Genomic DNA, 57,671 nt, shown 5'->3' with positions numbered 1-57,671 from the left:
GCGACCCGGAGCCTTGGTAGACCCGGAGGAGTCATATCAATACGAGAGGAATGCGGCCGAAGATCGCGTCGTCGCTGGTGCTCTTTACACGGCCCGTCCGAGTTCAGGGAATTGCATCCAGGTCTGGCCATTCAACTCGCGGCCTGCAACTTTCTTGCTGACGCGCACCATCTCCTCTGGGCGGCCGTCATACCGCCACATTTCAATCACTTCACGGTTGCCGACGGCCGCTAGGCCGACGTTTTCGACCGGAGCCCAGATGCCCCACTGCTTGAAGAAGAACGGCACGCCGGCTTCCTGGCACTGCGCGAGCAGGTTCTCGGCCCATTCAGGGTTCATGGGGCGGGCGCCGTGCTCGGACTCGCCGCCGCAGATGACCCAGTCGATGCGCACGCCGTTGCGACCAGGCTGCAGGTAGCGACGAATGTCGATGGGTCCAAGCAAAGGCTCGCACGACAGAAAGCGCACGGCCGGAGTGGGAAAGGCTTGGAGGTAGGGGATGCGCTTGTCGGCGCGCTCCTGGTCTTCGACGCTGACGCCAAGCCAGACGTTGCGCGGGAACTGGTAGTCCACCGGGAGCAGCTTTTTGATCGAGTGCGGCCGCTTCGTCAGCAGCAGCCAATCGAGGTTGCGGGTTCCCTTGATCAGGGTGAGGAGCCGCAAGCGGTGGCGAGCGAGGTCGTCGCGCACCTCGAACACGTCTGCCATCGACGCGCAGAAGACGCGTTCGCGTTGGTTCCGAGCCGCCGCCTCGTTGTTCCACACGATGGGCGAGTCCCAGTGTGCATGGCTCATGAAGCGGCGCTTCGCGTGCGGGCCCCAGATTTCTTCAGAGTAGTACCGTTTCGACAGGTTCTCCGCATAGCAGTTGTCACAGCCGGCCGAGACCTTGGTGCAGCCCCACCAGGGGTTGAAGGTGTGGTGGGTCCATTCGATGGGTGAGTTCTTCGACATAGGTTCTTTCATGCAGTAGCGTTGGCCGTGCGCCAACACGGAGCCTTTACAGCTCGGGTCTAGGGGAGAGGGGAGTGCGAGGGGCTCGCGGTCTAGGCCAGGGCAGTCCGCACGATGTGACCGCAAGCGACAACCTCAAATTGTCCAGGGGCGCGACCAGCGAGGGCCGGGGTGCTTGCGTTCAAGCGCCATGTCGCACTGGAAGAACAGCTCGCGGTCTGCCGCGATCTCGGCCGGCACCGGCATGAAGTTCTTCGGCGAGAGGATGTCGCCCAGTTCGACGCGGTCTTCGATCTCTCGCGGGGGAGGGCCATCGATGTTGAGCGAGTGCTCGCGGGCGAGGTAGGTCTTCGCGCGGGAGTACTCCGTCGGGTCCTTCGCCTGAAACTGCTTCATATCGTGGCCGTGTTGCCACAGCAGTGCGAAACGCTGAAACCTAGCGGGAATCGCCATCAGCGCGTCGTGATTCAGCGGCCTACGGATGTCGCGGCGCAGGTCGTATTTGTCGAGCAGGCCGGCGAGCATGTGCGCCAGCACCCCAGACGACAGTTCTGCAGGCGTGGGAAGACGGCCCTCGAACCTGCGTTTAAGCCATTTCAGGCGGTACACGGGTTCGAGACGGATGGTCGCTGCAGCCAAGTCCAGCAAAGCTGCTGTTTGCGGCGTCTCGGGGACTTCCAACTTCCGCTTCTTCTTGAGTTCGGCGTCTTTGTCGTAGGCCTTCAGCGCTGCAAGCTGAGCCTGCTGGTCGAAGTACACCGTCTCGTTGACGTACAGGCTGGTGTTGAGGCCGGCAAGGACGCTGGAGAGCGCAATGCCGTTGATAACTGCGGCACTCGAAAGTCCTGCAGGCTTGCGCAGCAGAACTGGCGTGTCGATGCGCGTCACCTCCATACCGGCGCCTTGCAAGAAATCCTTGGCCCGGTCAGTTTTGAGACCGAGCTGCAGCCCGAGGTTGCAGTCTTTCGCCATTGCGTAAGCCAGCATGGTGACGTTGCCGGACGACACGATGTTGTGACCCTGCCGCAGGAACGCCGGCGAGCCCTCGATCTCGAAGGCCTTACGCGCCTTGTTCGCCTTCACTTTCAGCGACTTCTTGCCGGCGGCCGTTTGCAGGTTGCCCTTGGCCCACTTCTTCTCATCGCCGCCGCCCACCAAGGCGTACTTGTTGGGAAGCCGGGAAGGGTCTACGTTGTGAATGCGCAGGCCGAGTGTGTCGACCATCATGCAGTCGCTGAAGTCGAAGTTGTCGAAATTCATGTCTGTTCCAGTGTTTTCGGGCGCACCGATCCACACCGTGACAACCACGCAGTTTTCGCTGCCGGCGTACACGGTGAAGACAGTGCTACGTGAGAAAGGTCGATCTACCGAACTAGTCGGCTGTATGGCTGGTAAGCCTGCTGGCTGTGCATGGCACAAGCAGCACGGTCTACCGGCGTAGAGGGCGTAATCGGCATGTATCAGCTAGGCCTGCACCAGCTAGGCTGATCAACAGCTAGTACGGTCTACGGCTATGTCGGCTGGGTAGACTGTTCAAGCTGTTGCCACTGGTGGGCTGGTAGGCCTAGTACTGTTTACAAGCTGTACGGTATTACGCTTAGCCCGCCGCTGGTCAGCACATACGATCACTCGCGAGGTCGCATGCGCCTCCCGCGTGCGCCGAATTACGCGTCGGGGGCCTCAGCGGAGCTCGTTTGAGCCGTCGGGAAGGTGGCCGGCCAAGGATCCTCCTTCATGGCAAACGGCGGCAGTTTTTCCAGCAAAGCTGCAACCTTTTCGTCCACGTTGAGTGCCGACAGGCAATGCGGCTGCAACATCTCATCCTCGCTCGGGCGAAAGCGGTTCTCATAGGTGAGAAACTCGCTCAATTCGCTGCTCTTGTTCAGCTTGGCGATGGACCAAGGCACCAAAATGTCGATCTGAACTTTCCCCAACAGTTTCTTGCGGTATTGAAGGAGCGACTCGGTCCCTTCGATCCACTCGTTGTGACGCAGGTTCTTCTCCTTGAAGTAGTCGGCCAAGACTTCGCGCTCACCCTGATCCAGCTTGTTCAGATCAATATCCTCCTCGGAAGTGGGCGTCACGTGGTTGAGGAAAGTGGCGTACCTCGTTGCCTCGAAGGCAATCCAGAACGGATCGTGCGGCAGGTTTTCTTGCGTCCACTTGCGGTAGTCCGTAGGCAGTTGGTAGTTCTGGTTGTCGCCGAAGTGCAAGTTCTTGCCGACATCGACGGTGACCTCGAAGCGGAGAAGGCGACGAGTACTCGCGCGCAGCAGTTCTCGCTGCGAGGGGGTTTCGGATGCAAACCCCGCCGGCTGATCTTCGATGCCTCGCATCAATGAGACGCGCGCTTCTCCGAATTTTTCCTGTGCAGGCAGATGGATGAGGTCCACGGAGAGTGCGTGGCTGGCGTCCTCAGCCATGCGAATGCGGGGCGCAATGACCCTGCCACGACCTTTCGAGCCAGGGTACAGATCACTGCTGTTCAGGCAGACGAGGCCATGCGCAAAGAAGTCGCAGAGGGCCTTGAATGCTTGCGTTTCAGAGGGATAGGGGAAGTAGTACGACGCGGTAATCTCGCGAATTTCGCAGTCATCTGCGGTGATGCCAGAAAGCACGTCGAGAGGCAGGTCCGGCATGAGCTCGTGCAGCCAGGCGCGGAACAGCGCAAGCACGCATTCGAACGGCTTGAAGAAAGTGTTTTCGACAAGCGCAGATTTACAAACGAGCGCCGATTCCATGCGGCCCCTAAGGGTGAAGCTGATATCCTGGGTACCCGACTTCTCGCCGGGCTGATTCACGATGATCTCCATTGGTGCGCGAGTCAGGGGCGTCGGCCAGGTGAACGGCGTGCGACGCATCTTCGAGCCGGGATCGCCGGGCATGATTTGCGAGAGGTGCCGGGCCAACTGTTGCGACGTTGCTCGGTTTGGTTTGATGTCTACGGTAAGCATGTGAGGTCCGTTGGGCGAGTAAAAGGGCAAAGGAAGGTCCCTCCGGGCTGCTGGTGCAGTTCGGATAACGGTTGGTGGTTGCGGCGACTAAAGATTCGGTGATGAACCTTCGACGTGTGCGAGCCGATATCGCAGTGCATTGCGGTGATCGCTCTATGCGAGCTAGCGCTGGACGCGCGCTCGCAGCAGTTCTGTTGTAGGGGGAGTGACTAGCTCATTTCACCTCCCGCGCGAGATGAAGTCGGTGACGGGAGATCGCGCTCGGCGATGCGTTGCGCGATCCAGTCGCAAACTTCACCGTCAACAAAGCGTGCAGCAGCTCGGCGACTCTTGCTGGCGCCGAGTTTTACGGGCTTGGGAAACCGGCCGGCAAGGATTTCGGCATGGATGAACGAAGTCCCCATACCAGTGCGCTCGCAGACCTCTTGAATTGTGATGAGCTTTTGGCGCTGAGCGAAAGCAACGGCTAGTAGCAAGTCGTCGATGATCGCGCCGGAGTTTTGGCGGAGGGTCGCTTCTAACGACGTGCGGCTTTTCGCCAAGCTTTTCTCGTCCGAGTGGCTTGAGGCAAAAACCAGTGTTTCGTTGAAGGCGGTCCGTTCCATCTTTCGTCTCTACCTGCACAAGGGTGTGCGATGGACTCATTGGGCCGCGGCGCTAGTGTCGAAAAATTCGCGTCTCTGAAAAAGTGAACGAATCGGTCGCTTCGATGACGTTTTGGAAAGCTGGTTTCAGAGGGGAAGAACCTCGATGAAAGGCGTTCGGGAGTCGTTCGCTTTTTAGAAGATGCGAAAAAATCACCGCCTGTGATAAGAAGGTTTCAGTTAGCCCCAGCTCCTATTTCTAAGAAGCCGGCGCGCTTTCTCGAAAAGTCCGTCTCCAGGCCGGGCTTTTTTCGATGGTGCGTAGCGACTGCTTCCTGCATCGTTGGGCGATGGCCGCTGTTTGAGTCCGCTGTACCCCTGCTCATATACGAGGTGGTAAGCGCGAGCGATTTGCGCCCCGATCTCCTTGCTGTATTTCTTTGCGAGTTGGCGCTTGCGCTGAGCCTGCTCTTCAATCTCTTCTTCAATCATGCTTGCGCGCTCGCTCGCATCAACGGAGCTAAGCTGCTCTCTCGCTGCTGAGACGATTTTTTCTCGCGACCACGCTGGATAGTGCTCGATCAGGATGAGTCCTTCATGATGGAACTGACTGCCGATTGTTTCGCGCGAAACAGGCGAGGATTGACTCAGCGCATCAATCAATCGAAGGTGGCGTGGAACCTTGCTTGTCCAGACGTCCTTGGATTGCATCTTGTCCGCGGGTGGAGAGGCCGCGGCACGCGCTTCTACAAAAGTTCGGAGAGAGGCAAAAAGGGCGTCCCTTTTTGCACCTGAAGCGCCCAGTGCCTTTAGGTCGAGTGTTAGAAGTAGTTTTCTCTCACCGAGAAACTCACTGCTTGCAATAAGAGGAAATTCGTCTTCTCCTTTGACCGCTTTGCGCTCGACATCCTCATCGACAAACAAGCTCTCTTCGGAAGAGGATGGTTCCCAGAACAGCTTGAATCGTTTTAGTTTCCACGCTTTGCAGACGGCGGCCTCTTTTCTTGTCGAACCTTGCGCCGCCAAGCACTGCTGCTGAAAGATCCGATTCCGACGCAATAACTCCCAACCTAGCTGACTTGCAGACGCTTCTGCGGATGGATATGCAGAGGCATCCCGCCAATCGGGGAACCAGCCCATGTATTTTTTGGGTGGTGGTCCCATTTCGGCTGGATGAAACGAGGCTGGAATTTCCGTTTTTCGATGTTCGGCGGTCGCTTCACGCAGTTTCATTTCGTGGTCTCGGCGGCTGACGTGCAGTGTTTCTCCCAGTCCCGCATCATGGCGAAACGCTTCTCGAACAGGTCGGAGCGAGCGTAGGCTGCGGCGACCCTGTCTGGCAGCTGATGTGCCAAGGCCGCTTCGGCGGTACGGAAGTCGTGCGTCGTTTTCTCGCCGACCCAGTCACGGAAGGTGCTGCGCATGCCGTGCACGGTGATATCGCTGCGTCCCATTCGCCTGAGAAGCGCGGTCATAGTCATGTTCGACATGGGCTTATCCTTTTTCTGACCAGGAAAGATGAACGTCTTGCCGCTGAATGCTTTGACCGTTCGGAGGATGGTCAGCGCGCGGGCGGTCAGCGGGACGCGGTGTTCCTTGCGGGCTTTCATGCGTTCGGCCGGTACAGTCCACAGCTGCGCGGTTTCATCGATCTCGTCCCATTGCGCGCCGGTGATCTCTGAAGTGCGGGCCGCGGTCAGGATGAGGAATTCGAGAGCCCACCGAGCCATTCCTTCTTGAGCGGCCAGTTTTCCCATGAACGCCGGGATATCCACGTGGGGGAGGGCGGAAAAATGCTTGTCCGCACGCTGTTCGGGTGTGGTCTTGGCCAGAAGATGCTCGAGGTGCCCTTTCCAGCGGGCAGGATTCTCGCCAGTACGCAGTTCGTGGGCTGTTGCCCAGTCAATGATCGATTCGATGCGGCCGCGAAGGCGTGACGCCGTTTCGTTCTTGGTCGACCAAATCGGGTTGAGGATGCGCTTCAGGTCGGCTGTCGTGATCTCACCGATGGGGCGCTGGCCAATGATCGGCGATGCGTAGGTCTTGAGCGTGTTCTCCCACTGCTGAATGTGCTTCGGATTCTTCCATTCAGCGCGGTGGTCCTCGATGTATTCGGTGGCGCAATCGTCGAAAGTCTTGCCTTTTGCGCGGGCCAGCTTGGCCGCAGTCTCGGCGGCGCGCTTGTCGGTCAGAGGATCGCGACCCTCGGCAAGCATGCGCCGGCATTCTTCCGCCTTGGCGCGCGCCAGCTTCAAGCTGACTTCGGGGTAGCCGCCAAGCCCCAGGCCAACTGCCTTGCCCAAGCGCATGTAACGGTGCAGCCAGGAGGCGGCGCCGGTCTTGCTGATCTGTAGGGTCAGGCCACCGCCGTCGCCAAGCAGGATGGGCTTGCCTTGTCCGGCGGCAACTGCTTTGCGAGCGGTCTTCAGCGTCGCTTCGATCTTGGTGTCGGATAGTTTATTGATGGGGCCGCGCACGGCTCACCTCCTCGTTGAGCCTGCAAGCATACTGGGCGTCGACTATCGACAACGCTATCGAAAGCGGTGCGGTTTCCGGCGGCGAATGGTGGACATTCACGGCCTTCTTAGATGAGCTAAGCTGTTGTCAGCGTTCGAGAAACGGTCATTGATGGGCAATGACGGGCATTTCTCAAAACGACACACTCTCCGCCAGCAACCCAGTATTCACGCGGGTTTGCGGGCAGGGCGGATACTTTGCCCCTTTTTTGCCCCCTTTTATTGTTGTACTGAGCTGGTTCGTTTTGGACTGCTTTGCACAAGCGTGGTTGACCTCCAGCGGGGCAGAGGACACGGGACGGCCTGGCCCCCGCCTGCGTAGACGGCAATTGGACATGCCCGGGCGAAAATCGGCCACGCCAAGCCCGCTCCCTTGCCCTATCCGATTCGCCAAGCTCTCGTGACGTCCACCGAACTCAAGGGCTTCATCCTCACTCGCCACTGGCGGGATGCTCCCGCCGGCACGGAGATCGAGTACTGGCTGGCAACAGATGCGGGGCCGGTGAAAGTGGTCCTGACCTCCCAGACCTCCGTCGCATTCGTCGCAACCCGGCACAGGGCGGCGGTAGAAGCGCACCTCATGGCCATGCCAGGCCTGCAGATGCGTGAGCTCGAGCTGAAGACTTTTCATCAGGAACCCGTCACCGGTGTCTATGCGAAGCACTTCCGCCAGCTCGGCCGGTTGATGCGTGCTCTCCAGGCACAGGGCATTCCCCTGCTCGAAGCCGATGTGCGCCCGCACGATCGCTACCTGATGGAACGGTTCATCACCGCTGGCGTGCTGGTGGAAGGAGGGCGGGCAGACCGCTCCACCATCGTCGACTGCAAGCTCAAGCCAGCGCCCGAGTTCCGGCCGGTGCTGAAGGTGGTGTCGCTGGACATCGAGACCAGCCAGCACGAAGCGCTCTATTCGATTGCGCTGGACGGTACGCAAGACCGTGTCGTGTTCATGCTGGGCGAGCCGCCACCCGAGCCGAGCGAGCAGTCATCAGGGTCGGGTGGGCCCATGGACTTTTCGCTCATCTATTGCCCGACCCGCAAGGCCATGATCGAGAAGCTCAACGACTGGTTCGAGCGAAACGACCCGGACGTCATCATCGGCTGGAACGTCATCCAGTTCGACCTGCGAGTGCTTCAGAAGACAGCCAACGAGTGTGGGACGCAGCTCCTTCTGGGGCGGGAGCGGCGGCCCATCGAATGGCGCACCCATCCGGGCAAGCAGGGCTACCTGTTCGCGCCCATGCCCGGCCGGGTGATCATCGACGGCATCGACGCCCTCAAGGCCGCCGTGTGGAGCTTTCCCTCCTTCAGCCTGGAGACCGTCTCGCAAACGTTGCTGGGCGAGGGCAAGGCCATCGGCGACGAGTACGACAAGATGGCGGAGATCGAGCGGCGGTACCAGGAAGACAAGCCCGCGCTCGCGCTCTACAACATCCGGGACTGCGAGCTGGTCCTGCGCATCTTCGACAAGGCGAAGCTGCTGCAGTTCGTGATGGAGCGGGCCCAGACCACAGGCCTGCAGGCCGACCACTTCGGTGGCTCCATCGCCGCGTTCAGCCACCACTACCTGCCGCGGATGCATCGCCAGGGCTACGTGGCGCCGAACGTGGGCGAGATTGCGAGCAAGGCCTACCCCGGCGGCTACGTGATGGACTCGAAGCCGGGGTTCTACGACTCCGTCGTGGTGCTGGACTACAAGAGCCTCTACCCCTCGATCATCCGAACCTTTCTTGTCGATCCGGTCGGCTTCATCGAGGGCTCGAACGCTGGCGACGTGACCACACTCGTCAAGGGCCCGCAGGGAACTGTCTTCTCGCGCGAAAAGCACTGCCTGCCGGAAATCGTGACCACGCTCTGGCGCGCCCGGGACGAAGCCAAGCGGACGAAGAACGAGCCGCTGTCCCAGGCCCTGAAGCTGCTCATGAACTCCTTCGCCGGCGTGCTGGGTGCAGCCGACTGCCGTTTCTTCAATCCCAAACTGGTGTCCGCCATCACCCTTCGTGGCCACGAGATGATGAAGCTCACGCGCGAATTCGTGGAAGACCGGGACTACGAGGTCATCTACGGCGACACCGACTCCATCTTCATCTGGCTCAGGCGTACCCACACCAACGAGAACGCGCACGCCGTCGCGACCACCTTGGTGAGAGACATCAACGCGTGGTGGACGAACTCCCTTCGCGAGGAGCACGGCCTGCAGAACTTCCTCGAGATCGAGTTCGACACCCACTACAAGAAGTTCTTCATGCCGACCATTCGCGGCTCGGACGTGGGCAGCAAGAAGCGGTACGCGGGCCTGAGCGTCGACGCCAACGGCAAGGAGGAGATGGTTTACCGCGGTCTCGAGATGGCCCGCAGCGACTGGACCCCGTTGGCGCGCCAGTTCCAGGAGGGCCTGCTTTCGCGCATCTTCCACGACGAGCCTTATAAGGAGTTCGTGACCGACTATGCAGAGGCGCTGCTGGCGGGCAAGATGGACGACCTGCTCATCTACAGGAAGCGCCTGCGCCACCGCCTCGATGCCTACCTGGTCAACGTACCGCCGCAGGTACGCGCGGCAAGGATTGCCGACGATCACAACAGCCGGGTCAACCGACCCAGGCAATATCAGAACGGCGGCTGGATCCGGTATGTCATGACTCGCAGCGGCCCTGAACCCATGGAGATTCGGCAGTCCCGAATCGACTACGAGCACTACCTGACCAGGCAGCTTCAGCCGATTGCCGATGCCATTCTTCAGCCCATTGGAGAAAGCTTCATGGCTTTGACGACGTCACAACGCGGGCTCTTCTAGCGAGATCGAATGGACGTGCTCAAGGCCTCTTCAGCTTTTGAGGCGGCCGGTTGCCACTTCGACTGCGCGCTCCAGGAAGCAGCGAGTGCAGCCTCAGCTCCAGCGCGACCCAAGCGTAAGATTCCGGACTCCCCCTACAGACTCAAGAGAGGTCTCGTGCCTTCAATCGTCTCGGTCAATCAGCTTTCCAAGACTTACGCGTCGGGATTCCAGGCACTCAAGCGTGTCGATCTGGACATCCACCAAGGAGAGATATTCGCGCTGCTCGGCCCCAACGGGGCGGGCAAGACAACGCTGATCAACATCATCTGCGGCATCGTCAACCCGAGCGAAGGCACGGTGCTGGCCGATGGGCACGACATCGTCACCGACTTCCGGGCCGCACGCACGAAGATCGGTCTGGTGCCCCAGGAGCTGGCCACCGACGCCTTCGAAACCGTATGGGGCACGGTGAGCTTCAGCCGCGGCCTGTTCGGCTATCCGCCGAATCCGGCCCATATCGAGAAGGTGCTTCGCGATCTTTCCCTCTGGGACAAGAAGGACTCCAAGATCATGGCGCTTTCGGGCGGCATGAAGCGTCGCGTGATGATCGCCAAGGCCCTGTCGCATGAACCCCGGATTCTTTTTCTCGACGAGCCCACCGCCGGCGTCGACGTGGAGTTGCGGCGCGGCATGTGGGAGATGGTGCGCAAGCTGCGGGAAAGCGGCGTCACCATCATCCTGACCACGCATTACATCGAAGAGGCCGAGGAGATGGCCGACCGCATCGGCGTGATTCGCAAGGGCGAGCTCATCCTGGTGGAGGACAAGGCCGCGCTGATGAAAAAACTCGGCAAGAAGCAATTGACGCTGAGCCTTCGGAACGCGCTGGCTGCCATTCCCGAAGCACTCGTCGGCCGCTACCAGCTCGATCTGGCCGACGACGGCCACTCGCTGATCTATACCTTCGACAAGCAGGGCGACGACAACCAGATCGCCGGCCTTTTGCGCCAGCTCGGCGAGCTCGGCATCGACTTCAAGGACCTGCATTCCTCCGAAAGCTCGCTGGAGGAAATCTTCGTCAGCCTCGTGAGGGGGCAAGCATGAACATGTACGCAATCCGCGCCATCTACCTGTTCGAGATGGCGCGCACGTGGCGCACGCTGATGCAGAGCGTGGCCTCGCCCGTGCTCTCCACGTCGCTCTATTTCGTCGTTTTCGGTTCGGCCATCGGCTCGCGCATGGTGGATGTCGACGGCATCGCCTACGGCGCCTACATCATCCCGGGCCTGGTGATGCTCTCGCTGCTGACGCAGAGCATCGCCAATGCCTCGTTCGGCATCTACTTTCCCAAGTTCTCGGGCACGATCTACGAGGTGCTGTCCGCTCCCGTCTCGTATGTCGAGGTCGTGTGCGGCTACGTCGGTGCGGCGGCGAGCAAGTCGATCATCCTCGGAGTCATCATCTTGATCACCGCCCGGTTGTTCGTGTCGTACGAGATCGCGCACCCGCTGTGGATGGTGGCGTTCCTCGTGCTCACCGCGGTGACGTTCAGCCTGTTCGGCTTCATCATCGGCGTCTGGGCCGACGGCTTCGAAAAGCTGCAGATCATTCCCTTGATGATCGTCACGCCGCTGACCTTCCTGGGTGGGAGCTTCTATTCGATCAACATGCTGCCGCCGTTCTGGCAGAAGGTCTCGCTGTTCAATCCGGTGGTCTACCTGATCAGCGGGTTCCGGTGGAGCTTCTACGGCGTCTCCGACGTGAGCCTGCCGATCAGCATGAGCGTGACGCTGGTTTTCCTGGCGCTGTGCCTGATCGCCGTGCGCTGGATCTTCAAGACCGGGTACAGGCTCAAGGTTTGACTACCGGCATGCGTAGCTGCCAGCGGCAAGAATATCCCCCGACTGGTAGGTCGCCTTCAGCGGATAGACGCAGAACGGCTGGCCTTTGGCGGGCGCAGTAGCTGTCGCCGTGCTTGTCACGTCGACGCGCCCGGGCTCGATTCCCTTTTCTACCCAGTCGGTCAACATCGCGTACTTGAGCGCCTCGCCCGGAACCGGTGGATTGGCGTCGACGTTGACGGTCCCATTCGTTCCGTAGTGACCCATCCCGGGAACGAGGTAGAGCTTGTAGAAAGAATTCACCGCAGCAAAAGTGCCGGCGGGTGGCGACTTCAATGAAGCGTTGAGTTGATTCGCCACGGCGGAGTAGTACTGGAGTAGCCCCTGATGGGGAATCAGATCGTCTGACTGGCCGACAAAGGTAATGAGCTTCCCACCACGCGCTTGAAACGCCGTCAGATCCGGGTTGTCTGTGTTGATGCGGCTGAACTCGGTTTGAAGCGAATTTCCGCGATCGAAAATGCTGCCGAGGTCGGAATAGCTGAGGTTCTTCCAGCCGTCGACCCCGTTCCCCGTGGCATTGAGAAAACTCGGCGTTCCCAACGTGGGGTCCTGCCGAATAAGCGCAACCGTGTCCGTTGCCAGAGTCTGCGGATTCACCGGACCCAGAATCGCGCCGCCGCCAAATGGCGAAGTCGCAAGCGGCGCGCCGCGTGGATAGCCGTACCAAAGGTGCGACCCCGTCAGGCCGACGGCATATCCCGTGTCCGTCGCCGGAGCGGGCACCGATCCGTCCCGCGTCGGTCCGTACCAGACTTTATTGAGGCTCTGTGCTTGCGCACTTGAAATGCAGGTAGTCGGGTCCGTATTGCTGCCCCCGCTGCCAGTGCAAAGCACCTGCGGGTCCTGCTGCGGGTCGTAGGCGCACTGAGAAGGGTCGATCAGGAACCCAAGATGTTTGCCACCGACCAGATCGCATGCGTTGAGCGCAGCAGCAGATACCGCATTGACTTGTGCAACGCTCATGGCGACACCGCCAAGATCGCGCTGCGTGATCAATTGGCCATAGAGCATGGCGGTGTTGAACCTGGTCCAGTTGATGGCCGGCGAGCTGGCAATGATTCCGTCGAAATCGCCGGGATACGCCTGAGCCTGCTTGAGCCCTTGGCGACCTCCCGTCGAACTGCCGTGCCAGTAGGTGTATTTCGCGTCCGATCCGTAGTAGGCCCTGGCGAGCGCCTTGGCCTTTACCGTCATTTCATGAATGCCGCGCTCCGAGAAATCGGACCATCCGACGGTGTTCACTGTTCCATCGGGGTTCATCAGGAAGTCGCCGTTCGACACGGTGTGCCCTGTATCGGTCGTTGCGGATACGGCGCCCTCCACGCCGGCCACGTCCCAGGGGCTGGCGAGTGGACTGAACGAGATCACGCCCGGGGTGGTTTGGGTTCCACCCGCCCAACCGGTGCCGCCGATCAAGTGAATCTTCTTGTTCCAGGCGACCTTGCCAGGCAGCCATATTTCGATCCCGATTCCGGCCGAGGTGGAGGGGGCATCCGAAGGTCCGGTGTGTCCCGGCCCCACGATCAACTTCACCAGGCACAGGTCGCTTTGCGCAATGGGAGTCGTCGGCGTTGCGGTGCCGGAAAGCAGGAGCGGGTCTCCCTTCTTGAATGACTTCGCCAGCAAGACCGAGGTGTTTGCGTCCGGCGCGAAGCCGGTCTTCATCGAGTCGTCGCATTCGAGGCCCTGAGCACCCGATACAGCGGCCGGAGGTGGCGCGGGAGGCAAGACCAGGCCGGGTGTCGAACTGCCGTCCCCGCTTCCGCCGCATGCCGTCAAGCCTGCAAGCAAGAGTGCGACCGCTGAAAGATGCCACTGATTGCAACGCCGATACCGCTCACTGGTCATTGTCTATCTCCGAGTTTCTTGTTCGGCGGGCAGAAATTGCACGGCCGCGCGGCGTGACTGACCGCCGCTGGCCGATTTCAATGTGCAAGCGAAATCCGGTCTTGCTCGTTCGACTCACTTTTGAACAAACGACCCTCATCGAAAACACTAGAGTGGCGGGGTTGTCGCGTCGGATCGCCCACGTCCTGGAGGAAATATGGTGTTCAAGCTAGGTCGGACTGCACTAGACGAAGCAGCGCGGAGTCGCGAGAACGCGAGTCTTCTTGCGCCATCGCTGACCGCCGCCTGGAACGGCCTTCCTTTCGCGTGGGTTGGCACCCCGGAGGGCCCCTGGACAAGCAGTTTCACCACGTTGGCTCCGACGCTGTCGCTGATCGAGTCCGGCGCCGTCACGTCACGCATGACCGTGGGCGGCCGCGGGTACGACCTCAATGCAAGCGCTGGCTCGTTGACGCTGTTCAATGCAGAAACACGAGTCCGCGTGAGCCAGGTCGACTGCCGGGACGCTCGCCGACTGCTGCTTCCGCTCGATCTGACCGCGCTCGAACATCAAGGCCTGGAGCGAGAAGACCTGCTCGTGAATCTTCGGCAGGCCGTCGAGTTCTACGATCCCGCCCTGACCGCGGTGCTCCGGGCGATGCTGCGAGAAGTCAAGCGCGGCTGCCCCAACGGGTCTCTTTACGCCGAGTCGCTGAGCTGCGGCGTGCTGGCACACCTGATCCGAAGCCGCGGGCAGGCCCCGGTAAGAGAGCGCGGGAAACTGACGGAATGGCAATGGTCGCGACTGAACGAACTGATCGCGGAAAAGCCGATGAGTGAACTGACTCTCATGGAGCTATCGACAAGCGTCGGCATGAGCAAGTCGCAGTTTGTTCGCATCTTCAGGAAGTCCACGGGGACTTCCCCTCACCAGTTCATCGTTCACAAGCAACTCGAGGTCGCACGCGGGCTGATTCGTTCGTCGAACTCCACGTTGGTGGACGTAGTGGCGAAGGCGGGGTTTTCGAGCCAGAGCCACTTCACCCGTCTGTTCCGCGATACCTATGGCATCACGCCGGGAGAGTTCCGGCGAAAAGCTGGCAGTGCCCCCTCCCGTTGAGGCCTGCCAGCCTTGTCAGGGAAAACCTACTCGGCCGCCTCGTCTTCCTCTTCGTCGTCGGCTTCTTCAGCGCGACGAACCGTCACGAAGTTGGTAGCGTCTTCCACGAACGCCATGAGCTTTTCGTCGGGCGCCATTCCGCGTACTTCGGTCTGGATGCCGTCGCCATTCTTGTAGTCGACCTGCACCAGAGCAAAACAGGCCAGCGGCTCTTCCATTTCTCCTTCATCGCCGCCGTCGTACACAGCGACCCACCCTTCGGCGGGCATGATCTGAAGGATCTTCACGTCTTCCATCGAGTTACTCCAAGTTCAAACAAAGATTGCGCGGCGCAGCATATCCCATGGAAAGGGCTCCGAAGGGCCCGGGATCGGCACGCAGGATCAATCGCCATGCATGCAGGGACAAGAGAAATGCCACCCCCATTTCTAGAATTGCCGCGAAAGGGGCATCCATGTCACCGCAGCTCGTTCTCACCCACGCAAGATTGTTCGACGGCGATCGCTACTTCGGTGACGACCACCACGCCATCGGGATTTCAAACGGGAAGATTTCTTCCGTCGAACGAGGTGACGGCGAGGGGGCTGCAAGCCCAGACATCCGTCGTGTGAACCTTGGGGGGCGGCTGGTGATGCCGGGCCTCATCGACGCGCACACGCACGCCACCGGAGCCAGTCTCGACGTCGGCGGCCTCGACAAGCTGCAACCGTCCTATCTCGCCCACTATGCCGGGCGCTATCTGCGCAACATGCTGCAGCAGGGCTTCACCAGCATCCGTGATGCTGGAGGAGGCGAGCAGGGCCTCGTCCAGGCGCTGGAAGAAGGGCTGCTCGACGGCCCACGCTATCTGATTGCAGGCAAGGCGCTGTCCCAGACCGGCGGGCATGGCGACATGCGAGGACACCGGGCCGCCTCGCCTTGCAAGTGCGATCTTGTCGGGGCCTTCACGCGCGTGGTGGATGGAGAAAACCATGTTCGGGAGGCAGTGCGCGACCAGTTTCGCCAGGGCGCGAACCACATCAAGATCTTCGTCTCCGGCGGCGTGCTGTCGCCCACCGATCCCATCTGGTCGCAGCAGTTCAGCAACGCCGAAATCGCGGTTGCCGTGGAAGAGGCGGCGCGGTGGCGAAGCTATGTCATGGCGCATGCGCACACGAAGGAGGCCATCGTGCGGTGTGCCGAGCACGGCGTTCGCTCCATCGAGCACGCCAGCATGATGGACCGCGAGGCCGCGGAGATCGTCGCCCGCAAGGGCGCCTTCGTGGTCCCGACCCTGGGCATCGTCAAGCACATGCTCGACGGCGAGGTCCGGTTGCCCGCCGGCGCGCTCGACAAACTCAAGTACCTGGTGGACGCCATGTACGCAGCGATCGGGCACAGCGAAGAGGCGGGCGTCAAGGTCGGCCTCGGCACCGACTTGCTGGGTTCGCTACAGGGGCGGGAAACCCAGGAACTCGTCCTGCGCGGAGAACTGAGTTCATCGCTGAATGTTCTGCGCTCCGCGACGTCGGTGAATGCCGAACTGCTGGGCATCGGCGAGCAGGCGGGACGGATCAAGGCGGGCTTCGATGCTGATCTGATCGTTCTGGACAAGAACCCCGTCGAAGACATCACGGTCTTTCGCGACCCCGCATCCACGGTGGCTCTGGTGATGAAGGCCGGCGCCGTGTGCCGCGACACATTGCGACTCCTTCCCGCCGATTCCGACGCCGGAATCGAGCCGTCGGTGGTGCCATGACCGTCTCCGCTGCAACCCCACAGGCCGACTTGTTGACCCCAGCCAGAGGCTGGTACGTCGTCTGCGTGTTCTGGCTGTGCGCGATCATTTCGTACATCGACCGGACCGTGGTCAGCATCCTCGTCGACGCGCTGAAGCACTCGTTCTCCATCGACGATGCGCAGATCGGATTGGTGCAGGGCTTTGCGTTCACGGTGTGCTACGCGGTAATGGGCATCCCGCTGGCACGGGCGCTGGACAAAGGGAACCGCGTGAGGATTGCCGGCGTCTGCGTGCTGGTCTGGTCCCTTGCGACCATTGCGTGCGGACTCGCTCCCAATTTCCACGCCTTCATGGCGGCGCGAGCGGTCACCGCGGTGGCGGAAGCCGGGCTGATCCCGGCCGCGCTGTCGATCTTCACCGACAGCTTCTCGCCGCGCCGGCTGGTGGGCAGAACATCCGTCTTCATGACCGCGCCCTTCGTGGGAGGCGGCCTGTCGCTCGTGCTGGGCGGCCTTCTGCTCAGGGGGTTCACGCAGTCCGGCGGTCTGTTGCTGCCGCTTGTCGGCGTGCTGCAGCCCTGGCAAAGCGTTCTTGTGTGCGTGGGGGCGCCTGGCCTGCTGCTCGGCGCGGTTCTTCTCGCGACCGTGCGCGAACCCGTTCGCCAGCAGCCGTCGGCGCTACCCACGGCCAGTGCCACTTTCCCCGGGGCTGTGAAAGACCGCGTCGGCTTCTTCGCACCGTACCTGCTCGGCGGCATGCTCGTCACGGTCGGCTTCTACTCGCAGTCGGCATGGGCGCCTTCGTTCTTCATTCGCGTTCATCACCTGGGCGCGGCCGATGTCGGGCGCATCCTGGGGCCCATCAACATCTTTTTCGGGTTGGGCGGTGCCTTGCTGGGCGGGGTGCTTGCAAGCAGGGCGCCCGACGAACTGGCTGCCCGGCGTATCGTCCAGATCGCAATGGGCGTGACGCTCGCGGTCGTTCCGCTCATTGCAGGAACCTACCTGGTGGCGAGCACGACATTGGCGATGGTGCTCTACGCCAGCACGGCGCTTTTGTTCGCGATGTACCTGGCGCTGTCGGCCATCCCGATTCAGGTACTTGCGCCGAGGGCTTTCAGGGCGCAGGTCATTGCGGTTGCTGCATTCCTGAACACGGTTGGTGGGGGCGGGAGTGGTCCTTTCTTCACGGGCTGGGTCAGCGAGCGGATCGGGGGGCCGTCGATGATCGGCCATGGACTGCTGATCGTCGCCATCCCCAGCGCGCTGCTTGCCGGTGCAACGTTGTGGATGGCGTTGCGGTGGCTCAGGGCAAACGAGGGCGGCTTCAGTCGAGCCGGGCGCGGCGACATGGCCGCCGGGCCTTCACATCCCGAAGGCCGTCAACCTGCTCGCGCATAGCGGCGTGAAGCCCTCAGCCCTGCTTGCGCATCGCGAAGCAAGCCCCGGCCACGAGGATGAAGGCTCCGATGATGACCTTCTGCCAGGTGCTGGGCACTCCCGCCAGGATCAGCACGTTATTGATCAGCGTGACCAGCACCACGCCGAGCAGCGTGCCGCCCACGGTGCCGCTGCCGCCGGTGATGCGGGCGCCGCCGAGGATCACGGCGGCGATCACGTCCAGTTCGTTGCCCACCAGGTCGAAAGGATTGGCCAGCCGCGTGCTCGACACATGCACGATGCCCGCCAGGCCCGACAGGAAACCCGCGTACGCGAACACGAAGACGTGAACGGTGCGCAGGTTGTAGCCCAGCCGCTCCGCGATTGCCAGGCTGCCGCCGATGGCGTACACCGCGCGGCCGATCAGCGTGCGGTTCAGCAGCCACCAGGTCAGCACCGCCGCGCCAGCCAGCACCAGCACGGTGGCCGGCAGCACCGCGTGCAGGCCCTGCGGCGTGTCGAAGCGCCAGAGCGCGAGCTTGCCGAAGGCATCCATCGGCAGCGGCACGTTCATGAAGAACACGGTGCCGACAAAGGTCAGCAGGATGCCGCGGTACAGGTACTGCGTGCCGATGGTCACGATCAGCGAGGGCGCCTTGAGCCAGTGCACCAGCAGGCCGTTGAGCACGCCGAGCACCGCGCCGCTGGCCGCACCCGCCACCAGCAGCAGCGCGATCGGCGCTTCCGGAAAGTAGTTCAGCACGAGCTTGGTGATGCTGTACATCGTGAGCGCGGCAATCGCCGCGAACGACACGTCGATGCCGCCCGCGGCCAGCACGATCAGCACGCCGAGCGCGAACAGGCCCAGCACCGTGCAGGCGCGCACGATGTCGAACAGCACCGGCAACTGGAAGAAGCTCGGGTTGATCGCGCCCACCACCAGGCTCACCAGAACGATCAGCGCCAGTGTGAAGACCGAGGGGCGCTGCGCGAGCCAGTGGCGCCAGGACGTGCGGGCCCGGGGCTCGGGCGCTGCGGGCACAGCGGTGGTGTGCGCTTGCATGGTGGAAGCCGTCATGAGAATGCGGGAGAGGGGGTGTCGGAAACCAGCGCGCGGTACAGCTCGCTTTCGGCCAGCCCTTGCGCGTCGAAGTCGTGGGCGATGCGGCCCTTGCGCATCAGCAGGATGCGGTCGCAGTTCTGCAGCAGTTCCTGCAGGTCGTCGCTGACCAGGATCACGCCCAGCCCCTGCTCGGCCAGCCGCTGCACGATGCGGTAGATGGTGTCTTTCGAGCCGACGTCCACGCCCACGGTCGGGCCGTGCAGGATCAGCACCCGCGGATCGATGGCGAGCCAGCGGCCGATGAGCACGCGCTGCTGGTTGCCGCCCGAGAGCGACTGCACCGGGCGGTCCACGTCGGGCGTAGCGATCTGCAGGTCGGCCACGGTGCGTTCGGCCAGCGCCTGGCACTGGCGCGCATCGAGCGCGCCGAAGCGCCCGCGCAGGCGGCCGAGCACGGCCGTGACGATGTTGTCGCGGATGGGCTTGTCGAGGAAGAGGCCCTCGCTGAGCCGGTCTTCGGGCACATAGCCGATGCCCTGGCGGATGCCGTCGGCCGGTGTCTTCAGCGTGATCTCCTTCGCTGCGAGCGAGATGCTGCCGCGGTCCGCGGCCTGCACGCCCGCGAGCGCCATCGCCAGCTCGTTGCGCCCCGAGTCGAGCAGCCCGGTGATGCCCAGGATCTCGCCCTTGTGCAGCGTGAAGCCCACGTCGCTGAATTGCGTGCCGCGGCCCAGCGCCTCGACCTTCAGCAGCACGTCGCCGTCGTGCGAGCGGTGACGGTAGCGGGCGCCGTCGAGCTGTTTGCCGGTCATCCAGTGCGCGAGCTCGGCCTTGGTGAAACCCTTGATCGGTCCCTGCGCGACCTTGGTGCCGTCGCGGAACACGATGGCCTGGCCGCCCATGGCCATGCACTCGTCGAGCTTGTGGCTCACGAACAGCACCGCCACGCCCTGCGCGCGCAGCGCCTCGACCACGTGCACGAGGTTGTCCACTTCCTTCTGCGTGAGCGAGGTGGTGGGCTCATCCATGATGACCATGCGCGCGCGCGTGGCCACGGCGCGCGCGATCGCCACCAGCTGGCGCGTGGCAATGGGCAGTTCGTCGACGCGGCGCGCCAGGAAGGCGGCGTCGGTCGGCAGCTTCACCGTCTCCAGCGCACGCACGGCCGTGGCCGCGACCGCCTTGCCGTCGAAACGGCGCGCCAGCTTGCCGCCGGTGCTCACCAACTGCTCGCTGAGCGCAACGTTCTCGGCCACGCTCATGTTCGGCAGCAGGGACAGGTCCTGGTAGACCGTCTCGATGCCGAGCGTGAGCGCCTGAAGCGGCGACAGCGCATCGTGCGGCCTGCCGTCGATCACGATGCGGCCCTGGCTCGGCGGCTGCGCGCCCGAGATGATCTTGATCAGCGTGCTCTTGCCGCAGCCGTTCTCGCCGAGCAGGTGGTAGATCTCGCCGGCCTCGATCGTCAGGTCGATGCCGCGCAGCGCGTGCACGCCCGCGAAGCGCTTGTGCACGTCCTGCACCTCGAGAAAGACGCGGCGCCCCGTCGGCGTGGCCGAGGCGTGCGTGGCCTGCATGGAGGGCGCTGCTGCAAGGGTCATGGTTCGCAGGCTCAGAAGGCGTACTTCTTGTAGTTCTGCTTGTCGACCTCGACCCAGGCCTGGCCCGTGACGACGATGCCGACGCCCGGTCCCTTCTTGACCGAGACCTTGTTGTAGCCCGGCACGCCCATGTCGGTGCCGTCGGTGATGGTCTTGCCGTCGATCAGCATCTTGGCTGCCTTGTTCATGACGAGGCCGGCATCCTTCGGGTCCCAGAAGGCGATGCCGCCGACCGCGCCCGACTCGAGGAACTTGGCCGCTTCGCTGGGCAGGCCCGTGCCGAACACGCAGACCTTGCCCTGCAGGCCGGCTTCTTCCACCGCGCGGCCGATGCCCAGCACGTCGAGCGACGACGAGCCCTGGAAGCCCTTCAGGTCGGGGTGCTTGCGCAGCATTTCCTTGGCCTTGCCGTAGGCCTTCTCGGCGTCGTTGAGCGATTCGTTCTTGGCATCGACGAGCTGCATCTTGGGGTACTTCTTCGCGTTCGAGGCGCCGCCGTCGGCCCACTGCACCTGCGACTGGCTGCCCAGCGAACCCACCAGCGAGGTCCACTTGCCTTGCTGGCTCATGCAGGCGGCCAGGCGCTCGTTGATGCGCGCGCCGTAGGCCGTGTTGTCGAAGGCTTCGATGTCGACCATGGTGTTTTTCTGGTTGTCGGCCTCGTGCGTCACGACCTTGATGCCGCGTTCCATCGCGCGCTTGAGCACCGGCTCCAGCGTGGGCGGGTCCATCGAGACCACGGCGATGGCGTCGACCTTCTTGGCCACCAGGTCTTCGACCAGGCGCTGTTGCTGCGCGGCGTCCGACTGGGCCGGGCCGATCTGGCGCGTGGTCACGCCCGGCGTGCTCGCGCCGAATTCCTTCACCCCCACTTCCATGCGGTTGAACCAGCTGATGCCGGTGATCTTCACTACGGTGACGATGTCTTGCGGCTTGCCCTGCGCGTGCAGTGCCGAGGCGAAGGCCACGGTGGTGAGGGCGAGTGCGGTGCAGGCGATCTTTGTTTTCTTCAGCATGTTGTCTCCTAGCCCTCGGGGTTTCTTTGCGCCGCGCCAGGAGGGAGCTGGTGCGGCGGTGCGCTGGAGCGCGAAGTGGAAAGAAAGATGCGCAGGTCCTGCAGGCCGAAGCGCCCGTAGGCCAGGAAGAACAGCAGCAGCAGGCCCCAGGCGCAGTCGCGGAAGAAGTTGGAAATGCCCAGCAGGTTGAAGGTGCTCGACAGCAGCTGCAGCGCCACCGCCGAGAAGAACAGGCACACCATGCGTCCGTAGCCGCCCTGCGGCCGCACGCCCGCCATCACCGTGATGAGGATGGCGATCAGCAGGTAGGAGTTGCCGTAGTCCGACTTCACGCTCGCGGTGCGCGCGGCAATGATCACGCCGGCCACGGCTGCGAGGAATCCGCACAGCGCGTAGGTCGCGATCAGCATGCGGGCCTGCGAGATGCCGGCGTAGCGCGCCGCCTTGGCGTTGGTGCCGAGCAGGAACAGGCGGATGCCGAAGGGGCTTTGCCGCAGCAGCCAGCCGACGGCCAGCAGCATCACGAGGAAGATCACGAACGGAATCGGCACGCCCAGCACCATCTCGTTGCCGATGGCCGAGAGCGCCTCGGCATCGCCCACGCGCAGGCTGGAGCCACCCGTGAGCACCACTGCCAGGCCGGTGTAGAGCAGCTGCGTGCCCAGCGTGCAGAGGATGGGCGTGAGGCCCGCCTTCGCGATCAGCACGCCGTTGAGCAATCCACCGGCCAGGCCCACCGCCAGCGCGATGGCGGCGAACCAGCCGGTGTAGAGCCAGGGCGACACATCGGGCGCGACCAGCTGCGGCGCGAGGGTGGCGGCCACCACGCCCGCCAGGTTGGCCAGCGCCACGCCCGACAGGTCGATGCCGCCGTTGCCCGAGATCATCGACAGCGCCACGCCCATGGCCAGCAGGCCGAGTTCGGGCAGCTGGCCACCCATGGACTGGAAGTTGTAGACGTCGAGAAAGTCCCCCTTGGACAGCACCGTCGCCACCACGAGGATGAGGACGTTGATGCCGACCAGGAAGTTGAGTTCGCGGTCTGAAAACCTGAGCTTCATGGGCAGGGTCCTGTCAGGCGACGCGAGCCAGCAGCGCATCGACCTCGGCGCGCGTGGGCATCGAGGGCGCCGTGCCGGCACGTGTCACGGAGATGGCCGCGACCGCCGCGCCGAAGCGTGCCGCCTCGCGGGCGGTGGCGCCCTCGGCCAGCGCGGCCGCAAAGCCGCCGTTGAAGGCGTCGCCCGCGCCGGTGGTTTCCTTCACCGCGCCGGCGCGGAACACCGGAATGTGCTCGGAGCCGCTGGCGCTGTGCAGCAGGGCGCCCTTGTCGCCGAGCGTGATGAGCGCGCAGCCCACGCCCTTGGCGAGGAAGAAGTCGCCCGCGCGGCGCGCGTCCTCGATGGTTTCGACGGGCATGCCGCTCAGGGCTGCGGCTTCGTGCTCGTTGGGTGTGATGTAGTCGCACAGCGCGTAGAGCGCGTCGTCGAAGGGCAGGGCGGGCGCGGGGTTGAACACGGTGAGCGTGCCGGCCTCGCGGGCAATCTCCAGCCCGCGGCGCGCGGCGGCGGCCGGCTGCTCGAGCTGGGTGACGAACACGCGTGCGCCGCGGATCGCATCGGCTGCCGCATCGACGTCGGCGGCATCGATCAGCATCGCGGCGCCTGGCACCACGATGATGGCGTTGTCGCCGGTGACTTCATGAACGTAGATGAACGCCGCGCCGGTCGGCTGCGCCGTCACCTGCGGCGCGCGCGGCGTGATGCCCTCGCGCGACCACAGGGCGAGCGCGTCGTTGCCGAAGGCGTCCTGCCCCAGCTTGGAGATGAACGTGACCCCGGCGCCTGCGCGTGCGGCTGCCACGGCCTGGTTCGATCCCTTGCCGCCCGGACCCATTGCGAAGCCAGAGCCGGCGATGGTCTGGCCTACGCCCGGAAGGCTGGACGCGCGAAACGCAAGGTCGGCAACGAAGATGCCGAGCACGGCGACGCCGTGCTGCCTGGAAGTGAGGACGGTCATGGGGTCAGGCCTGCGGCGCGAGCACGCCCTTTTTGAAGATGAAGCAGCCGTAGAAGCGGCGCTCGCCGGTGGCGATCACGCAGTAGGCGCGGCGCGCGGCTTCATAGAAGGCGAAGCGTTCGATCGAGCCCAGCGGGCGCACGCGCCCCTCGGCAGCGTCGATCTCGCGCTGCATTTCCTGCTGCACCGGCGGGATCTCGTGCGGCTGGCTCATGATTTCCATGCGGCGCGCCGGATCGTCCACCGCCTCGTCGAGCGGCAGCACCGACAGGATGGCGCGCGCCGCTTCCGTGGTGCCCACGCCGTCGATGCGAAGCAGCCGGCCCAGCGTGGTCTGGCGCGCCACCGAGTCGGCCGGAAAGTTGGCATCGCACAGCACCAGTTCGTCGCCATGGCCCATGGCGCGCAGGGCGTACAGCACGTCGGCATTGAGCAGCGGATGGATGGACTTCAGCATGCGGACTCCTGGCGATGGAACGGTTCGGTTGGCTGCGATCTTAGGGAAAGAAAACGTTTGCGCAAACGTTTGCTATTGAGGGATTTCCCTTGGTTTTCGAGGCTTTGGAAGCACTGACAGCGCTCATTCGCCATAGGGGATCCAGATGTTCTTGACCTGCGTGGCATGCCGCAGGAACAGCGGGCCTTCGGCCGCCACGCCGTCGTGCCAGTCGGTGGCCAGGCCGTGATCGACCAGCGTGCGCTTGAGGTTGCCGATCGACAGCCGCTCCGCGGTGCGCGACAGCTCCTTCGCACCGAAGACCCACAGCGCATCGACGTCGTCGTGCTCGGCCAGCGTCTGCGCAAGGCCGGCGACAGGGCCGGTCACGAGGTTGACCACGCCGGCCGGCAGGTCGGAGGTTTCGAGCACCTGGTAGAAGTCGGTCGCGATCAGCGGATGCTTCTCGCTCGGCACGATCACCGTGCGGTTGCCCATGGCGAGCAGCGGCGCGAGCAGGCTCACGAAGGACAAGAGCGGCGCTTCGTCGGGGCACACCACGCCGACCACGCCGATGGCCTCGATGGTGGCCAGTGCCACGCCGCGCAGCGGCGGCACGTGCACCGTGCCTTCGTACTTGTCGGCCCACGCACCGTAGGCGAAGAGGCGGCTCACGGCGGCGTCGACTTCGGCCTGTGCGGCGCGCGCGGCCGCGCCGGTCAGGCTTGTGAGGCGCGCGGCGAATTCGCCGGCGCGCGCCGAGAGGTTTTCGGCCAGGTAGTAGAGCGCCTGCGCGCGGCGGTGCGGCGTGGCGCTCGACCAGCCCGTGGCGGCGCGCGCGGCGGCCACGGCGTTGCGGATGTCCTTGCGGTTGCCGGTGCCCACCTCGCCGAGCCGCTGGCCGGTGGCGGAGAACACGGGGTGCGAGAGCTCGCCATCCGGGCGCACCTGCTTGCCGCCGATGAACAGCTTGGCCGTGCGGTCGATGGCCGGAAGCCCCGCGGCGACCGGTGCCTTGTCTGCCTCGTTCGCAGCTTGGGCAAATGCAGTTGCCGGACGCGGCTTGCGCTCGGCCCATGCGCGCGGCTTCAGGTATTCGTAGCAGCCCTCGCGTCCGCCTTCGCGGCCGTAGCCCGATTCGCGGTAGCCGCCGAAGCCCACGCCCGCGTCGAACAGATTGGTTGCGTTGACCCACACCACGCCGGCCTGCAGCTGCGGCGCGATACCCAGCGCAAGGCCGATGGTCTCGCTCCACACGCTGGCGGCGAGACCGTAGCGCGTGTTGTTGGCCAGTGCCACGGCCTCGTCGGGCGTGCGGAAGGTCATGGTCACCAGCACCGGGCCGAAGATCTCTTCGGTCGCAACGGTGGAGGCAGGGTGCACACCCGTCAGCAGCGTGGGCGGAAAGAAGCTGCCGCCCGCTGGCAGCGCGCCCGGCGGCTGGTAGCAGACTGCGCCTTCGCGCACGCCGGTGGCCACCAGCGAACGCACGCGTTCGAGCTGCGAAGGGTCGATCAGGCTGCCGATGTCGATCGCCTTGTCCAGCGGCAGGCCCACGCGAAGGCTCTGCATGCGGCGCTTGAGGCGTTCGATGAAGTCGGCCGCAATGCCTTCCTGCAGCAGCAGCCGCGAGCCGGCGCAGCACACCTGGCCCTGGTTGAACCAGATGGCGTCGACCACGCCTTCCACGGCGGCATCGATGTCGGCGTCGTCGAACACGATGAAGGGCGACTTGCCGCCCAGCTCCAGCGTGAGCGACTTGCCCGAGCCGGCGGTGGCTTCGCGGATCAGGCGGCCCACGTCGGTCGAGCCGGTGAAAGCGATCTTGTCGACGCCTTCGTGCGCCACCAGCGCCGCGCCCGTGGCACCGTCGCCGGTCACCACGTTCAGCACGCCGGCGGGCAGGCCGGCCTGCGCCGCGAGTTCGGCGAACAGCAGGGCGCTCAGCGGCGTGAACTCCGCGGGCTTGAGCACCACCGTGTTGCCCAGCGCCAGCGCGGGCGCGATCTTCCAGGCCAGCATCAGCAGCGGGAAGTTCCAGGGAATGATCTGGCCGATCACGCCCAGCGGCACCTGGTCGGCGAACTCGCGTTCCTGCAGCTGGGCCCAGCCGGCGTGGTGATAGAAGTGGCGCGCCACCAGCGGCACGTCGAGGTCGCGGCTCTCGCGGATCGGCTTGCCGTTGTCCAGCGCCTCGACCACCGCGAGCAGCCGCGCATGGCGCTGCACCATGCGCGCCAGGGCGTACAGATGCCGTGCACGGCCGTGGCCGCCGAGCGCCAGCCAGCCGGGCTGCGCGGCGCGCGCCGCGGCGACGGCGGCGTCCACGTCCTGCGCGGACCCCTGTGCGATGCCGGCGAGCCGCTGGCCGGTGGCTGGTTCGGCCGTGTCGAAATGCGGGCCGGCCGATGCGGGGGTGAAGTGCCCGCCGATGAAGTGGCCGAAGCCCTGCGCATGGCGCGAGAGCCATTGGCGGGCGTCGGTGTCGCTCTCTGGCGCGGGGCCGTAGTCCATGGTGTCGAAATAGCGTGCGACGCTGCTGTTGCTGCTCATCGGGTCATCCGATCGGGTGGCGGTGGAAGGCCGAGTAGCGGCCCGTGACGTGGTGTTCCAGCTGGCGCTCGATGTCGGCCAGCAGGGTGGAGGCGCCGATGCGGAACAGGTCGGGCTCGAGCCAGGCGCGGCCCAGCTCTTCCTTCATGAGCACCTGGTAGTCGAGCGCGGTCTTGGCGGTGGAGACGCCGCCGGCGGGCTTGTAGCCCACGCGAAAACCCGTGCGGGCTTCGTACTCGCGGATCATGCGCAGCATCACCAGCGTGACCAGCGGCGTGGCGTTCACACCTTCCTTGCCGGTGGAGGTCTTGATGAAATCGGCGCCGGCCATCATGCAGACCATCGAGGCCTTGGCGACGTTGCGCAGCGTCTTCAGTTCGCCCGTGGCCAGGATGGCTTTCACGTGCGCATCGCCCGCTGCCAGGCGAAAGTCGCGCATCTCGTCGTAGAGCTTTTGCCACTGCCCGGTGAGCACGTGTTCGCGCGTGATGACGATGTCGATCTCCGCCGCGCCGTCGCGCACCGATGCTTCGATCTCCTTGAGCTTGAGCTCGTGCGGAATCAGCCCCGCCGGAAAGCCCGTGGACACCGCCGCCACCGGAATGCCGGTGCCCGCCAGCGCATCCACGGCCGTGGCCACGAAGCGGTGATAGACGCAGACCGCGCCGGTATGCAGCGTGCGATCTGCAAAGCCCAGCGCGGCCAGCAGGTCGGGGCGCACGGGGGTCGCGGCCTTGGCGCACAGCCTGCGCACGCGCTCGGCCGTGTCGTCGCCGTTGAGAGTGGTCAGGTCGATGCAGGTGATGGCCTTGAGCAGCCAGCCGGCCTGCGCATCTTTCTTGACCGAGCGGCGACCGGGCAGCGTGGCCACGCGGCGTTCGGCGGCCGAGAGGTTGACGCGGATGTTGTCGAACCAGCCGGTGTCGAAGGGTTGCGCGGTGTTGCGCGCGATGGTGTGCGGCTTCTTGTCGGGCGCCGTCGCCGCGACGCCGGCAACGGCAGCCGGGGGCGAAGCGGCCGCGACGGTCGAAACGGGGCGCGAGCGCACCGCGCCGCTGGCGCGAACGAGGGAAGTGGAGGTCATGAAGTGAAGGGCGCCGGGGCGCGCAGGCGCCGCGTGAGCGGCAGGCAGGCAAGGGGCATGTCTTTGTCTCCGATCGTTGTGCAGACCGCCGTGCAGGGCCGGTGGCGCATTGGCGTGAATGTTATTTCAATAACATTTATCTGCGCAAGATGTTTTTGAAATAACATTTTTGATGCCCGATACTCGGGCTTGTGGACCAGAGGAACCAGAACATGCGAAAGACCGCCGGCGCCGAGGCCCGGGCCTTGCGCCTTGCAAAGATGCAGGAGCTCGTCGAGGCCGGCGGACCGTTGCCGATCAAGCAGGCCGCCCAGCGGCTGGGCGTGACGGAAATGACGATCCGCCGCGACCTGTCGGCCGCCGATTCACCGCTCACCGCCCTCGGCGGCTACGTGCTTGCGACAACGCTGCCGGGCGCCGACAGGTACTCGCTCGACGAGGCCAGCGACCAGCACGCGGCGCACAAGCGCGTGGCCTGCGAACGCGCCGCCACGTGGGTGCAGGCGCACGACAGCCTGTTCATCGACTGCGGCACCACCATGGTCCATTTCGCGGAGGCCTTGCCGCCCGACATGCCATTGAGCGTGGTGTGTTACTCCACGAACATCGCGTCGATCCTCAGCCGCCGGCCGAACACGCAGTTGATGCTGCTGGGCGGGCTGTACCACGCGTCGTCGGCCACGTTCTTTTCAGACGAGGGGCTGCAATATCTCAACCGGCTGGGCGTGAACAAGGCCTTCATCTCGGCCGGCGGACTGGACCTGGAGCGGGGCGCGAGCTGTTCCAATTTTCACGAAGTACCGGTGAAGCAGGCGGCGATCCGCAGCGCGTCGCAGAGCTTCCTGATCGTGGATGAAAGCAAGCTCAATCGCCTGCGACCCGCTTTCTTCAGTCCGCTCGATGCGTTTGCGCGCATCGTGGTGGGCGGGGCGCCCGTGCCGGGTCTGCGCAAGCAGTTCAAGGATCTGCCGATCGAGTTTGCGCGGCCCACAACCGCTTGAGATGCCGGGCATCGCAGGCCCGCAATCCACGTGGCCGCCGCGCAGGCTTTGCAGCGCAGGACGGAGTGAGGAAAGGAGAGGCCCTGCAGACATTCGGCATCGGCGAGACAATTGCCGCGCCTTGTCCGCCCGGCGGGTGGCGGCAACAAATCCGAACCCTTCTGCGCATGTCAATCCCGCCCGCCGCCTCGACCTCTTCCCCCACGCCTTCGTTCTCTCTTTGGCGCATCGCCGTACCGGCCTTCGCCCCTTCGCTGTTGTTCGGATTGGGTGAGGGCGCCATCCTGCCGATCGTGCCGCTGACGGCGCGTGGCCTCGGTGCTTCCGTGCCCATGGCCGCGCTGGTGATCGCGATGATCGGCATCGGCTCGCTGCTCAACAACATTCCGGCCTCGATGATCACCATGCGCTGGGGCGAGCGCTGGGCCATCGTTGCGGCGGGTGTGTGGAGCGGTCTTGGCATGCTCCTGTGCGTGCTGACTTCGCATCTCGGCCTGTTCGCCACGGGGTGTTTCATGGTGGGCATGTCGCAGGCGGTCTACAACCTCGCGCGCCAGAGCTACATGACCGAGGCGGTACCCATCGAATACCGCGCACGGGCGCTGTCGACGCTGGGCGGCGTCATGCGCATCGGCATGTTCGCCGGGCCTTTCCTTGCTGCCGGGGCGGTGCACGTGTTCGGCCTGTCGGCGGCCTATGTGGTCGGCATCGTGGCGGTGATGGCGGCTGCGGCCATCGGCGCGCGCATCCCCGACCTCGAGGCGCCGCCGCTCCCGGCCGGGCAGGCGGCGCCGGCTTCGACGTCCGTTGTCTCGACGCTGCGGGATCACCGTCATGTGTTCCTCACGCTCGGTGTCGGCGTGGTGCTGGTCAGCGCGGTGCGCGCTTCGCGCCAGGCCGTGATCCCGCTGTGGGCCGACCACCTGATGCTTGCGCCCTCGGTGGCCTCGCTGATCTACGGCCTGGCCGGCGGTGTCGACATGCTGGTGTTCTACCCGGCCGGCAAGGTGATGGACCGGAAGGGCAGGCGCTGGGTCGCGGTGCCGTCGATGCTGATCATGGGGCTGGCAATGCTGCTGATGCCCCTGACGTCCGGCGTTCTCACGCTGTTGATCGCTGCACTGGCGATCGGCTTCGGAAACGGTATCGGCTCGGGAATGATCATGACCCTCGGCGCCGACCACTCGCCGCGTCACGGGCGCGCGCACTTCCTCGGCATATGGCGCCTGATGTCCGACATCGGCTCCTCGTGCGGCCCGGCGTTGCTGTCTCTGCTGGCGGGCGGCCTGTCCCTTGCCGCGGGAATCGCGGTGACCGGACTGATCGCCTTCGCTGCGGCGGGGACGCTGGCGTATTGGATTCCGCGCCACGGGCGCTGAATTCCACAAATTCGGCGGTGGTCAATTGCATGGCCCGCCAACTCGCACCAGACCTGAGGGTCTCTGATTCCGCGCTCGCAATCGGGTCGGGGTAGGGCCGTGCCTCGGAGGATTCATTGATTCCGTGAATCTATTGCTGCCGAAAAACGGCGCACTTGACGCAGCAATTTCCGTTCAGGACTTCCCAGGCAGAACTCCATCTCCAATTTCCAAACGGGAAATTCCGGAGGCGAAGCCCTGCGCGAATCGATCTCCATTCGCTGGATGGCAAGGCTGAAGGTCTATCCGCAAGCTGCATTTCTAATTTTTTTCTAATTAGTTGCTAATCGTCTTCTAATTCTCCGGTCAGCTTGCGGTCAGTTAATTACGGAAGCGGAAAAATTGCGCGTCGGCATGTGCTCCGTGAATTGGATATTCATCGCTCTTTTGACACATGAATGTCACCCGTTATTTCTACATTCCTCCTCGATCTGGCGCTTCTTGCTGAAAAAGACGATGCCCAGCTGTCCCTTGCCGGTCGGTAAAAACCATCCATAACTCACTGCCCCAGGATATACATGCCAATTCTCAATAAAAAGGCTTTGCTCACGTCATTGACGACGGTTGCAGCTTGCGTGCTCGCCGCTTGCGGGGGAGGAAACGACGGGGGCGGCGGCTTCTTCCCGATCACCACTCCGCCCGCCAGCACTCCCGGCACGACCTTCAGCGGCGTGGTGACCGCCAGCGGCTACGTGCCGGGCAGCACCACGGGCAACCCGACCCTGAAGCCTGGCTACTACCAGAAGGCCACGGTCTTCGTCGATGCCAACGGCAATGGCGTGCTCGACAGCGGCGAAGTCTCGACCGTCACCGATGCCAGCGGCAAGTTCACGCTGACGACCACCCAGACCGGACCGCTGGTGGCCGATATCGGCACCGCCGCGATCAATACCGCGACCGGCGCTACCGTGGCCAGCCACCTGATCCTGCGCGCCTCGACCGCCCAGATCGCCGACCAGGGCGCGGGCAAGATCGTCATCAGCCCGCTGTCGAGCGAAGCGCAACGCCTGGTGGAAGCCAACGGCAGCAGCTACGCGGCCGAAAAGGCCAACCTCGTCGCACGCCTCAACGGCCCGGCCTTCAATCTGGGCACGGCCGCGTTCACCGATCCGCTGGCCGACGTCAACACCCTGGCCGGCGCGACCCAGTATGCGGCGCTGTATGAAGACAACCAGCTGACCAACCGCTACACCTACGCGACGACCAAGCTCGACCGCAAGGACCTGTTCCCCGACAACCTGGCCGTCTTGGGCGGCGACCCCCGTCTCGCAGGCCTGTCGAGCGTGACGCTCACCAACAGCGATGGCACCAAGGCCACCCCCACGGTGCCGACGCAGAAGCAGGCGCCCATCACCTTCGCGCAGGCGCAGCAGGCGGCCTTCAACGTGGAAGGCGTGCCGGCTTACGACAACATCTTCGTCATCGTCGAGGAAAACAAGTCGACCGACGTGATCGTCGGCAACCCGCGCGCGGCCAACATCAACTACATCCTGAACAACTACAACCAGCTGAAGACGTACTACTCGACCGGCAACCCGTCCGAGCCGAACTACACCGCGCTGGGCGGCGGCGACGACTTCGGCATCACCGACGACAACTGGTTCGGTTGCGGCGCCGTTCCCGGCAGCCCCTACGAAATCAAGGACGTCGCATTTGCCGGTGGTGCGGCCTCCGACGGCCAGACCATGCCCGCTCAGGGCAAGCTCCCGCCGGCGAACAGCCAGAGCCGCTCCCATTACTCCGCAGCCGATCCGACTTGCGGTGACAACCCGACCGGCGGCACCGTGCACAACATCCCGGGCAGCAACCTGTTCACGGCGATGTCCAAGGCGGGCCTGACCATCCGCACCTACAGCGAGTCTATGAACCCCGGCCAGGACGTGCGCGCCGACAGCATCCTCGATAACGCCGTGACCGCCACGTACGACTCGAGCAAGCTCAAGGGCGCCACCAGCCTCGACGGCTCCGCTCCGCCCACTCTCGTCGGTTCCCCTAACTTCGCCGCGCAGGGCGGCCTCTACAAGGTCAAGCACGGCCCGTCGATCGCCTTCCAGGGCGCCCGCAGCCTGCCCGATTTCGTGGCCAACAACCGCACCATCTTCGGCACGCAGTACCAGGAAGCGGACTGGCTCAAGTCATCGATCTTCCCGGTTCCGGGCGGCTGGATCTACGACCAGTTCGGCAAGGACCTGGACACGGGCGATGTGGGCAACATCAACTTCATCGTTCCGGACCAGTGCGACGACATGCACGGTGTCGGCTCCGACACGAGCTGCGCGAACACCAACAACGACGGCCAGGCCGCCGGCACCGTGCGCGCCGACATCTACCTGGGCATGGTGGTCAACAAGATCCGCAGCTCGGCGCTGTGGAGGAACCCGCACAAGCGCGTTGCGATCGTCGTGATGTACGACGAAGGCGAAGGCGGCAGCAACGGCTCCTGCTGCGGCTGGAACGCGGGCGGCCCGACTTCCGGCGCGGCGCCGGTGACCGTGGACGCGAGCGGCAAGGCGACGGCCACCACCCCGCCGGCCAACTACGCCGCAGGCAACTTCGGTCACGGCAATTCGATCTTCGGCATCATGTCCAACCAGCAGGACGTGGGCACGGCGAAGAAGCAGGTTGCGGACAGCGATGCATACAGCCACTTCGCGTTCCTGCGCACGCTGCAGGACATGTTCCAGATCGCCGACCCGGCCGTGGATGCGTCTTACCTGAACCGCACCAAATACACGGAAGCGTTCATCACGGCCAACATCCTTGCGCTGCCGGAATACCAGAACAGCGCGGACACGCACTTCGACTCCGTGCGGCCGATCAACCATGCCTATGTGATCCCGGCCAACTACACCCAGAAGCTGTACGCGAACGACATCGTGGGTGTACAGGACGCCCTCACGGGCAAGCTGGAAGGCCAGATCACCCCGCAGGTGGGAGCTGACGCGAGCCAGAACAACGTCTGGGCGACCAAGTAAGCAGAAAGCCGCCCGCCAAGAGGCGGCGTTCCAGGCGGAATCCTTCGCGGGGCCGCCTGGAACAGCTTTTTATGGCCTTCGAGCTCGCGCAAGGCGAACTCATCCAAGGCGACATGGCAGCTCTTGCGAGATGCAACGGTGAATGATGAATCTGGCAATGGACAAGACAGTCCCGCTCGTCATGGCGCTCTCGGTAGCGCTATTGGCTTTGGTGGCTTGCGATGGCAAGAGCGCGGCAACGACGGCAGGCAGCACCACCGGCCCGCACAAGCCGCCCCTGAGCCTGGGCGCACAGGTCGGGCAATTGGCCTTCTTCGACAAGAACCTGTCGAGCGGCAAGAACATGTCGTGCGCGAGCTGCCATGACCCGCAATACGCCTACGGTCCGCCGAACAGCATCTCGGTGCAGCTGGGCTCCGACATCACGCAGACCGGCGCGCGTGCCGTGCCCTCGCTGCGCTACAGGGAATCGACGCCGGCCTACGACGACAACGCGCCGAACCCCGACGGCGTGACCACCAGTTCGCCCGGCGGCGGCTTCATGGCGGATGGCCGCGCGGCGACGCTGGCGACGCAGGCCGGAATGCCGCTGCTCAACCCGCTCGAGATGAACAACGCCTCCAAGGAGGCGGTCATGAAGGTGGTCCAGAGCAGCACCTATGCCGGCTTGTTCAAACAGGCTTTCGGCGCCGACGTGTTCGACAACACCGACACCGCCTTCGACGCCCTCGGCCGCGCGATCCAGGCGCTGGAGACTGAAGACATCAGCTTTCACCCGTACAGCAGCAAGTACGACCTCCATGTCTTCAACAAGCTCGGCGGCACGCTGACGCCGGCCGAGCGGCGCGGCGAGGTTCTGTTTCACAGCACCGGCGTCACCAATTGCTCGGGCTGCCACTACACGGGCGCCAACTTCAACGGCAACACCGGCCTGATGACGGACTTCACCTACCAGGCCCTGGGTGCGCCGCGCAATGACAGGTCGATCCCGAACAATCCGGATCCAATTCCGGCCAACGACGACCCGAAATACTTCGACATGGGACTGTGCGGCCCCTACCGCACCGACCACATGCCCGCCACGCCGGACACGCCCAACCCGTACTGCGGCATGTTCAAGGTTCCCGGGTTGCGCAACGTGGCGACGCGGGGTGCCTTCTTCCATAACGGCGTGCTCCACTCGCTGGAGCAGGTCGTCAACTTCTACAACACGCGGGACACCAACCCGGAGTATTGGTACCCCGCCAACAACGACGGCTCCGGTGCGCCGCAGGCCAACCCGAGCTGGGCGTTGCAACCTACCCATGTGCCGGGCGCAACGGTCAACAAGTACAACGACCTGCCGCGCTCGCAGCAAGGCAGCATCGACGAGGAAGTGCCGCTGGGCACCGGCGAGGGCGGTGAGAAGACGCTTGCCAGCGGCACGCGGCCGCGCGCGCCCGGCTCCCCGCCGGTCATGACACCGCAGCAGATCGCCGACCTGGTCTGCTTCCTGGGCACGTTCAGTGACGGTTACCAGCCTCCCTCCGCCGCACCGACCACGGGCAGGTGCGTGAAGTGAAGACGAACACAACCTCAGTCCTTGCCCGACGCGTCGGCGGCGTCGCGTCCCTGCTGGTGTTGCTGGCCTTGCTCGCCGGCTGCGACAACGAACAGGCGCGCTTTCCGGATCGCGACAACTTCACGGCGACAGTCAACGACTATCTCGCGCAGCGCGGGCACGTCTGCCTGGCCAAATACGCCTGGCCGATCACGGTGCCGGCCGGATCGCACGAGCCCGATGCGCAGCAGATGCCGGTGCTCGAAAAGCTGGGCCTGGTGACCGGCAAGGATGTCGCCATCACCGTGCCGGCCCGCGAATACGCGCTGACCGATGCGGGGCGCAAGTACTACCTCCAGGTGCCCGTGGTGATCCGCACCACGACGCAGACGGTCACGCACCCGGCCGACTTCTGCGCGGCCACCCTGAGCCTGGATCGCCTGATCGGCTGGGACCCGCCGCAAACGCGCGATGGCCGCACCGCGACCTCGTTGCTCTTCACCTACCGCATCGCGCCCGATCCCTGGGCAACAGCGCCCGAAGTGCAGCAGGTCTTTCCGTTGCTGGCGCGCGCCATCCAGCGCGAAGGAACGATGCAGGTGCGCCTTGGCGTTCACCTCACGCGGCGCGGCTGGGTCGCGGACGAACTGGATGCGCGCTAGGTCCGCGATCGCCATGCACTGCCTGCTACCCGTAAATCAACCAGAGACCCCATGAATCTCCGCTCCATCCGCCTGAGCCGGCACACCCGGACTTCGATCAAGACCCTGACGGGCATTGCCATCGTCTGTGCGCTGGCCGCATGCAGCGCCAGCCACGATGCCAAGGCACCCACCGCCGAGAACCTCGCGGCTGCACTGGATGACCACCTGGCCCAGCGTGGCGACATCTGCCTTTCGATGTTCGACTGGCCGATCGACCTGACCGAAGCCGAGGCCGGCTCCGGTGCACGCCACGCCATCCAGTTTCCGGTGATGGAGCAACTGGGCCTGGTGCACAGCACCATCGTCTCCGTACCGAAGAGCAGCGAGAACCCGGACGGCGCGGTCAAGCGATTCGAGCTGACCGACGCCGGCCGCAAGTTCTACAAGCCGCATCCGTACGCAAACCACGGCACCGAGCACGCCAACGACTTCTGCGTGGCGCACCTCAAGCGCGAGAAGATCGTCGACGTCAAGGTCGATGCATCCGACGCAAGCCATCCGCTGGCGGTGGTGAGCTACACCTACCAGATCGACACGGCGCCGTGGATGCAGAACGCCGACGCGCAGCGTGTGTTCCCGATGATCACGCGCATCACGAATGGCGCGGGCGGGCAGCTGCAGCTGCGCCAGGGCTTCACGCTCGGCGACAAGGGTTGGGTCGCCCGGATGGGGCCGGTTTGACTCGCACCTGTGGTGCCTCATGAGCACCGTCGTCCGCTTCTCGCCTGACCTGGGCCGCTGGCTCACGCACAACCTCAATGCCGGCCAGGCGCCGCACGCGTTGGTGGCCACCATGCTCAAGCAAGGCATGAACGAGCGCGCGGCGCAGGCCATCGTCGCGGCTTATGTCGATGCGCGCCAGCGTGGCGCAGCGATGCCGGCCGACGCCATCGAACTGCCGGACGAAGCTCCGGCCAAGCCCGTGGCGCGACTTGCACCAGGCACGCGGATTGCAGCGGCCGACCGCGAGATCGTCGTGCACTCGCGCGGCGAAGATCCGGTCTTTGCCGCGCTCGGCAACGTCGTGGATGCCGACGAGTGCAAGGGCATCATCGAAATGGCGCGCCCGCGCCTGAAGCCTTCCACGCTGGTCGATCCGATGAGCGGCCGCGATGTGGTGAGCGACAAGCGCGCCAGCTGGGGCATGTTCTTTCGCCTGGGCGAGAACGACCTGGTCGCCCGTCTCGACCGGCGCCTGTCGGCGCTGATGAACCTTCCGCTGGAAAACGGCGAGGGGCTGCAGGTGCTGTACTACCCGAGCGGCGCGGGCAGCGAGCCTCACTACGACTATCTGGCTCCCACCAACGCCGCCAACCGTGAATCCATCGCGCGAAGCGGCCAGCGCGTGAGCACCCTGGTGACCTATCTCAACGACGTGCAGGACGGCGGCCAGACCGTCTTTCCGCAACTCGGCCTGGCGGTTTCGCCGATTCGCGGCAATGCCTGCTACTTCGAGTACACCGATGAAAACGGCCGCGTCGACACGCGCTCCCTGCACGCCAGCGCGACCGTGACCCGGGGCGAGAAGTGGGTCATGACCAAATGGATGCGCGAGCGCCGCTTCGTGGCCGCCGGCGAAGTCGCGAGGCCCTTCGCGGGGCTTTGAAGATCGTCTTCGTGCCCATCCGGATTTCTACGGATCAGCGCAAGACCCGTTTCGAGGCACCGACGATCGTCAGCTCGACATAGCTCGATCCGTTGTGGTTGCGGTCGGAGAAGCGCACCACATATCCGCCGAGGTCGAGTTCGCGCAGGCCTTCGAGGCCTCGCACGAGGCTCTCGCGCGTTGGGGACGGACCGGCCTGCTGCAATCCTTCGACGAGCACCTTGGCGGAGACGAAGCCCTCCATGTGGTTGTAGCCGACCTCCACTGCCTTGCGGCTCGCAAGGTCGGAGAGTTCGCGCGCAAGCTTTGTGGCGTTGCCCCACGGGTAGGGCATCACCTGGGCGATGGCGACTCCCTTGCTGCGATCGCCGAGCGCCTGAATCAGCTGCTGGGAGCTGACCACGGACAAGGCATAGAACTGCGCGCTCGCCCCGGACGATTGATAGGCCGCGATGAAGTCGCTCGTGACCTTACCCGCCGTGGCCAGGATGATCACCGGCGGCCTGGAGCGCGCGAGGTCTTGCGCCGCCTCTTGCAGCCTGCTGCCGTCGATCTCCAGCGGCGTTGCCGCCGCAAGCGCCACGCCACGTTTGGCGGCTGCGCTCTTGACGGCGTCGAGTCCTCCCGCGCCGAACGAGTTGTTCAGATAGGCCACGCCCACGCGATCGATGCCCAGGACGCTGAGGTGCTGCACGATCTTCTCGATCTCGTCCGCATAACCCGCGCGCACGTTGAAGACGTATTTGTCGAGGCTGCTGCGCAGGACATCGGTTCCGGTGAAGGGCGCGATCAGCGGCACCTTATACTCCCGCAATACCGGCAGCGCGGCCAGGGTGGTCGGCGTGCCCGCGAGATTGAAGAGCGCGAAAACGCCATTCTTCTCGATCAACTGCCGCACGTTTTCTGCCGTGCGCTTGGGGTCGTAGGCGTCGTCGAGCGCGACGAGCCTGATCTGCCGCCCGTGCACACCGCCCTTGGCATTGACCTGCTCGAAGCACCACCCGGCGCCTTCCTGGAGTTCGCGCGTCAGCGGGGCGAGCGGGCCGCTCAGCTGGCACGACTGGCCGATCAGGATCTCGGTGTCTGCTTCGTCGCGTGGAGCCGGCGACGCCCATGGCGCGGCAACCAGCGCCGCCGCACCCGCCCCCATGGCTTGCAAGGCTCGACGTCGCGTTGCCGTAGTTGCGGCCGTCACGGCGTGCAGGTGAAGCTGGCCGCAGAGTTGACGTCGCCCGTCCCGTTGTAGCGCGGATACTTCGGCGCCTCGCAGACCGGCATCGTGCGGGCCGTGGCGCCCACCCTGAAGTTGTAGGTCAGCTGATCCGGCGCCTTGCTGTTCTCCACCCAGTCGACGATGGCGCCGAGCCAGTCGACCTCGGCCAGGTTGCCGCCCGCCCCGTGGGTCGAAGCGGGAACGATGAACATGCGGGCGTTGGTGCGAGGGGCGGCCAGCCCGAACGTCTTGGCGACACCGGACATGGTGGTGAAGTTGCGGACGTGATCGTTGACCGACAGCAGCGGATCCCCTGCGTCGTGCCACGAGAGCAGCTTGCGGCCCGATGCCACGTAGGCCGCGATGGCGTTCTTGTCATGGTCGGCGCCGATGCGTTGAAGGCCGCTGCTGAAGACGTAGTAGTCGCGGTTGATGTCGAAGGTGGCCAGGTTGGGGGCCGGCGCCGTGCCCGGGGGAGGCGCACCGAACCACAGCGGATCGTTCGTTGCCAGGAACGCGAAACCGCCACCCAGGCCGCCATAGCTCGTGACGCCCAGCGCCGGCACGCCGGGAATGGGGGACGCAGGAGCGAAGTTGGTCCAGTTGTACTTGCTGTACGCAGTGGCGCCGGTGGCCAGCGTCAGGTCGCTGAGCAGGCCCGCGAGCGTGGGCACCTGCGCAGCCGACAGGCACAGGGTGGGGTCGGCATTCGCGCCGGGTTGGCCGCATTGCAGCGATGCGGCGGGGAGGGTGCACGCGCCGGGGTTGGCGAGGTAGCCATCGGTCGCGCCGTCGCTGGCGTCGCAGGCTGTCACTGCGGCTGTGTAGGCGGCGGCGTACTGGGCAGGGGTGATTTCAGCCGCCGTGGCCGCCTTGGCGGCCGTGTTCATCAGGCCGGTGACGGCCCCGCCCATGTCCATGGTTTCACAGCCGGCGACGATGCCGTCGAACTCCTGGGGCCAGCGCTGTGCGGCGATGTAGGCGTTGCGGCCTCCGTTGGAGCAGCCGTTGAAGTAGCTGTGGGTCGGCGCCTTGCCGAAGAAGACCTTGGCGACGGCCTTGCCGAAACGCACCGTGGTGCCTCCCGCGGCGTACGCATAGTCGACGGCCGACTGCTGGCCATCGGGCGTGCCGCTCACCCACACGCCCGGCGCGGCCTGCGCGGGAACGCTGGCCCGGTTGCCTCCGTTGGATGCCGCGTACACCGCGCCCTTCAGGGCGAGCGTGGGGTCGACCGCGGTCACGGCACCGCCCGCGTCCTTCGTCACCGCCGAGGGGATGCGTCCGTCGAAACCGCCGCCGCCCTGCTGCCAGTAGCGTCCGGTCCAGTTGTCCGGCACATCGATCTCGATGTCGAGGAAGGGCGCGCGCGTGCCGAGCACCTGGCAAAAGCCCGACGAATAGATCGGCGCCTTGGCCTCGAAGCGCGCAGTGCCCGTGACGGTCACGCCCTCGATGACCTGTCCGGTGAGCGCGTTGCAGGTGGCCTTGAGCTGCTCGGCGGTGGGACCCGCAGGCGGCGGCGGTGCGGGAGGAGCCGGTGCAGGCGCGGGTGCAGGAACGATCGGCAGAAAGCCACCGCCTCCTCCCCCGCCGCCTCCTCCGCAGGCCTGCAGGGCCAGGCCCGCAGCCAGCAGCAAGCCCTTGGGCAGCAGGGCTCGGGGGACACGTTTTTCGTCGCGCATGGTCGTCTCCAATGTTTGTTTTGTGCACCGGATATCCGGTGCATCTCGTTGGGTCGGGGTGATTGTCAAGGTACCGACCGACCGGTCGGTATTGGGCTGGGCGAGACTAACGCAGGAGCGCGAATACAGGCAAGCGGCGAAAGCTCGGGACTAACCCCTAAGATCGGCGATCGCGCTGTCGCCGCCTGGCGCAGGGCTCATCCATCCCGACCCATGACCGTTGACTCCCCCTCTTCCCGCCCGGGCGACCAGCGCAGCCTGATCGCCAGGAGCGCCGCCGAGCTGTTCGCCCGCAAGGGCTACGCAGCAACGTCGATGAACGAGATCGCCGAAGCCAGCCATCTGTCCAAGCCCGGCCTGTACCACCACTTCAAGGACAAGGCCGAGGTGTTGTTCTATATCGCGCACGGCCATGTCTCGCGCCTGGTCGACATCGTGACGGGGGTGGAGGCGCTGGACCTCGCTGCCGAGCAGCGGCTGCCCGAGCTGATCGAGGCGTTCATGCTCGAGTACGCGGAGGCGCAGAACGAGCACCGCGTGCTCACCGAGGACGTGCGCTTCCTGGACCCTGAGGCGCAAGCCCGCGTGCTCGACAAGGAGCGCACGGTGGTGCAGGTGTTTGCCGACGCCATTGCCGCGTCGCGCCCGGACCTGCACGATGCGCAGCTTCACAAGCTGCTGACGATGTTCCTGTTCGGCATGCTCAACTGGATGTTCACCTGGTTCCGCCCCGAGGGGCGCTTCACCTACGAGCAGATGGTCCCGATCGCGACTCAGCTGTTCGTGAACGGCATCTCAGGGATGGACATCGAACCACGGAAGACAACGCGCAAGCAGTAGCGCGAGCAACTCGAGACCAATCTCTTCGGGATGCTGCACATGAACCGGGCCTTCGCCGGATACGGCGTCCCGCCGTGACTCAATAGACATCGCGGCGATAGCGGCCCTGCGCGACCAGGTCGTCGAAGACCTGTTCACCCAGAGCCTCGCGCAGCGCCGAATCGACGCCCGGAGCCATGCCTTCGAGGCTGCCGCAGACATAGATCACGGCACGCTCGGCAACCCATTGCCGCAGAGCGTCGGCAGTTTCGCGCAACCGGTCTTGCACGTACCGGCGTTGGGCCTGGTCGCGGGAGAACACCAGGTCGACGCGCTCCAGCGCTCCGGCGGCCTGCCATTGCGCGATGTCCGTGGCGCAGAAGGAATCGTGCGCGGCGTTCCGCTCGCCGTAGACCAGCCAGTTGCGCCCGTGTCCTCGCCGCGCGCGTTCGCGAAGATGCGCGCGCAGGCCCGCGAAGCCGGAACCGTTGCCGATGAAGATGCACGGCACCTCGTCGTCGACCAGCGCAAAACCGGGATTGGGCAGCAGGCGCAGCTCGATGGCGGCGTCAGCGGGAGCCGAGGCGGTCAGCCAGCCCGATGCGATGCCCAGTCCGTCATCGTGGCGGACCTGGCGCACCAGCAATTGCACGCAACCGTCCGTTGTGATCGATGCCACCGAGTAGCTGCGCGGCGCCAGCGGCACCAGTGTGTCGGCCAACGCCTGCGCGGTTGCGGCGGGTGTTGCCGTTGTAAGCGTGCTGCGAGACAGGGCATCTTCGAGCGTGCGCTCATGGCCATCGAAGCGGACGAGCGTTCGTCCGTCGAGCCCGGCGCTGCGCAGGAACTGTTCAACCGCAGGGCCAGCCTGGCGCGGCAGCAGTTCGACGAGTGCGCCTGGCTTCCAGGCTTTCGAATCGGGGCGGGCCAGTTCGATCTCGAAGAGGGGCGCGCCTTGACTGCCTGCGTTGAGCAGGGTGCGGCGCACGAGGCGCCACGGCTCGAAGGGTGCCACCTTCGGCTGGTGTCTTTGCCACGTGTCGACCTGCACGGCGAACGTGTCGGCCAGCGACTGCTGCCAGCGCGCAAGGGCGGCGGCATCGCCGTTGCTCACCTCGATCATCGGGAACAGCGCCTGCGCGCCATGGCCGCGCAGATCGTGGTCGAGCGCCCTGCCGAAGCCGCAGAAGTTGGCGTAGTGCCTGTCACCCAATGCGAGCAAACCGTAGTGCACGTTTTGCAAGCCCGACCCAGTCTGTCGCGCGAACTGGCGTGCAAAGGCGCGCAGGCTGTCTGGCGGATCGCCGTCGCCGAAGGTGCTGGCCACCAGCAGCACCTTGCGGTAGCGCTGCAGCGCATCCACGCTCAGGCGCACCAGTGGCTGCAGCACCACCGCGACGCCAGCCGATTGCAGCACCGCCGCCGTCTGCAACGCGATGCGCTCTGCATGGCCGGTCTGGGTCGCGAAGGTGAGCAGCACGGGCTCGGCGCCGTGGCTGTCCGGTGGCAGGGCCGGGCTGAGGCGTGCGCGTTCGTCGCGCACCGCGCGCTTCGTGCGCCGGCGCCCGAGATAGAGCATCCATCCCGTGATTGCGAACAGCGACAGCCCCAGGCTGCTGAGCGTCATCACGATGCGGCCCGGCAGGCCCCAGTAGGTTCCCATGTGCAGCGGATAGATGCTGTTGACCAGCCGGCCCGCCAATGGCTTGTCGGCGTAGCGTTCATGTTGCGTGGCTTCGCCGGTGACGGCGTCGAGATAGAGGCGGTTGCGTGCGCGCTCGTGCTCCGGGTTGGCACGCAGGTAGGTCGCTTCGATCTGCGTTGCGTTGCGCGTGGGCATGCGCAGCGTGACCAGGCTCCAGTCGCCGTTGGTTTCCTGCAGGAAGGATTGCCACACTCGTTGCAGGTCGGGCTTGGGCGCCGCAGTTGCCTTGGCAGCCGCGCCGCCGGCCTGCATGCGCTGCGTGCGGACCATGCGACCTTCGCCTGCTGCGTTGTCGACCAGCGTTCGCACACCATCGAAGCCCCAGTAGAGGCCCGTCAGGCTGGAGGCCAGGTACGCCAGCAGTGCAATGGTGCCGACCACCGCATGCAGGTTCCAGAGGAATGCGCGACCGGTGAGCGCGAAGTCCAGCTTCAACCAGGCCCGCCAGGCAAGCGGCCGGCGCGGCCAGCGCAGATAGAGGCCCGACAACGCCAGGATCAGCAGGCCCGTGGCCAGGGTGCCGGTGACGGGCTTGCCTGTGTCGCGGGGCAGCAGCAGCCATCGATGCAGGCTTTCGACAAACTCGAAGAAGGCGTCGCCTTTCGGCTCGGGCAGCAGCTCGGCCGTCCATGGATCGACCAGCCGCACTTCGCCCTGGCGCTGGCCTTCCGGTGGGGCGAAGTTGACGCGTGCCGGCCGCCCGGGTTCGGCAAACACGGTGAGCGTGACGATCCGGCGCTTCGGATGCGCCGCCTGCAGCTGCTGTGCCAGTGCCGCGGGCAACAGCGCCGTCGCGCCGCCCGGGTTGGGCGCATGGCGCAGTTCGGGATTGATCGCGTCGATGATCTCGGCGCGAAAGGAGAGCGTGGCGCCGGTCAGCCCGATCAGCACGAGCACGGACCCGGCCGTGATGCCGATGAACCAGTGGATCTGGAACCAGGCGCGCCTCAGGAGGGCCATGTCGGGAAGTGGGGTTGGGGCCGCCGTGGGCGCGGCTGGGTTGTTGTTGGTGTCAGAGATCGATCTTCAGCGTTGCCTTGACCGAGCGCGGCGTTCCAACGGCCAGCCGCGTGCCGGCCGCCGCCCAGTAGCGCTTGTCGGCGACGTTGTCGATGTTGATCTGCCACAGGGTGCGCTTGCCGAACAGCTGCGTGACGTAGCGGGCGCCCAGGCCGAAGATGGTGTTTCCGCCGATGAACGCCTGGTTCAGGTCGTCCACCGGGCGCCGCCCCGTGTAGTAGGCCCCGCCGTTGACCGACAGGCCCGGCACTGCCGCGATGTCGTACGAGAGGAAGGCGCTGGCTGTCTGCTTGGCGGTGTTCTCGGGCATCTTCCCGTTGTACTGCGCGTTGATATCGCGGAACTCTGCGTCGAGCGATTGGGCCGAGAGTTGCCAAGCGAGTGCGCGGGTCAGGCGGCCCTGTGCCGAGAGTTCGAGGCCGCGGTAGCGCTGCCGGCCGTCGGCCACGAAGGTGTTGGCGCTGTTGGTGTAGGCGCCCGGGCGTTCGATGTCGAACAGGGCGCCGGACAGCAGCATGCCCCCGCTGGTGAGCCAGCGCAGGCCGATTTCTTTCTGCTTGCTCACGCCGGGCGGCATGTGGGCGTTCTGGTTGGTGGTGCCGGCGGGTGCGATTTCGCCTTCCTCGACGCCTTGTGCGTACGACACGTAGCCCACCAGGTCGGGCGTGAACTTGTAGCTGAGCGCCGCGAGCGGCGTGGTCTTGCGCACGTCGAAGGCGATCAGGGGGATCGTGGCGCTCGCGCCCTGCGTGCTCTCGAAGTGCGTATGGCGCGCACCGACCACCAGTTGCCATTGCGGCGAGAGGGTGATGCGGTCGAGTGCGTAAAGACCCAGTTCCTTGCTGTCCTGTGCCCCGGTGGTGGGCCGGGTCGGGAGCGCGGTCAGCGGCAGGTAGCCGATGACGACCGGGTTGTACAGGTTCTGCGCGGTACTCGCGCCGCCGTAGTTGCGCTGGTAGATCGGATCCTGAGTTTTCTTGCTCTGCGCGGCGCCGATGGTGAGTTCGTGCTGCACGCTGCCGGTCGAGAAGGTGCCGAAAAGCTCCGTGCGGAACAGGTCGGAGGTCTGCTTCAGGCTCTGGTCGTTGCCGGTGATGCGGCCTGCGCCGGTCAGCACGTTGTAGTTGCTGAAGCTGGCGAGCCTGCGGTCGCGCTCGGCTTCGGAGTGACCGGCTTCCACCGTCAGTGCCCAGTTGTCGCTGAGCGAATAGTCGGCGCGCAACTGGGTGTTGGTGACTTCGGCGTCGAAGACCGCCCAGGCCGGGCCCAGCAGCCTGTCCGGGTCGGGCAGGGCTGGCAGGGTGATCACGCCGTTGACGGCCGCCGGCCTCGTGATGCCGGCCTGCTCGGTGATGCGCTTGCGGTAGTTTTCTACGTCGGCCTTGAGGGTGAGGCGGCTGTTGACGCGCCAGTCGAAAGCGGCCGACACGAACCTGCGATTGCCGTCTATGCCGTCGATGTTGGAGCCGACGCGGCCGCCGGCCGCGTTGATTCGCACCCCGAACTGGTTCTGGTTGCCGAACTGGCGCCCGATGTCGGTGGAGGCCTGCAGGGAGCCCTTGTCGTCGACGGTGAGGCCGACGGAAGTCACCGGCGTGCTGCCGGCGCGCTTGGTCACCAGGTTGATGATGCCGGCCGGCGTGGTGAAGCCGTAGTAGAGCGCCGAGGCCCCCTTCAGCACCTCGACACGCTCCTTGTTCTCCATGGGGATCTCGGAGACGTTGGGAATTGCGAGGGAGCCGTTGAGCCGGTAGTTCGTCCGGTTCTCGACCGCAATGCCGCGGATCACGAGCTGGTCGAAGGTGTCGCCGCCGTTCTGCTGGCGCGTCACGCCGGCGGTGTTGCGCAGCACGTCGTAGATACCTGTCGCGCCCTGGAGCTCGAACACGTCGCTCGTGACCGTGTTGACCGTCGCGGGAACCTCCAGGATGTTGGCGCCCCGGAATGTGCCGGCCTCCACGGTGTTCGCGACGAACCCGTTGGTCGCGCTGGATTGCACCGTGACTGTGCTGAGCTGCCCGGACGCATCGGAGGCGGGATCGGGCGTTTGTGCGTGAGAGTGAGAAACGGCGCCCGCGAGCGCGAGTGGCGTTGCCAGAAGGAGCTTGTGCATGGGAGCGTGCGAGCCCGCGCCGCGTGCAAGCGCGCAGTACTCAAAGAGAATTCACGCGAAGTTTATCTCATGCGTACGGATGAGAATCATTCTCTATTTTGTGCGGGTGCCTTCGATGCGGAGTTTGCTGCTAGAGCTCGCGCCACCAGCGCCGCCCCGTGTGCGGCTGGGCCAGCGACAGTTGTTCGCCCATGGCCGGTGTGGCCAGCTCGATGCCGGCTGCTTCAGCCAGTGCCTGGATGCGGTCGAAGGGCTCGTGCCAGGCGTGCATCGCCAGGTCGAAGGTGCCGTTGTGCACGGGCATCAGCCAGCGGCCTTTGAGATCGAGATGGGCCTGCAGCGTTTCTTCGGGCTGCATGTGCACTTCGGGCCACTGTGCGTCGTACGCGCCGGTTTCGAGCATCGTCACATCGAAGGGGCCGAAGCGCTCGCCGATGGTCTTGAAGTCGGCGTGGTAGCCGGTGTCGCCGCTGAAGAACAGGCGCAGGTCGCCGGCCATGATCACCCACGACACCCACAGGGTGCGATCGCTGTCGGTAAGGCTGCGCCCGGAAAAATGCTGCGCCGGCACCGCCACCAGCCGCACGCCCGCCACAGCCGTCTGCTGCCACCAGTCGAGCTGCTGCACCTTGGCCGCGTCCACGCCCCAGGCGATCAGGCGGTCGCCCACGCCGATGGGCGTGATGAACACATCCACCTTCGGCGCCAGCTTCACGATGGCTGCGTGGTCGAGATGGTCGTAGTGGTCGTGCGACAGGATCACGCCCTTGATCGGCGGCAGATCGTCGATGGCAATGGGCGGTGCATGAAAGCGCTTCGGCCCCATCCACTGGAACGGTGATGCGCGTTCGGAGAACACCGGGTCGGTAAGCCAGAACTCGCCGGCGAGCTTCAGGAGCAGGGTGGAATGCCCGAGACGGAACAGGCTTGCGTCGGGTGCGGCGGCCAGTGCTGCCGCGCTGAGGGGCTGCACCGGAATCGGCGCGCGCGGCACCGTGGTGTCGGGCTTCTGCGTCAATATGCGCCAGGCGATGGCGAGCGTCTTGGCGAAGCCGGGTTCCTCGCGCGGCACGACGTTGCGGAACTTGCCGTCAAGCTGTCGCGGCGACGAGGCGCGAACGACGGGCTCGCTGCGGCGAAGGCAGAGGGACTGGTTGGTCATGCGGAGCACTCCGATCAAGAGGGAGGATAAAAAGTACACCACGCGGTGTAATTTTTCGGAGTGTACAGCGAAATTCAAAAAAGTAAACTCAGCGGTGTAAAATCCGCCAATGACCCAGGCTATACGTCTTACCGACCGCAAGCGCGAGGCGATCGTCCAGGCCGCCATCGCCGAGTTCCGCGCCAGCGGCTTCGAGGCTACGAGCGTCGACAAGATCGCCGCCCGCGCCGAGGTTTCGAAGCGCACGCTGTACAACCACTTTCCGAGCAAGGACGAACTCTTCGCCGAGATCCTGCGCGTGCTGTGGGAAAGCGCCGCGAGCCAGGAAGAGCTGCCCTATCGCGCCGATGCGCCGGTGCGCGAGCAGTTGCTCGCGCTGCTGATGCAGAAAATGTCCCTGCTGGCCGACGACAACTTTCTCGACCTTGCACGCGTGGCCATCGCGGCCGCCATCCATTCGCCCGAACGCGTGCAGGAGATGATGAATCGCCTGGGCCAGAAAGAAGGCGGGGTGCTCGGCTGGATTCGCGCCGCTCAGAAGGACGGCCGCCTGAAGGCAGGCGACGCTTCACTGGCCGCGCAGCAACTGGAGAGCCTGGTCAAGGGCGTGGCCTTCTGGCCGCAGGTCGCGCTGGGCCAGCCCAAGCTGGCGCCGCGTGCGCAGCGGCAGATCGCCAATGCGGCGGTAGACCTGTTCCTCAGCCACTACGAGGCATAAGCCAAGACTCGCGCTGCTGCACGAGATTACGGCCGTCCGCGCCCGCAAGGTGCCGACGGCCGTAATTTCGTGCGTCACTTTCATCCCCGCCAACGCGGCTGCCGTCAACCCTCAAGAGCGGAAAACAGCTTCACCACTAAATACTTGACACTTAAACTATTGAGTCGTAAATTTACGGCACCACGAGAGTTCGTGTGCGGCTTTCGGTGGCATCGCCCGTAACGCACTTGTTCAATCAGCAGCGCGCTGATGCGCGCATTCAGGAGTTGCAAATGTCCATGCTCAAGATCGCAAAGCTCTTCACCGCCGCTTTCGGCGCCGCAGTCATCGCAACGGGTGCGGCCAGCGCTGCCACCGCCACGACGGCAAAGCCCGGCATCGTTCTGGTGCACGGTGGTTTCGTCGACGGTTCCGGCTGGGAAGGCGTCTACAAGATCCTCACGAAGGATGGGTACGACGTCACCATCGTCCAGAACCCGACCATCTCGCTGGCGGACGACGTCGCCGTCACGAAGCGCGCAATCGCCGCCCAGAAGGGGCCGGTCGTTCTCGTCGGTCACTCGTATGGCGGTGTCGTCGTCACCGAGGCAGGCAACGACGAAAAAGTGGCGAGCCTGGTCTATATCGCTGCGTTTGCTCCCGACAAGGGCGAGTCGGTCGACTCGCTGATCAAGAACCCGCCGCCTGGCGCGCCGGTGCCCCCGATCCTCCCGCCGGTCGACGGCTTCCTGATGCTTGACAAGACGAAGTTCGCTGCCTCTTTCGCAGCGGACGTGAAGGGCGAAACGGCCGCGTTCATGGCGAATTCGCAGGTGCCATGGGGTGTTGCAGCCCTCGCCGGCGCGGTGAGCGAACCGGCATGGAAGTCGAAGCCGAGCTGGTACCTCGTGGCCAAGGACGACAAGATGATCCCGCCGCCTGCGCAGCGCAACATGTCCAAGCGCGCGGGTTCCGTCGTCACGGAAGTCCCAGGCAGCCACGCCGTCTACGTTTCGAATCCCAAGGCTGTTGCTGCGTTGATCAAGCAAGCCGCGAACAAGGTGTCTGTCGCCGCCGCCAAGTAATGAATCCGGAGGCTGCCTGGTGCGACGCACCGGGCAGCACCGTCAGTCAACGCTTGTGCTCGCGCGCCAACTCCTTCAGCGCGAGAAAGCCGTCTTCCAATGCAAGATCGAATTCAGGGAAGTTCTTCGGAGAGCGCGCCACCTGCACATCGATGATGTCCGTCTCCTTGCGCTCCATGAGCGTCCAGGAAAACGCGTGAGGTTCAACCTCGTCGATGATGACCCGCAACTGGCTTGCCGGGACCATGGTGCGTTCCAAGGTGCGGCCTCTGGCGGAGTTTCAGTGTGCTGCCAGGACCTGCGCCTGATAGGACACATCCAGCAGCTTTCCCTTTCTCGCGTAGTAGCGGTCGAGCCGCCACTCCTTCAGGATTTCCATCGCAAGACTGAAGGTGCCGAGGCTCAGCGTGTAGAGGCTGGCAAGAGGGAAGTCGCCCTCGGATTCCAGGGCCAGCACCAGTCGGGCCAGAGTCAGGGACTCCTCGCCGTTCGGGTCGGCCGTGATGATCTGGCGTGCTTCTTTGATCGCGTTCATCGGGGTCCTTTGTGGGGTCTTTCGAGCGCTGTCACTGCGGCGAACCGCAGCCTTGGCCTACCGGCAGCCGTCAAGGGGCACGTGCTTTCGCATGTTTCAAAGCGATGCGTCGTTCCTTCGCATACCGCGCTCTCCGGATTTTTATATTCTTTTTACAGCCCGCTCCCAAGATTTATCCCTGTTTTTACGCGCGCCTGCAGAGACTCACTGACTTGTTTCGTTTGCAGGAGTGATGAATGGACATCGTGTGGATTGCCGCCATTGCGGTCATGTGGGTCGTAGTGGCCGAACTGGTAGTCGGGCTGCACAAGCTCGATACGCCCAAGGGAGAACGGCCATGATCGGACTTGAAGTCCTCTACGGGTTCGCCGGGCTTATCGCCGTGATCCTGTTTGCCTACCTCGTCTTTGCGCTCATCTGCGCCGAGGAGTTCTGATCATGAGTAGCTCGGCCTGGGGGCTTCTGGCCTTCTATCTCGTCGTGCTGCTGTTGCTTGCATGGCCGCTCGGACGTTTCCTGGCGGCGATGTGCAATGGCCATATGCCGCGTTGGACTCAACGCGTCGAAGCACCTCTCTACAAGCTTGCCGGGGTCTCGCCCGACAGCTCCATGCACTGGCGCAGCTACGCCTTTGCGCTGCTCGCGTTCAACGCGGTCGGTGCACTGGCTGTCTATGGCCTGCAACGACTGCAGGGCTGGCTGCCGTTCAACCCGGCGGGCATGACGGCCGTGTCGCCCGACTCGGCCTTCAACACCGCGGTGAGCTTCGTCTCCAACACCAACTGGCAGGGCTATGCCGGTGAATCGACCATGAGCTATCTCACGCAGATGCTCGGCCTCACGGTGCAGAACTTCTTCTCCGCCGCCACGGGCATTGCAGTGGCCTTCGTGCTGGTGCGCGGCTTTGCGGCGCGCCGCACCGACGGCAAGGGCTTCGTGGGCAACTTCTGGGTCGATGTCACGCGCATCACGACCTGGCTTTTGCTGCCGATCTCCTTCGTGCTCGCGATGCTCCTCGCGGGCCAGGGCGTGATCCAGAACTTCGACGCCTACAAGACGGTGGACACGCTCGAGACCACCGCCTTCCAGCAGCCGAAGAACGACGCCAATGGCCAGCCGCTGAAGGACGACAAGGGCCAGCCGGTGATGGAAGACGCCACCACCAAGACGCAGACGCTCGCCATGGGCCCGGTTGCTTCGCAGGAAGCCATCAAGATGCTCGGCACCAACGGCGGCGGCTTCTTCAATGCCAACTCGGCGCATCCGTACGAGAACCCGACGGCGTTTGCGAACCTGCTGCAGATGCTCGCGATTTTCGTGATCCCGGCGGCGCTGTGCTTCACCTTCGGCCGCGTGGTCGGCGACATCCGCCAGGGCTGGGCCGTGCTCGCGGCCATGACGGTGATCTTCGTCATCGCCGTGGTCGTGCTCACCCCCGCCGAGCAGGCCGGCAACCCGCTGCTGACGCCGCTGGGCGTCGACCAGGTGTCGAGCGTGCTGCAAAGCGGCGGCAACATGGAAGGCAAGGAAGTGCGCTTCGGCATCGACGCCTCGGCCCTCTTCGCCGCCATCACCACGGCCGCCTCGTGCGGCGCGGTGAACGCCATGCACGACTCGCTCACCCCGCTCGGCGGCATGGTGCCCATGGTGCTGATGCAGCTCGGCGAAGTGGTGTTCGGCGGCGTGGGCACCGGGCTCTACAGCATGCTGATCTTCGCGATCCTGGCGGTGTTCATCGCCGGCCTGATGATCGGCCGCACGCCCGAGTACCTCGGCAAGAAGATCGAGGTCTATGAGATGAAGCTCACCTCGGTCGCCATTCTTGTGACGCCGATCCTGGTGCTGGCCGGCACGGCCGTTGCCGTGATCGCCGATGCGGGCAAGGCCGGCATCGCCAACCCCGGCGCGCATGGGTTCTCGGAGATCCTGTACGCGCTGACCTCGGCCGGCAACAACAACGGCAGCGCCTTCGCGGGTTTGTCGGCCAACACGCCGTTCTACAACGCGCTGCTGGCGGTCGTCATGTGGTTCGGCCGCTTCGGCGTGATCGTGCCGGTGCTCGCCATTGCCGGTGCGCTCGCCGCCAAGAAGCGCCTTCCGGTCACGGCCGGCACCATGCCCACGCATGGGCCGCTGTTCGTGACGCTGCTGATCGGCACCGTGCTGCTGGTGGGCTTGCTCAACTACGTGCCGGCGCTCGCGCTGGGACCGGTCGTCGAGCACCTGATGCTGTGGGCGAAGTGAGGCCCGGACCATGACTACAAAGACCAATACTTCCCTTTCGCTGTTCGATGCAGCGCTTCTGCGGCCCGCCCTCTGGGCCTCCGTCACTAAGCTGAGCCCGCGGGTGCAGTGGCGCAATCCGGTGATGTTCATCGTCTACATCGGCAGCATCCTGACGACGCTGCTCTGGGTGCATGCGATGAGCTTCCCGGGCGACACCGGCATGAAGCCCGCCTTCGTGCTGGCCGTGACCATCTGGCTGTGGTTCACCGTGTTGTTCGCCAACTTCGCCGAAGCACTGGCAGAAGGCCGCAGCAAGGCGCAGGCCGCCTCGCTGCGCGGCCTGCGCAAGGACACCTGGGCCAAGAAGCTGCATGAGCCGCACCATGGCGCGCAGTGGCTGCCCGAACAGGCGCCCAACCTGCGCAAGGGCGACGTCGTGCTGGTCGAGACCGGTGACGTCATTCCGCTCGACGGCGAAGTCATCGAAGGCGTGGCCTCGGTCGACGAAAGCGCCATCACCGGCGAATCGGCGCCCGTGGTGCGCGAATCGGGCGGCGACTTCTCGGCAGTGACCGGCGGCACCCGCGTGCTGTCCGATTGGCTGGTGGTGCGTGTCTCGGTGAACCCGGGCGAGTCGTTCCTCGACCGCATGATCACCATGGTCGAGGCCGCCAAGCGCCAGAAGACGCCCAACGAGATCGCGCTCACCATCCTGCTGGTTGCGCTCACGCTGGTGTTCCTGATCGTCACCGCCACGCTGCTGCCGTTCTCGATATTCAGCGTCGGTGCATCCAATGCGGGAACCGTGGTGTCGCTCACCGCGCTGGTCGCGCTGCTGGTGTGCCTGATCCCGACCACCATCGGCGGCCTGCTGTCGGCCATCGGCGTGGCCGGCATGAGCCGCATGATGCAGGCCAACGTGATCGCCACCTCGGGCCGCGCGGTGGAAGCCGCCGGCGACGTCGATGTGCTGCTGCTCGACAAGACCGGCACCATCACGCACGGCAACCGCCAGGCCACTTCGTTCCTGCCCGCGCCCGGCATTCCGAAGGCCCGCCTGGCCCGCTCTGCGATGCTCGCATCGCTGGCCGACGAAACGCCCGAAGGCCGCAGCATCGTGGAGCTGGCCCGCCGCGACGGCCTCGACGCAGCGACGTCGGTCGAGGGCGCGCATTTCGTGCCCTTCACCGCGCAGACCCGCATGAGCGGCGTCGACCTGCCCGCCGCGCCCAACAGCCTCGACACTGATGCCGTCCAGCTGCGCAAGGGCGCGGTCGATGCAGTGCGCCGCCACGTCGAGGCGCTCGGCGGCAGCATGGCGCCCGAGGTGCTGCGCGCGGCCGAAGAAGCGGCCCGTCGCGGCAGCACGCCGCTGGCCGTGGCCGAAGGCAACCGCGTGCTTGGCGTGGTCGAGCTCAAGGACATCGTCAAGACCGACATCAAGGAGCGCTTTGCCGAGCTGCGCCGCATGGGCATCAAGACGGTGATGATCACCGGCGACAACAAGCTCACCGCCGCGGCCATCGCAGCCGAAGCCGGCGTCGACGACTTCCTGGCCGAAGCCACACCCGAAGACAAGCTCGCGCTCATCCGCCAGTACCAGGCCGAAGGCCGCCTCGTGGCCATGACCGGCGACGGCACCAACGACGCCCCCGCGCTCGCGCAGGCCGACGTGGCCGTGGCCATGGGCAGCGGCACGCAGGCTGCGAAGGAGGCCGGCAACATGGTCGACCTCGACTCCAACCCGACCAAGCTGCTCGAAGTGGTGGAAACCGGCAAGGCGCTGCTGATGACGCGCGGCTCGCTCACCACCTTCTCGATTGCGAACGACGTGGCGAAGTACTTCGCCATCATTCCGGCGATCTTCGTATCGACCTATCCGCAACTGGGCGCGCTCAACGTGATGCGGCTCGCGAGCCCGTCGTCGGCCATTCTGAGCGCGGTGATCTTCAACGCGCTGGTCATCGTGTTCCTGATTCCGCTGGCATTGAAGGGCGTGCGCTACCGGCCCGTCGGCGCCGCCGCGCTGCTGCGCCGCAACCTTGCCATCTATGGCCTGGGCGGCCTGGTCGTCCCCTTCATCGGCATCAAGTTGATCGACTGGCTTCTTGTAGCCGTCCATCTCGTCTGAGGAGTTCCCAATCATGAACAACAACGGCAATATCGTTCGTCCCGTGCTCGTGGTCTTTGCGCTGCTGAGCGCACTCACCGGCCTGATCTATCCGATGGCCGTCACTGGCGCCGCGAAGGCGGTGTTTCCTTCGCAGGCGGCGGGCAGCCTGATCGTGCTCGACGGCACGACCGTGGGCTCCAGGCTCATCGGCCAGAACTTCAGCGACCCGAAGCACTTCTGGGGCCGGCCGTCGGCCACCGCGCCGCAGCCCTACAACGCGACCGCCTCGGGCGGTTCGAACCAGGGGCCGCTCAACCCCGCGCTGACCGATGCGGTGAAGGCGCGCGTCGAGGCGCTGCGCGCGGCCGATCCGGGCAACACCGCGCCGGTGCCGGTCGACCTCGTCACGGCTTCGGCCAGCGGGCTCGACCCCGACATCAGCCCCGCCGCCGCGCAATACCAGGCCGCGCGCGTGGCGCGCGTACGCGGCGTGCCGATCGAGCAGGTCAACGCGCTGATTGCAAGCAACACCCAGGCTCCGCTGTTCGGCTTGCTGGGCGAGTCGCGCGTCAACGTGCTGTCGCTCAACATTGCCCTCGACAAGGTGAAGTAAGGAGCGACGACTCCCGCGTCGCGCGAGCTGCACCATGGTGACTGACCTGTTCCACGTCCTTTGCGCGATGGCGGCGCTGTTCATTCCTCTGGGGTTCGCGTGGTTCATCGTGTCCCGCACTGCGCGCCGGCATGCGCGTGGAGCCAGGCGCAGGGAGTCCAAGGCAAGCAGTCCTGCCTCGCGCAAGGGCCCCACGCAACGCTAGCAGGCCTTGTCCATGCAAGATGTCATTCGCCCGGACCCCGATGCCCTGCTGGCCCAATTGCGAAACGACGAAGCGCGCGCACTGCGCGGCAAGCTGCGCATCTACTTCGGCGCCAGTGCCGGTGTCGGCAAGACCTGGGCGATGCTGAGTGCCGCGCAGCGCGAGCGCACCACAGGGCGCGACGTGCTGATCGGCGTGGTCGAGACCCACGGCCGCACCGAAACCGCCGCGCTGCTCACGGGGCTCGACACACTGCCGCTGCGCGAGCTGGACTACCGCGGCCGCACTCTCGCCGAATTCGATCTCGATGCCGCGCTCGCGCGCAAGCCCGCCGTGCTGCTGGTCGACGAACTGGCTCACACCAACGCCCCCGGCTCGCGCCACGCCAAGCGCTGGCAGGACGTGCAGGAACTGCTGGCCGCCGGCATCGAGGTGTGGTCTGCCCTCAACGTGCAGCACCTCGAAAGCCTCAACGGCACGGTCGGCGCGATCACCGGCGTGCGTGTGCACGAGACCGTGCCCGACACTGTGCTCGACGAGGCCGACGAGGTGGTGCTGGTCGACGTCACGCCCGACGAACTCACGGCGCGGCTCGCGGCCGGCAAGGTCTACCTGCCGCAGCAGGCCGAGCGCGCTGCGCAGAACTTCTTTCGCAAGGGCAACCTGATCGCATTGCGCGAGATCGCACTGCGCCGCACCGCCGAGCATGTGGAAGACGACGTGCGTGGCTGGCGCGTGGAGCAATCGGGCGCTGGCGGCAACGGGCAGGGCCGCGAGCTGCAGGCCTGGAACACCTCGGGCGCGATCCTCGCCTGCGTGGGCCCGCATGAAGGCGCGGCGCAGACGGTGCGCACGGCGGCGCGTCTCGCGGGTCAACTGAATGTGCGCTGGCATGCGGTGTATGTCGAAACGCCCAGGTTGCAGCGGCTTGCCGCGGAGGAGCGCGATCGCATCCTTGCAGTGCTGAAGCTGGCCGAGGAACTGGGCGCGGTGACTGCGGTGCTGACTGGCGTCGACGTCGCGGTGGAACTTGCCGGGCAAGCCCAGCGGCTCAACTGCGCAACGCTGGTCGTGGGGCGCGCCGAACCGGCCGAAGGCTGGCTGCGATGGTGGCCTTCGGCCGCGCTGACGCGTGAACTCGCCCGCCACGCTCCAGGCCTCGACATCGTCGAGGTCGCGCGAGCCGAAAGCTCCCGGCGCATTGCGCATGGGCGCCCCGGCCGGCTTGCCGACGACAACGTGGAAGACACGGACAGGCCACGAGCGCGATGGCCCGGCTACGCCTTTACCGCGGCGATCAGCGTGGGCATCACGCTGGTTGCCATGCCGCTGTCGAATGTGCTGGAGCTGACCAACATCGTGATGCTGTTCCTGCTCGGCGTAGTCGGTTCGGCGCTGCGCTTCGGGCGCGGACCGGCGGCATTCGCCGCGCTGCTCAACGTTGCGGCCTTCGACTATTTCTTCGTGCCGCCGCGGCTGTCCTTCAGCGTCAGCGACGTGCAGTACGTCCTGACCTTCGTCGTCATGCTCGGCGTCGGCCTGCTGGTGGGGCAGCTCACGGCCGGGCTGCGCTTCGCGGCCGGCGTGTCCGCCAGCCGCGAGCGACGGGCGCAATCGCTGTTCGAACTCACGCGCGAGCTGTCGGCTGCGCTCGAGAGCACGCAGGTTGTCGAGCTCGGAGCAGCGGCGGTCGAAGGCCATTTCGGCGGCCGTGCGCTGGTGCTGGTGACGGACGCGAACGACCGTCTCGTGATGCCGTCGCAGGCACCCAAGGGATTCGACGCCTCCGTCGCCGATTGGTCGTTTCGCCAGGGCCAGCCGGCCGGACTCGCAACCGCCACGCTGGCGGCACAACCTTGGCACTACGTGCCGCTGCAGGCGCCGATGCGCATTCGCGGCGTGCTCGCGCTGTCGCCGGCGCAGCCGCGCTGGCTGCTGATTCCCGAGCAGGCGCAGCAACTCGAGACGCTGGCGCGGCAGATCGCCATCGCGCTGGAGCGCGTGCATTACGTCGAGGTGGCCCAGCAGGCGGTGGTCGAAATGGAATCGGAGCGCCTGCGCAACGCCTTGCTCGGAGCAATTTCGCATGACGTACGCACCCCGCTCACAGCGTTGATCGCACTGGCCGAGTCGCTGCAGAACCTGCCGTCCGACGAGCACGTGGAGGCCGCTCGCGCAATCGTCTCGCAGGCACACCAGCTCCACGCGCTGGTCAGCAATCTGCTGGACATGGCGCGCCTCGAAAGCGGCATTGCCGGCGGCGCGGTGAACCTGCGGCGCGACTGGCAGTCGGTGGAAGAAGTCCTCGGGTCGGCGATCCGGGCGGCCGAACCGGCGCTGGGCGGCGTGCATGTGCAGACGGTGCTGCCGGTCGACTTGCCGCTCGTCGAGTTCGATGCCGTGCTCATCGAGCGCGTGCTCGTCAACCTGCTGGAAAACGCCGCGAAATACGGCGCGCCGCCGATCGTGGTGAGCGGCTCCGTCACCGACGCCGCCCTGGTGCTCACGGTGCGCGACCACGGGCCCGGCCTGCCCGACGTCGTGAAGGGCCATGAGCAGACGCTGTTCGACAAGTTCACGCGTGGCCAGGCGGAATCGGCCACGCCTGGCGTCGGCCTGGGTCTTGCCATCTGCAAGGCCGTGGTCAATGCACACGGCGGAGACGTGACTGCCTCGAACGCGCAGGACGGTGGCGCCGAGTTCGTCGTGACATTGCCGCGGCGGGCCCCGCCGGTATCCATGGAAGCCCAGCTCTGAAGAACATGTCCTCACACACAGCCGTTGTCATTGAAGACGAGCCGCAGATCCGGCGGTTCGTGCGTGGTGCGCTCGAAACCGAAGGCTGGCAGGTGCACGAGGCCGGCACGCTGCGCGAAGGCCTGACGGCCGCAGGAACCCGCAGGCCCGACCTGCTCGTTCTGGACCTTGGACTGCCGGACGGCGACGGCGTATCGCTCATCCTCGATGTTCGCCGCTGGTCCGCCGTGCCGATCATCGTGCTGTCGGCACGCACCAGCGAGGCCGACAAGATCACCGCGCTGGATGCCGGCGCCGACGACTATCTGACCAAGCCCTTCGGCGCAGGCGAGTTGCTGGCGCGCGTGCGGGCCACGCTGCGCCGGCCGCGCCCGATCAGCGGTGCGGAGGAGGCCGAAGCCGTCTTTCGCTTCGGCGAGGTGGAGGTCGACCACGTTGCCCGGGTGGTGCGGCGCGCCGGTGTCGAAGTGCACCTCACGCCAACGGAATATCGCCTCCTGTCGGTGTTGATTGCCAACGTGGGGCGCGTGCTGACGCAACGCCAGTTGCTGATCACTGTGTGGGGTCCGGCGCAGACGGAGCAGAACCACTATCTGCGCATCTACATGGGGCATCTGCGCCAGAAACTGGAAGTCGACCCTGCGCAGCCGCGCCATCTGTTGACCGAGACGGCGGTGGGCTACAGGCTGTCCGTCTGACCAGGTCCGGCAGCGCCGGAGCATGAAGCCGCGATGAAATCTTTATGCGCGCGGCGCTACTTTTTACAAGGCTTTTATGAGGCGGCTTCTAGGCTATGCGCTTCCGTTTTTTTAACTATTGCCTCATGAAAAAAATCCCCAGCAGGGCCGCTTCCACCATCGCAGTCAAGCACGCGCTCGTGTTGATCACCGCATTCGCCGCTTCGGGCGCAGCCCTGGCGCAAACAGCAACGACGGATGCCGCAGCAGCACCGGCAGCCGCTCCCGCCCCGAAT

At 65.1% G+C, this 57,671-nt stretch carries 45 protein-coding genes and 1 pseudogene; 23 read left to right on the top strand and 23 right to left on the bottom strand.

Going from position 1 to position 57,671, the window contains the following annotated elements:
* Window positions 1-84 precede the first annotated feature (84 nt).
* The 6 genes from AC07O3_RS33335 to AC07O3_RS33310 all read right to left on the bottom strand — a co-directional run bounded on the left by AC07O3_RS33335 (window position 85) and on the right by AC07O3_RS33310 (window position 6,969).
* Complete coding sequence (locus AC07O3_RS33335) at window positions 85-954, bottom strand: phage Gp37/Gp68 family protein (protein ID WP_495341393.1); 870 nt, start codon at window positions 952-954, stop codon at window positions 85-87.
* Between the two features lie 135 nt (window positions 955-1,089).
* Window positions 1,090-2,214, bottom strand: a complete 1,125-nt coding sequence (locus AC07O3_RS33330; protein ID WP_495341392.1) for a phage/plasmid replication protein, II/X family — start codon at window positions 2,212-2,214, stop codon at window positions 1,090-1,092.
* A 404-nt stretch (window positions 2,215-2,618) separates the two neighbouring features.
* Window positions 2,619-3,908 carry a hypothetical protein gene (locus AC07O3_RS33325; RefSeq protein WP_495341391.1) on the bottom strand — a complete coding sequence of 430 codons (1,290 nt, stop codon included), beginning with the start codon at window positions 3,906-3,908 and terminating at the stop codon, window positions 2,619-2,621.
* Between the two features lie 209 nt (window positions 3,909-4,117).
* Window positions 4,118-4,513, bottom strand: coding sequence for a helix-turn-helix transcriptional regulator (locus AC07O3_RS33320; protein WP_495341390.1), 396 nt, complete (start codon window positions 4,511-4,513; stop codon window positions 4,118-4,120).
* 219 nt (window positions 4,514-4,732) lie between these two features.
* Entirely contained in the window at window positions 4,733-5,725 is a 993-nt protein-coding gene (locus AC07O3_RS33315) for a hypothetical protein (protein ID WP_478180334.1), read from the bottom strand.
* Entirely contained in the window at window positions 5,722-6,969 is a 1,248-nt protein-coding gene (locus AC07O3_RS33310) for a tyrosine-type recombinase/integrase (RefSeq protein WP_495341389.1), read from the bottom strand. The genes AC07O3_RS33315 and AC07O3_RS33310 overlap by 4 nt, the downstream gene beginning before the upstream one ends.
* A 439-nt stretch (window positions 6,970-7,408) precedes the next feature.
* On the opposite strand from AC07O3_RS33310, the gene AC07O3_RS33305 reads away from it, so the two are divergent.
* The 3 genes from AC07O3_RS33305 to AC07O3_RS33295 are packed head-to-tail and all read left to right on the top strand — an operon-like array spanning window position 7,409 to window position 11,646.
* On the top strand, window positions 7,409-9,802 hold the full coding sequence (locus AC07O3_RS33305) for a DNA polymerase II (protein WP_495341388.1): 2,394 nt from the start codon (window positions 7,409-7,411) through the stop codon (window positions 9,800-9,802).
* A 9-nt stretch (window positions 9,803-9,811) separates the two neighbouring features.
* Window positions 9,812-10,888 (top strand): ABC transporter ATP-binding protein, encoded by a 1,077-nt coding sequence (locus AC07O3_RS33300; protein ID WP_495341387.1) that lies wholly within the window; start codon window positions 9,812-9,814, stop codon window positions 10,886-10,888.
* Window positions 10,885-11,646, top strand: a complete 762-nt coding sequence (locus AC07O3_RS33295; protein WP_093059616.1) for an ABC transporter permease — start codon at window positions 10,885-10,887, stop codon at window positions 11,644-11,646. Before AC07O3_RS33300 ends, AC07O3_RS33295 begins: the two co-directional genes overlap by 4 nt.
* Here AC07O3_RS33295 and AC07O3_RS33290 read toward each other — a convergent pair whose 3' ends face one another.
* A complete protein-coding gene (locus AC07O3_RS33290) occupies window positions 11,647-13,353 on the bottom strand; it encodes a tannase/feruloyl esterase family alpha/beta hydrolase (protein ID WP_495341386.1) in 1,707 nt (568 codons plus the stop codon).
* A gap of 535 nt (window positions 13,354-13,888) precedes the next feature.
* On the opposite strand from AC07O3_RS33290, the gene AC07O3_RS33285 reads away from it, so the two are divergent.
* Window positions 13,889-14,635 carry a helix-turn-helix transcriptional regulator gene (locus AC07O3_RS33285; RefSeq protein WP_495341385.1) on the top strand — a complete coding sequence of 249 codons (747 nt, stop codon included), beginning with the start codon at window positions 13,889-13,891 and terminating at the stop codon, window positions 14,633-14,635.
* 26 nt (window positions 14,636-14,661) lie between these two features.
* Here the strand turns inward: AC07O3_RS33285 and AC07O3_RS33280 are convergent, their stop codons facing one another.
* Window positions 14,662-14,931: a hypothetical protein gene (locus AC07O3_RS33280; protein WP_093059610.1), complete on the bottom strand. Its 270-nt coding sequence runs from the start codon at window positions 14,929-14,931 to the stop codon at window positions 14,662-14,664.
* 158 nt (window positions 14,932-15,089) lie between these two features.
* Here AC07O3_RS33280 and AC07O3_RS33275 point away from each other — a divergent pair, with 158 nt between their 5' ends.
* Window positions 15,090-16,373, top strand: a complete 1,284-nt coding sequence (locus AC07O3_RS33275; protein ID WP_495341384.1) for a metal-dependent hydrolase family protein — start codon at window positions 15,090-15,092, stop codon at window positions 16,371-16,373.
* The gene (locus AC07O3_RS33270) at window positions 16,370-17,755 is read left to right on the top strand and encodes an MFS transporter (protein WP_495341383.1); all 1,386 of its coding nucleotides are present in this window, start codon (window positions 16,370-16,372) and stop codon (window positions 17,753-17,755) included. Before AC07O3_RS33275 ends, AC07O3_RS33270 begins: the two co-directional genes overlap by 4 nt.
* Before the next feature lie 13 nt (window positions 17,756-17,768).
* Here AC07O3_RS33270 and AC07O3_RS33265 read toward each other — a convergent pair whose 3' ends face one another.
* The 8 genes from AC07O3_RS33265 to deoC form a co-directional block, all read right to left on the bottom strand.
* Window positions 17,769-18,812, bottom strand: coding sequence for an ABC transporter permease (locus AC07O3_RS33265; protein WP_093059604.1), 1,044 nt, complete (start codon window positions 18,810-18,812; stop codon window positions 17,769-17,771).
* Entirely contained in the window at window positions 18,809-20,398 is a 1,590-nt protein-coding gene (locus AC07O3_RS33260) for a sugar ABC transporter ATP-binding protein (protein ID WP_495341382.1), read from the bottom strand. Before AC07O3_RS33260 ends, AC07O3_RS33265 begins: the two co-directional genes overlap by 4 nt.
* A gap of 11 nt (window positions 20,399-20,409) precedes the next feature.
* Window positions 20,410-21,414, bottom strand: coding sequence for a substrate-binding domain-containing protein (locus tag AC07O3_RS33255; protein ID WP_495341381.1), 1,005 nt, complete (start codon window positions 21,412-21,414; stop codon window positions 20,410-20,412).
* Between the two features lie 8 nt (window positions 21,415-21,422).
* Window positions 21,423-22,475, bottom strand: coding sequence for an ABC transporter permease (locus AC07O3_RS33250; protein ID WP_354338109.1), 1,053 nt, complete (start codon window positions 22,473-22,475; stop codon window positions 21,423-21,425).
* 13 nt (window positions 22,476-22,488) lie between these two features.
* Window positions 22,489-23,433 (bottom strand): ribokinase, encoded by a 945-nt coding sequence (gene rbsK, locus AC07O3_RS33245; protein WP_093081843.1) that lies wholly within the window; start codon window positions 23,431-23,433, stop codon window positions 22,489-22,491.
* 4 nt (window positions 23,434-23,437) lie between these two features.
* Window positions 23,438-23,890: an RbsD/FucU family protein gene (locus AC07O3_RS33240; RefSeq protein ID WP_495341380.1), complete on the bottom strand. Its 453-nt coding sequence runs from the start codon at window positions 23,888-23,890 to the stop codon at window positions 23,438-23,440.
* A 123-nt stretch (window positions 23,891-24,013) separates the two neighbouring features.
* Entirely contained in the window at window positions 24,014-26,422 is a 2,409-nt protein-coding gene (locus AC07O3_RS33235) for an aldehyde dehydrogenase family protein (RefSeq protein ID WP_495341379.1), read from the bottom strand.
* A gap of 4 nt (window positions 26,423-26,426) precedes the next feature.
* Window positions 26,427-27,506, bottom strand: coding sequence for a deoxyribose-phosphate aldolase (deoC, locus tag AC07O3_RS33230; protein WP_495341378.1), 1,080 nt, complete (start codon window positions 27,504-27,506; stop codon window positions 26,427-26,429).
* A gap of 212 nt (window positions 27,507-27,718) precedes the next feature.
* On the opposite strand from deoC, the gene AC07O3_RS33225 reads away from it, so the two are divergent.
* The 7 genes from AC07O3_RS33225 to AC07O3_RS33195 all read left to right on the top strand — a co-directional run bounded on the left by AC07O3_RS33225 (window position 27,719) and on the right by AC07O3_RS33195 (window position 36,750).
* Complete coding sequence (locus tag AC07O3_RS33225; RefSeq protein WP_495341377.1) at window positions 27,719-28,507, top strand: DeoR/GlpR family DNA-binding transcription regulator; 789 nt, start codon at window positions 27,719-27,721, stop codon at window positions 28,505-28,507.
* A gap of 167 nt (window positions 28,508-28,674) precedes the next feature.
* Entirely contained in the window at window positions 28,675-29,886 is a 1,212-nt protein-coding gene (locus AC07O3_RS33220) for an MFS transporter (RefSeq protein WP_093081849.1), read from the top strand.
* 557 nt (window positions 29,887-30,443) lie between these two features.
* Window positions 30,444-32,900 carry an alkaline phosphatase family protein gene (locus AC07O3_RS33215; protein WP_495341376.1) on the top strand — a complete coding sequence of 819 codons (2,457 nt, stop codon included), beginning with the start codon at window positions 30,444-30,446 and terminating at the stop codon, window positions 32,898-32,900.
* Between the two features lie 157 nt (window positions 32,901-33,057).
* A complete protein-coding gene (locus tag AC07O3_RS33210; RefSeq protein WP_495341375.1) occupies window positions 33,058-34,461 on the top strand; it encodes a cytochrome-c peroxidase in 1,404 nt (467 codons plus the stop codon).
* A complete protein-coding gene (locus AC07O3_RS33205; RefSeq protein ID WP_495341374.1) occupies window positions 34,458-35,102 on the top strand; it encodes a hypothetical protein in 645 nt (214 codons plus the stop codon). Before AC07O3_RS33210 ends, AC07O3_RS33205 begins: the two co-directional genes overlap by 4 nt.
* Window positions 35,103-35,153: 51 nt before the next feature.
* Window positions 35,154-35,825 carry a hypothetical protein gene (locus tag AC07O3_RS33200; RefSeq protein ID WP_097198111.1) on the top strand — a complete coding sequence of 224 codons (672 nt, stop codon included), beginning with the start codon at window positions 35,154-35,156 and terminating at the stop codon, window positions 35,823-35,825.
* A gap of 19 nt (window positions 35,826-35,844) precedes the next feature.
* The gene (locus AC07O3_RS33195; protein ID WP_495341373.1) at window positions 35,845-36,750 is read left to right on the top strand and encodes a 2OG-Fe(II) oxygenase; all 906 of its coding nucleotides are present in this window, start codon (window positions 35,845-35,847) and stop codon (window positions 36,748-36,750) included.
* Window positions 36,751-36,784: 34 nt separating this feature from the next.
* On the opposite strand, the gene AC07O3_RS33190 is transcribed toward AC07O3_RS33195, so the two are convergent.
* A complete protein-coding gene (locus AC07O3_RS33190) occupies window positions 36,785-37,945 on the bottom strand; it encodes an ABC transporter substrate-binding protein (RefSeq protein ID WP_495341372.1) in 1,161 nt (386 codons plus the stop codon).
* A complete protein-coding gene (locus AC07O3_RS33185; RefSeq protein ID WP_495341371.1) occupies window positions 37,942-39,648 on the bottom strand; it encodes a tannase/feruloyl esterase family alpha/beta hydrolase in 1,707 nt (568 codons plus the stop codon). The genes AC07O3_RS33190 and AC07O3_RS33185 overlap by 4 nt, the downstream gene beginning before the upstream one ends.
* A 213-nt stretch (window positions 39,649-39,861) precedes the next feature.
* On the opposite strand from AC07O3_RS33185, the gene AC07O3_RS33180 reads away from it, so the two are divergent.
* The gene (locus tag AC07O3_RS33180; protein ID WP_093059564.1) at window positions 39,862-40,488 is read left to right on the top strand and encodes a TetR/AcrR family transcriptional regulator; all 627 of its coding nucleotides are present in this window, start codon (window positions 39,862-39,864) and stop codon (window positions 40,486-40,488) included.
* A 79-nt stretch (window positions 40,489-40,567) separates the two neighbouring features.
* Here AC07O3_RS33180 and AC07O3_RS33175 read toward each other — a convergent pair whose 3' ends face one another.
* From AC07O3_RS33175 to AC07O3_RS33165, 3 genes are all read right to left on the bottom strand, one after another.
* Complete coding sequence (locus AC07O3_RS33175) at window positions 40,568-43,132, bottom strand: PepSY domain-containing protein (protein ID WP_495341370.1); 2,565 nt, start codon at window positions 43,130-43,132, stop codon at window positions 40,568-40,570.
* A gap of 52 nt (window positions 43,133-43,184) precedes the next feature.
* Window positions 43,185-45,305 (bottom strand): TonB-dependent siderophore receptor, encoded by a 2,121-nt coding sequence (locus AC07O3_RS33170; RefSeq protein WP_495341369.1) that lies wholly within the window; start codon window positions 45,303-45,305, stop codon window positions 43,185-43,187.
* A gap of 130 nt (window positions 45,306-45,435) precedes the next feature.
* A complete protein-coding gene (locus AC07O3_RS33165; RefSeq protein ID WP_354338125.1) occupies window positions 45,436-46,467 on the bottom strand; it encodes an MBL fold metallo-hydrolase in 1,032 nt (343 codons plus the stop codon).
* A gap of 109 nt (window positions 46,468-46,576) precedes the next feature.
* Between AC07O3_RS33165 and AC07O3_RS33160 the strand changes: the two genes are divergently transcribed.
* Both AC07O3_RS33160 and AC07O3_RS33155 read left to right on the top strand, forming a co-directional pair.
* Window positions 46,577-47,185, top strand: coding sequence for a TetR/AcrR family transcriptional regulator (locus AC07O3_RS33160; RefSeq protein WP_093059556.1), 609 nt, complete (start codon window positions 46,577-46,579; stop codon window positions 47,183-47,185).
* A gap of 194 nt (window positions 47,186-47,379) precedes the next feature.
* Window positions 47,380-48,249 carry an alpha/beta hydrolase gene (locus tag AC07O3_RS33155; RefSeq protein WP_495341368.1) on the top strand — a complete coding sequence of 290 codons (870 nt, stop codon included), beginning with the start codon at window positions 47,380-47,382 and terminating at the stop codon, window positions 48,247-48,249.
* 46 nt (window positions 48,250-48,295) lie between these two features.
* Here AC07O3_RS33155 and AC07O3_RS33150 read toward each other — a convergent pair whose 3' ends face one another.
* A complete protein-coding gene (locus tag AC07O3_RS33150) occupies window positions 48,296-48,508 on the bottom strand; it encodes a hypothetical protein (protein ID WP_093081869.1) in 213 nt (70 codons plus the stop codon).
* 21 nt (window positions 48,509-48,529) lie between these two features.
* Entirely contained in the window at window positions 48,530-48,784 is a 255-nt protein-coding gene (locus AC07O3_RS33145) for a hypothetical protein (RefSeq protein WP_093059554.1), read from the bottom strand.
* 337 nt (window positions 48,785-49,121) lie between these two features.
* Between AC07O3_RS33145 and kdpF the strand changes: the two genes are divergently transcribed.
* The 7 genes and pseudogenes from kdpF to AC07O3_RS33110 form a co-directional block, all read left to right on the top strand.
* Window positions 49,122-49,220 carry a K(+)-transporting ATPase subunit F gene (gene kdpF / locus AC07O3_RS33140; RefSeq protein ID WP_093059552.1) on the top strand — a complete coding sequence of 33 codons (99 nt, stop codon included), beginning with the start codon at window positions 49,122-49,124 and terminating at the stop codon, window positions 49,218-49,220.
* A 2-nt stretch (window positions 49,221-49,222) separates the two neighbouring features.
* Window positions 49,223-51,028 (top strand): potassium-transporting ATPase subunit KdpA, encoded by a 1,806-nt coding sequence (gene kdpA / locus AC07O3_RS33135; RefSeq protein ID WP_093081874.1) that lies wholly within the window; start codon window positions 49,223-49,225, stop codon window positions 51,026-51,028.
* A gap of 10 nt (window positions 51,029-51,038) precedes the next feature.
* The gene (gene kdpB, locus AC07O3_RS33130) at window positions 51,039-53,141 is read left to right on the top strand and encodes a potassium-transporting ATPase subunit KdpB (protein ID WP_093081877.1); all 2,103 of its coding nucleotides are present in this window, start codon (window positions 51,039-51,041) and stop codon (window positions 53,139-53,141) included.
* Window positions 53,142-53,154: 13 nt separating this feature from the next.
* Window positions 53,155-53,736 carry a potassium-transporting ATPase subunit KdpC gene (kdpC, locus tag AC07O3_RS33125; protein WP_093059546.1) on the top strand — a complete coding sequence of 194 codons (582 nt, stop codon included), beginning with the start codon at window positions 53,155-53,157 and terminating at the stop codon, window positions 53,734-53,736.
* A 217-nt stretch (window positions 53,737-53,953) separates the two neighbouring features.
* A complete protein-coding gene (locus AC07O3_RS33120) occupies window positions 53,954-56,698 on the top strand; it encodes a DUF4118 domain-containing protein (RefSeq protein WP_495341367.1) in 2,745 nt (914 codons plus the stop codon).
* Between the two features lie 5 nt (window positions 56,699-56,703).
* The gene (gene kdpE / locus AC07O3_RS33115) at window positions 56,704-57,396 is read left to right on the top strand and encodes a two-component system response regulator KdpE (protein ID WP_093179898.1); all 693 of its coding nucleotides are present in this window, start codon (window positions 56,704-56,706) and stop codon (window positions 57,394-57,396) included.
* A 95-nt stretch (window positions 57,397-57,491) separates the two neighbouring features.
* Window positions 57,492-57,671, top strand: a pseudogene (locus AC07O3_RS33110) (hypothetical protein); the annotation flags it as partial.

Source organism: Variovorax sp. GW821-FHT09D05 (genome assembly GCF_059416325.1).
Note: the sequence above shows the minus strand (reverse complement) of the source record. Positions and strands in the feature narration are given on the sequence as shown.

What these genes read in the sequence shown, in the direction of transcription:
- AC07O3_RS33335 (WP_495341393.1), bottom strand. Translation starts at nt 954, where the DNA reads ATGTCGAAGAACTCACCCATCGAATGGACCCACCACACCTTCAACCCC.
- AC07O3_RS33330 (WP_495341392.1), bottom strand. Translation starts at nt 2,214, where the DNA reads ATGAATTTCGACAACTTCGACTTCAGCGACTGCATGATGGTCGACACA.
- AC07O3_RS33325 (WP_495341391.1), bottom strand. Translation starts at nt 3,908, where the DNA reads ATGCTTACCGTAGACATCAAACCAAACCGAGCAACGTCGCAACAGTTG.
- AC07O3_RS33320 (WP_495341390.1), bottom strand. Translation starts at nt 4,513, where the DNA reads ATGGAACGGACCGCCTTCAACGAAACACTGGTTTTTGCCTCAAGCCAC.
- AC07O3_RS33315 (WP_478180334.1), bottom strand. Translation starts at nt 5,725, where the DNA reads ATGAAACTGCGTGAAGCGACCGCCGAACATCGAAAAACGGAAATTCCA.
- AC07O3_RS33300 (WP_495341387.1), top strand. Translation starts at nt 9,812, where the DNA reads ATGGACGTGCTCAAGGCCTCTTCAGCTTTTGAGGCGGCCGGTTGCCAC.
- AC07O3_RS33295 (WP_093059616.1), top strand. Translation starts at nt 10,885, where the DNA reads ATGAACATGTACGCAATCCGCGCCATCTACCTGTTCGAGATGGCGCGC.
- AC07O3_RS33290 (WP_495341386.1), bottom strand. Translation starts at nt 13,353, where the DNA reads ATGAAGACCGGCTTCGCGCCGGACGCAAACACCTCGGTCTTGCTGGCG.
- AC07O3_RS33280 (WP_093059610.1), bottom strand. Translation starts at nt 14,931, where the DNA reads ATGGAAGACGTGAAGATCCTTCAGATCATGCCCGCCGAAGGGTGGGTC.
- AC07O3_RS33275 (WP_495341384.1), top strand. Translation starts at nt 15,090, where the DNA reads ATGTCACCGCAGCTCGTTCTCACCCACGCAAGATTGTTCGACGGCGAT.
- AC07O3_RS33270 (WP_495341383.1), top strand. Translation starts at nt 16,370, where the DNA reads ATGACCGTCTCCGCTGCAACCCCACAGGCCGACTTGTTGACCCCAGCC.
- AC07O3_RS33265 (WP_093059604.1), bottom strand. Translation starts at nt 18,812, where the DNA reads ATGACGGCTTCCACCATGCAAGCGCACACCACCGCTGTGCCCGCAGCG.
- AC07O3_RS33260 (WP_495341382.1), bottom strand. Translation starts at nt 20,398, where the DNA reads ATGACCCTTGCAGCAGCGCCCTCCATGCAGGCCACGCACGCCTCGGCC.
- AC07O3_RS33255 (WP_495341381.1), bottom strand. Translation starts at nt 21,414, where the DNA reads ATGCTGAAGAAAACAAAGATCGCCTGCACCGCACTCGCCCTCACCACC.
- AC07O3_RS33250 (WP_354338109.1), bottom strand. Translation starts at nt 22,475, where the DNA reads ATGAAGCTCAGGTTTTCAGACCGCGAACTCAACTTCCTGGTCGGCATC.
- rbsK (WP_093081843.1), bottom strand. Translation starts at nt 23,433, where the DNA reads ATGACCGTCCTCACTTCCAGGCAGCACGGCGTCGCCGTGCTCGGCATC.
- AC07O3_RS33240 (WP_495341380.1), bottom strand. Translation starts at nt 23,890, where the DNA reads ATGCTGAAGTCCATCCATCCGCTGCTCAATGCCGACGTGCTGTACGCC.
- AC07O3_RS33235 (WP_495341379.1), bottom strand. Translation starts at nt 26,422, where the DNA reads ATGAGCAGCAACAGCAGCGTCGCACGCTATTTCGACACCATGGACTAC.
- deoC (WP_495341378.1), bottom strand. Translation starts at nt 27,506, where the DNA reads ATGACCTCCACTTCCCTCGTTCGCGCCAGCGGCGCGGTGCGCTCGCGC.
- AC07O3_RS33225 (WP_495341377.1), top strand. Translation starts at nt 27,719, where the DNA reads ATGCGAAAGACCGCCGGCGCCGAGGCCCGGGCCTTGCGCCTTGCAAAG.
- AC07O3_RS33220 (WP_093081849.1), top strand. Translation starts at nt 28,675, where the DNA reads ATGTCAATCCCGCCCGCCGCCTCGACCTCTTCCCCCACGCCTTCGTTC.
- AC07O3_RS33215 (WP_495341376.1), top strand. Translation starts at nt 30,444, where the DNA reads ATGCCAATTCTCAATAAAAAGGCTTTGCTCACGTCATTGACGACGGTT.
- AC07O3_RS33210 (WP_495341375.1), top strand. Translation starts at nt 33,058, where the DNA reads ATGGACAAGACAGTCCCGCTCGTCATGGCGCTCTCGGTAGCGCTATTG.
- AC07O3_RS33200 (WP_097198111.1), top strand. Translation starts at nt 35,154, where the DNA reads ATGAATCTCCGCTCCATCCGCCTGAGCCGGCACACCCGGACTTCGATC.
- AC07O3_RS33195 (WP_495341373.1), top strand. Translation starts at nt 35,845, where the DNA reads ATGAGCACCGTCGTCCGCTTCTCGCCTGACCTGGGCCGCTGGCTCACG.
- AC07O3_RS33185 (WP_495341371.1), bottom strand. Translation starts at nt 39,648, where the DNA reads ATGCGCGACGAAAAACGTGTCCCCCGAGCCCTGCTGCCCAAGGGCTTG.
- AC07O3_RS33180 (WP_093059564.1), top strand. Translation starts at nt 39,862, where the DNA reads ATGACCGTTGACTCCCCCTCTTCCCGCCCGGGCGACCAGCGCAGCCTG.
- AC07O3_RS33175 (WP_495341370.1), bottom strand. Translation starts at nt 43,132, where the DNA reads ATGGCCCTCCTGAGGCGCGCCTGGTTCCAGATCCACTGGTTCATCGGC.
- AC07O3_RS33170 (WP_495341369.1), bottom strand. Translation starts at nt 45,305, where the DNA reads ATGCACAAGCTCCTTCTGGCAACGCCACTCGCGCTCGCGGGCGCCGTT.
- AC07O3_RS33165 (WP_354338125.1), bottom strand. Translation starts at nt 46,467, where the DNA reads ATGACCAACCAGTCCCTCTGCCTTCGCCGCAGCGAGCCCGTCGTTCGC.
- AC07O3_RS33160 (WP_093059556.1), top strand. Translation starts at nt 46,577, where the DNA reads ATGACCCAGGCTATACGTCTTACCGACCGCAAGCGCGAGGCGATCGTC.
- AC07O3_RS33145 (WP_093059554.1), bottom strand. Translation starts at nt 48,784, where the DNA reads ATGAACGCGATCAAAGAAGCACGCCAGATCATCACGGCCGACCCGAAC.
- kdpF (WP_093059552.1), top strand. Translation starts at nt 49,122, where the DNA reads ATGATCGGACTTGAAGTCCTCTACGGGTTCGCCGGGCTTATCGCCGTG.
- kdpA (WP_093081874.1), top strand. Translation starts at nt 49,223, where the DNA reads ATGAGTAGCTCGGCCTGGGGGCTTCTGGCCTTCTATCTCGTCGTGCTG.
- kdpB (WP_093081877.1), top strand. Translation starts at nt 51,039, where the DNA reads ATGACTACAAAGACCAATACTTCCCTTTCGCTGTTCGATGCAGCGCTT.
- kdpC (WP_093059546.1), top strand. Translation starts at nt 53,155, where the DNA reads ATGAACAACAACGGCAATATCGTTCGTCCCGTGCTCGTGGTCTTTGCG.
- AC07O3_RS33120 (WP_495341367.1), top strand. Translation starts at nt 53,954, where the DNA reads ATGCAAGATGTCATTCGCCCGGACCCCGATGCCCTGCTGGCCCAATTG.
- kdpE (WP_093179898.1), top strand. Translation starts at nt 56,704, where the DNA reads ATGTCCTCACACACAGCCGTTGTCATTGAAGACGAGCCGCAGATCCGG.